This is a genomic window from Aurantiacibacter sediminis, from assembly GCF_016019885.1.
Classification (GTDB): Bacteria; Pseudomonadota; Alphaproteobacteria; order Sphingomonadales; family Sphingomonadaceae; genus Alteraurantiacibacter; species Alteraurantiacibacter sediminis.
On the sequence record NZ_JAEANY010000002.1, the window covers coordinates 221,837 to 278,511 of the forward strand.

A 56,675-nucleotide genomic window follows, 5' to 3' on the forward strand; every position below is an offset into this window, starting at 1 on the left:
ATCGGCAGTAAAGGTGACCACCTCCAGCGCGCGCTCCTTCATCAGCCATTTGGCAATGACGCTGGTATCGAGGCCGCCCGAATAGGCGAGGACAACGCGTTTGATATCGGACATGGGGCACGGCTTCCTGTAAGTTACGCCGCGCGGCTAGCAAGCGCTGCACCCCAGCGCAATTTATTGATGGATTTAGAGTAAGCACGATTAGCCGGGCTTGAGGAATTGTGTCCGCCCTCATCGTATGATTGAACAATGCTGAGATAAGTGTAAGTGTCCAGCTATTGTTACAGGAGAAGTGTAATGAAGTTTGGACTGCTTTGTGGCGCTCTTGCGATTGCTGCCATCCCGGCCACCGCGTTTGCACATGAAATCCTTCATTCTGGTCATGAACATGCGCATGGCGATGATTGCGGCCATCAGGCTGTCGAACATGCTGGGCATGTGGATTACCTGCATGATGGCCATTTGCACAATCCGCATGATGGCCACACGGATGAGCATTCAGTCGATGTGACAAGCACCAATCCTGAGGCGGAAGCGCTGGTGGAACATGTCGCGCATGACGAACACGATCATGAGGGCTCTGAAGCCATGCATGCGGTGGTCCAGCACGGCGCGCATTATGATTATGTCCACGACGGTCGCCTGCATCATCCACATGGCAATCACGTCGACGATCACGGTCCGCTGACGCCTGTCGCCGCTTCCTAAGCTTCCGGTGCGATCCCTGCGATCCTCGCTGTATCCAAAATAGCGGCGACGAAACCGTCAGGATCGTCCTCCTGAATGAAATGGTGCCCCTGCAATGTGCGGTGGGCACCTTTTTCAGCGCCTGGCACACGTTCCTTGAACTGGCGATCGCCGCCGCGCGTGATCGGATCGCGATTGGAGAAGGCGCAGGTGAAGGGCTTATCGAAAGTCTCCAGCGAGGCCCAAGCGCCCTTTTGATCGGGGACAGCGACGTTTGCTCCCAGCGGTACGAGAGCCGGGAACATGCGTGCAGCCGCCTTGCTTGCGCGAGTGGGGAAGGGCGCATCATAGGCTGCGACTTCTGCAACGCTCAGATCGCGGCTTGTCGCTTTCTGAAGGATGCCGCCGATCGGAAATACTGGGCTCCACCGGGCAAAGCGGCGCCATGCGGCGAAGGCTTTTGGCGGCTCCTGCCCTTCCGGTAGGCCGCCATTGGACAGTACCACTGCGGCAAAGCTTTCGGGCATGTCGGCGACGAGGCGCAGGCCAATTAGTGACCCCCAGTCCTGACAGGCGAGCAGGATATCGCTCAGGTCGAGCGCTTCGAGCCATTCGCGCATCCAGGCGACATGCCCCGCATAGGTGAAAGCCGATTTGCGCGTCGGCTTGTCAGAGCGACCGAAACCGATCAGGTCCGGCGCAATTACGCGATATCCCGCTGCAACCATTGGCGGGATCATATGGCGATAGAGATAGCACCAGCTTGGCTCGCCATGCATCATCAGCACAATGGGCGCGTCACGCTCGCCTTCATCCAGATAGTGCAGCCTCAGGCCGCTACTCAGTTCGTGATAATGCGGTGGGAAATCAAAATCCGGCAGGTTCGCAAACCGCTTGTCCGGCGTGCGAAAGACTTTGCCGAAGCTCAAGAAATCTCACTCGCGCCCAACTGCGGATTGCGACGGGTGATGTAATTCAGCCAAGCCTTGGGCCGGCGCAAATAGTCTTCGGGCACATCGGCGCGAAGGCCAACCAGCTGGGCCATGCGGGCGACGAAATGGATGCAATTGTTTTCGTCCAGATCGTAATAATCGCCCGGATAATCCCGCCAGGCAATAACTTCGGCGCGCAGGCGGCGATATTGTGCGTCCGTTACCGTCACGGAGAAATGGCGGTTTGTGTTCTCGATCGTGCTCTGCGTTTCGGAGAGGATCATATGCTCTGCCGGGCCGGAAGTGATCGCCTCTGCACTGCTGCGCGCGGAGAAACCGTAATTCTCATTGATCCGAGTGCCATTCGACAGCGTCCCTTCAAAAACCACGAAAGTGTGCGGATAGCGGCCCCAAAGCACGCTGCCGTTGAAGCTGTGGAAGTGCACATTCACCTGCGCCAGCGCGGGCGTGGCAACACCAAGTGCAGCGAGCGCGAGGAGGGTCGCGGCGAGGATCCGGGTCATCATTCGGCGAAGCGGATTCATGGTCATTTTTGCTCTTTGGCTTTCTGATCGGGAGACGAAACGTCTTTGAGAAGTCCGGGGAAATACAGCGCAAGTCCCCCTGCGCGCAACAGGTAGCTTGCAGAAATTGCGATCCACACACCCAGATTGCCGCTAGGCCGCAGCGCATAATCGAGCGCAATATAGAGAATGGTCGAGGCGACACCCGCATTGCGCAGCGCCCGTCCGCGCGTCGTGCCGATGAAAATACCGTCCAGCATCCAGCTTGGCATGCCGAGAAGCGGGACGAGCGCGGCGAAAGGCAGGAAGCGGCGTGCCTCTTCACGCACGGCGGCATCGGTGGTGAGCAGGTCGATTACCGCGCCGCCGCCGAAATAGAACAGAGCGGCAAAGGCTATGCCAGCGAGCAGAGCGAATTCTCCGGTCAGATAAATCGCCCGGGTGAACCGCTTGCGGTCCCTCGCGCCATAGGCCTGTCCGACGCGCTCTTCCGCTGTGAAGGCGAAGGCGTCGAGCACGAAGGCGGCGACGTTGATGAATTGCAGCAGCACGTGATTGGCCGCGAGCGCTTCTGCCCCGATCCGCGCGCCCGCATTGGCGAACCAGGTGAACAGGATGAGCAGCGCGATGGTGCGGATCATGATGTCGCGATTGACTGCGAAAAGCTGCAGCAGCTGCTCCCGATCAAGGAGCAGCGGGCGTGGTATGGTGCGGGCGAGCGAGAGTACGCTTGTCCCCGCCACGCGGCCGACGATAATGATGCCTAGCGCCAACGCGATCCACTCTGCGCAGGCTGTGCCGAGGCCCACGCCATAGGCTCCCATCTCGAGGCCCCAGACGAACCACACATCGAGCGCGATATTGGCGAGGTTCATGACGATCTGGAGGGCGAGCGCCTCTCGCGTTCGGCCAAGCCCCAGCAGCCAGCCATTCATCGCATAGACCGCCAGCGCAGCGGGCGCTCCGTAAAAGCGGCCCTCCATGTAATCGCCAGCATCGCCCTGAACTGCGTCCGATCCGGACAGCACCGTAAAAGCCAGTTGGCTGATCGGTATGCTGAGCGCGAGGATCAGCAGCCCCAGCGCAAATCCAATGCCGAGCGACCGCAATAGCAGCGCCTCGACCTCGCGGCGGTCATCCGAACCATTCGCCTGCGCGGTGAGGCCCGTCATCCCCATGCGCAAGAAGCCGAAGGTCCAGAACACGAGATTGATAATCGTCGCCCCAAGCGCGACTCCGGCCAGTGCCACAGCATCGCCCGTGCGCCCGATGACGGCAGTGTCGACAATGCCAACCAGCGGGACAGACGCCTGCCCCAGCATGATCGGCCACGACTGCGCAAAGACAGATGCGCGGGTGAGGGGGCGGGTGGAGTTCATTATAAGGTGCGGAAGCCCACCCCGCTGCGACAAGGCCTCACCTTCGGTTCGGCAAGTCTCGCTCCCCTCCCACCTGCGGGAGGGGCTGGGGGTGGGCCTACTCCGCCGCTTCCTTCATCGTCGGGTCGAGGTGCCATGCTGGCGGTTCTTCCAGTCCGCGCAGTCGCTCTGATTCCTCATACATGTAGTCGCGCGTCATCGGGATGGCGTCGCGTTCTTTCACGTAGAGGATCTGCCAATTGACCATGTTGCCGTTGCGGAAGCTCTGCTCTGCGCCGGCGAGATAAAACAGCCACATGCGGTAGAACACCTCGTCATACATCTCGATGATCTCATCCTTATGTATGACAGTCCGGTTGTACCATTCTTCCAGCGTGTGGCAGTAATGGAAGCGCATCGCCTCGACATCCATCACCTGCCAGCCGAACTGCTCGCTCTGCGTGACGAGCTCTGACAGGGCGGGGATATAGCCGCCGGGGAAAATGTATTTCCGGGTCCAGGCATCTGTAAAGCCCGGGCGACCGGCGCGGCCGCAGCAATGGCTGAACATCACCCCGTCCTTCTTCAGCAGGCGGTGAGTATGCTCGTAGAACTGCGGATAGTGCGGCGTGCCGACATGTTCGAGCAGGCCGACGCTGGTAATGCGATCGAATTTGCCCTCGACATCTCGGTAATCCATCAGCGCGAACTTCACCTTTTCGTCAACACCGGCGTCCTTTGCGCGCTCCTTGCAGAAGGCGATCTGGTCGGGCGCGAGGGCAACGCCCAGCACTTCGCAGCCATAGGTGCGGTGTAGGTACAGCGCGAGGCCGCCCCAGCCGCAGCCGATATCCAGCACTTTCATGCTGGGGCCGTTTTCTTTCGTGATGTTGAGCTTGGCGGCGATGTGCGCCTTCTTGTCGAGCTGCGCCTTTTCCAGGCTGTTATCCAGATCGCGGTGATAGCCCATCGTGTATTGGCGATCTTCGTCGAGGAACAGCTCGTAAAGCCGCCGCGTCAGATTGTAGGTGTGCTCGGCATTCTTGCGCGCCTTACCCTTCAGGTTCACGCTGTCGATCTTTGCGATGCTTTTCTGAATGGCGGTGCGGATCGCGCCTTTTGGCTTGAGCGGAGCATCGCCTAGGGTCTTCGCGTTTTCGGTCACGTAAAGGATCATGTCGCGAATATCGTGCGGCTCTTCGACGACGAGCCAGCCCCACATGAAGGCCTCGCCAGCGCCGCATTGCGGATAGCGCGCGATATGACTGGCGGCTTTCTTGTTCGTCAGGCGGACCTTGACCGGGCCGCGGTCCATGCCGTGGATGCCCTCTTCCACGCCCGGACCATATTCGTAAATCTTTCCATCATGGTCGGTGATGACCATCTTGCCGCGCTTGATCGCTTTTTGCAGAAATTTGTCGAGCAGCCACATAGGCGCAACGTCCCCCGAAATATCGTGTTTTGATCGAAGGCGGGTTTGCGAGCCGTTTTGCGCAGAGTCAATCGTCGGCTATCCGCAGCTGTGGGCTGGGGAAGGAGCGATGCCATGGCGGAAAACAAGACGAAACCGACTTCGGTGGAAGTCACGGAATTCATTGAGAGCGTGGACCATGCGGGCAGGCGCGAAGATGCCAAAGTGCTAGATGCGCTATTTCGCCGTGTGACCGGAGAAGAGCCGCAGATCTGGGGGCCGAGCATGATCGGCTATGGCACCTATCACTACAAATATGACAGCGGGCGGGAAGGCGATTTCCTGCGCACGGGGTTCAGTCCGTGCAAGGCCAAGCATTCGGTCTATCTGATGGGCGGCTATTGCGAGGATGTGACGGCCAAGCGCAATGAGGAATTGCTTGCGAAGCTGGGCAAGCATTCACGCGGCAAAAGCTGCCTCTACATCAACAAGCTGGCAGATATTAATCTGAACGTGCTGGAAGAGCTTGTCCGGGTAAACTGGGACGCGATGAATCGCGTCTATCCGCCTGTTTGATCAGATCCCCGCATACCACTGATAACCAGCGCGATCTTCCCAATATCCACCGTAACCAGCGCCGATATCGTCAAGCGAGGCGACGGCTTCGATGCCGGTGAGATATTTGGCGTGTTTGTACCCTAGCTGCCGCTCGAGCCGCAGTCTCAAAGGCGCGCCGTTGCGAATAGGCAGCGCTTCACCGTTGAGCTGATGCGCGATGATCGTTTGCGGATGATAGGCATCGTCCATGTCGCAGCTTTCGTAATACTCGCTGCCACCCAGCGTGTCGGCGCAGTAGAAAACGATGAAACGCGCATCTTCACTCGGCTGCGCGGCTTCGAGGATCGCGGAAAGCTGCGGACCGATCCATTCGCCGATCGCGCTCCAGCCTTCGACACAATCGTGACGCGTGATCTGTGTGCGCTGGGGAAGGGCGCGGATGTCCTCCATCGAAAGCGTCATGGGATTAGCGACAAGGCCGCCCACCGCCAACTGCCAATTGGCAAAGCCTTCCGCCTCGGCCGCGCGATATTCGTCCGTATCGACCGTTTGCGAGCCATTGCCGCGGAAGAAAGGGGACACATCATTGCGGCTAAATTCGGGAGCCATAGGGATGCGTCCGCCGCCCAGCGCCCGGTGTAGGCCGCGATGCCAGTTTTCCGCCCCATCGACGAGTTTTTCAAACAGGGCGGTGTCGCCGATTTTTGAGCAACCGGCGAGAAAAGCCGAACCTGCTGCGACAAGGAAATTGCGGCGTTTCATGCTGGCTCTCCTGTCTCTTCACGGCCACCGGTGATCATCATCCGGATGTGTTTCACTGGCCCTGCGGCGAGCACCAGCAGAATGTGCATCACGAGAAATGCAGCGAGCAGCCAGGCCGCGATAAAGTGCAGCGAACGGGCGCTCTGACGGCCGCCGAACAGCTCTGTCATCCATGGCCATGCGGCTTCCATGCCCGGGCTCATCACCATGCCGGTGAAGATCATCAGCGGGATCAGGATCAGGATGACAGAGGCGTAGGCGATCTTTTGGAGGATGTTGTACTTGCCCTCGCCATGTTTGAAATTGAAGCGGGCGTGCTGCTTCACATCGGTCCAGATATTGGAGAGCCGCCATTCCCTTGCGCGGGCGAAAATGTCGCGCTTCAGATGGCCGTTGATCAATGCCGCAATCATGAAAGCGAGCAGGCCGAAGGCGAAAATTAGCGAGAACAGTATATGCCAGTCGCGCGCGGCGGAGAGGCTGTAATAATCCGGGATCGTCATCCAGCCAGGAAAGCGCGGCACTTCCAGCCAGGCGTGCTCTGGCGCGAAGCCCCAATCACCCCAATACAGCCGCCGATGCGCGTTGGAGATATTGAGGCCGCTCATGAACAGGATGATGATGCTGACTGCATTCACCCAATGCCAGATGCGCGTGGATAGGGCGTGCCGTTTTCTCACCTTACTCACTGCGAAGCTCCCTCCCGCTCAAGATAGATGACGTCCCGATCCTGATTTAGCAGATGCTGCCCGGAATCGACGAAGATGGATTGCCCGCTCGCCAGCGGCCCCTCGGCAAGGAACAGAGCCGCATCGGCGATTTCACTGGCATCCGTGCGCCGTTCAAGCAGGTTGAGCGTGTGCGAGCGTTCCGCTTCCGCTTGGCTCTGATCATGGCTCGGCAGGATTGCACCGGGAGCAAGAGTGTAGACGCGGTCCTCGCCCGCGTAGACCATCGCCAGCATTTTCGCCGCCACATCGGTCGCAGCCTTGCTCATCGTGTAGCTGAAGAAGTCGGGATTGAGATTTTCCAGCTTCTGATCGGTAAATTGTATCACCCGCCGCCCGCCAGTGCTGCGCGCATTTGCGAGATAGGCTTGTGCCATGAGGGCAGGGCTGACGGCGTTTACGATCATGTTCCGATGGTTCGTCGCCGGGTCCAATCCGGTTACTTCATCGGCTTTGAAAATGGAGGCATTGTTGATGAGACAGCGCCAATCCGCCTGCGATGCAGCCAGATCGTGGATCATTGCGACGGCGGCATCCGGATCGGACAGGTCGCATTGTACTACTTCGGCGCTGGGTAGCTCCGCCGCGAGCTCATCCGCCGCATCGCGCGAGGAGTTGCAATGGATGATGACATGCCAGCCCGCCTCGGCAAACCGCTCCGTCATGGCTTTGCCAAGCCGTTTCGCGCCGCCGGTGATAAGGACTGATCTGGTTGTCATGGCCTCAACCTAGACCCATAGGTCGTGCGCGCAAGTCCGCTCTGGCCGCTCAGCTGTCCGGCACTTTGCTGCGCAGATCCTCCAGCCAGACATCCGCCACCGCGTCGCTTGGAGCTCGCCAGTCTCCGCGTGGAGACAGAGCACCGCCCGCGCTGACCTTGGGGCCATTGGGCAGGGCGCTACGCTTGAATTGGCTGAACTGGAAAAAGCGCTTCACAAAGTTTTCCAGCCAGCGGCGGATGGTGGCAAGATCGTATTCATTCTTTCCGGCTTCGGGGAAGTCATGCGGCCACAAGCCAGCCCCGGCATCTTTCCACGCATTCCAGCACAGGAACGCGACATGGCTCGGGCTCTGGCCCCAGCGGATGGTGTGATGCAGGAAGAAGTCGTTTAGCTCGTAAGGCCCGATGATGCTTTCGGTCGACTGGATCGAACCATCTTCGGCAGCGGGCACAAGCTCGGGAGAGATTTCCGTGCCGAGCACCTCTTCAAGCACCGCGTCACAATGCTTGTCGAATTGGTTGGTACGCGTGCACCAGCGGATGAGATACTGGATCAGCGTCTTGGGTACGCCCGCATTCACGGCATAATGGCTCATCTGGTCGCCTACGCCATAGGTGCACCAGCCCAGCGCCAATTCCGACAGATCGCCCGTGCCGAGCACGAAGCCGCCGTGATGGTTGGCAAGGCGGAACAAGTAGTCGGTGCGCAGGCCTGCCTGCACATTCTCGAACGTCACATCATGCACCGGCTCGCCATCGGCGAAGGGGTGGTGCATATCCTCGAGCATCTGCCGCGCGGCAGGCTTGATATCGATCTCCTCCGCCGTGGTGCCAAAGGCTTCCATCAGCTTCCATGCGTTCGACTTGGTGCCGTCCGAAGTGGCGAATCCGGGCATAGTGTAAGCGCGGATGGTGGAGCGCGGCAGGCCGAGCATGTCGCACGCCTTCGCCGCCACGATCAGCGCATGGGTGGAATCGAGTCCGCCTGAAATACCGATCACCAGTGACTTCGGATTGGTCGCCTTCATCCGCCGAGCGAGGGCATCGACCTGGATGTTGAATGCTTCGTAGCAATCCTCATCAAGTTTTTCCTTGCGGTTGGGCACGAAGGGGAAGCGGCGGATGGCGCGTTTCAGCCCGATATCGCCTTGGCTGTATTGATGATCGAAGCCGACCACGCGGAAACTGTCTTCAGGCCGCCCTGCATCTTCGGCTGCATCGTTGAATGTGCCCATGCGCATGCGCTCATTGAGGATGCGCCGCGTGTCGATATCTGTGACGCACAGCTCAGGCTCCAGCTCGAAACGCACGCTTTCGACCATCAGATCGCCGAGCTCATAGACCATGCCCTGGCCATCCCAGCTGAGGTCCGTGGTGCTCTCGCCGAAGCCGCTGGCGGAATAGGCATAGACGCAGACCGAACGGCTGGAGGAGGCACGGCACAGCATGTGGCGCTCATCCGATTTGCCGATTGTGATATTGCTGGCCGAAAGGTTGAGCAGGATCGTCGCACCCGCAAGCGCCGCCATGGTGCCGGGCGGATTAGGGCTCCAGTAATCTTCGCAAATTTCGATACCGAAGGTAAAGCCGGGCAGGTTGGTCGCGGAGAAGATCATGTCGGTCCCGAACGGGATTTCTGCGCCGTTCACGCCGATCCACAGATCGCGGCAATTATTGCCCCGCGCAAAATAGCGCTTCTCGTAGAATTCGCGATAATTCGGCAGGTAGCTCTTGGGAACTGCGCCCAGCACTTCGCCATGCGCGATCACGACGGCGCAATTGTAGATCCGGCCATTGCGGCGCAGCGGCGCGCCGATCACCAGTACAGGCGTCATCGTCTCGCTGGCCGCGCGAATGGTCTCGATACGCTGCTCGACCGCTTCCAGCAGCGCCGCCTGCAAGTGCAAATCGTCGATGGCGTACGAAGACAGGCAGAGCTCGGGATAGAGCAGCAGGTCGACATTCTGCTCATGCGCGGCGCGGGCCTGCTCGATAATCCCCTCGCAATTATACGCGACATCAGCGGTGCGGCAGCGCGGCGTCGCTGTGGCCATACGGACAAAGCCATGGGCGTGCATGTCGTGAAAGTCGAAGGAGGCTTCGCTCATCTTGGTGTCGCTTTCTGCGTGGTCTTCGGCAGGTTCAAGGAAATCGGCAGGCTCGCAAATGCCCAGCTCGGCAAGGCGTTTTTGCGTGGGTTTGCGCGGGACTTTGCCCTTGGCTTCCCAGCCATAGACGGTGCGGCTGGGCCAGGGTTCCGGCTCGCCATAGCGCTGCCCGAATTCTTCGGCGCTGAGCGGCGGGTCATGCTTTTCGCGCCAAGCACGGATTTTCTGACCTGCCAGATGCATGGTCGATGCGGTATCCGAAAAGGATACTCGCCACAAGCGTGCTTGGCGCCAGAAACAAAAAACGCCGCCGCTCGGAGAGAGAGCGACGGCGTTCTTTTCGGGGCACTCATATATCCGCGCGCGATCCGCAGGGGGTTACATGAATGCTGTTTGTAGTTAGCGGCAGCGCGCACCGCCGCGATCGATTTCGCGGCCTAGCAGTCCGCCAATGGCCGCGCCAAGGACGGTGCCGAGTGTACGATCACCGCGGCTGTCGATTTCGCGGCCTATCAGCGCGCCACCGGCTGCGCCGATGATCAGGCCGGTCGTGCCATTGTCTCGCTCGCAATAGTAACGGCCGTCGCGGCCCTGCCAGACACGGTCACCACGGCGCACGCGGCGCGGTTCGTAATAGCGTCCACGGTCGTCATACACGCGGTCACGGCGCTGATCGCGGCGGCAGGCGCGGCGATCGCGGCGGCGCTCGTATCGGTCGCAGCGATCATATCGGTCATACCGATCATAGCCGCGATGATTGTCATGATAGCCATGTGCCGGGGCCCAAGCGGGCGGGCCACCCTGCGCCATGGCAGGTGTTGCGGGAAGTGTCAGCGCAGCGGCTGCAGCAAGAGCGAACAATGGTTTCTTCATGGCCTCATTTACCTTTCCGATTCGACACGTCGGGTGTCGGTGAAAGGATGTATTGTTCAGCAAAGCCCAACCGCAGATGAACAGCTCGTTGGAAATGTTTTTCAGAGACGAAGTGTTTTTTCGCTGCGATCAGGTGAGCTTGCGCGCGGTGATCGCGATCCAGTCTCGCACTGTCCCGTCCGTGCCTTCACCTTCCCAGATGCGCTCATCAACGATGGTGAAACCCGCCTGCCGATATTGAGCCGTGATCCAGTCGGGATCGGGAAAATTGTGCAATCGGCCAAGCAAGCAGCGCCCCTCTCCATCGCCAAGCTTGAAGCTTGCATAGTGCCATCCGCCCTGTCGCAGGGCCTGGTGAATGCGAGACAAAACATTAGGCAAGTCGGCGCGCGGTACATGGAGCAGGCAGGCATGCGCCCATACCGCGTCATACTTGGCGTGGGCCAGAAGTTCATCGAAGCGCATTTGCCGCGCGCCAACAGCAAATCTCTCATTGGCTTTGCGAACCATTGCCGAAACCCCATCGGTCGCATCAACGCTAAAGCCGCGAGCCATCATGCGCGCCGCATCCTGACCTCCGCCGCAGCCAAGCTCGAGGATTCGTGCTTCAGGTTTAAGCTTATCGAGAAAGCTATCGAGATCACGGCTCGGCGCTTGCGCAAAGCTCAGTGTGTAATACGAGGCGGACTTTTCGTAGTAGGCGAGGGTGGCAGGATCGCTCATTCGCTCGGAGTTTCGCCGCGCAGATGTTCCGCAAAGAAGGCGAGCGTGGCCGGCCAAATCTCTTGCTGCGCGAATTGATTGGCGGGGTTGCCTGTCTCCCGGCTGCCGTCGCCTGACAGATAATGCCCCGCATCGGTAAAGACGAGCGAGACCGTCTCGAGCCCTGCAGCGACGCGCCTTTCTGCAATCGCCTGCGCCATTTCGCCTGAATTCCATACAAGATCGGCATCGCCGCCTGCGACAAGCACGGGCTCATCGATGTTTTCGACCGGGATACGGGCAATCACGGCGCGATCGGGATTGGCGTTACGACCCCGATCATGCGGCAGGCGAATGCGCGGCCTGCCTTCGGGTCCGGTCGGATTGGCGAACTCCTCTCCCATGCCGAGATAGGGCACGAAAGGGAGCGGCTCTCCGCGCCAGCTGAAAGAACTGGCCGTGCGGCCTGCGCCCCAGCCTTCCCAAACGACATCGCTCGGCACGATCGCGGCGATCGCTGCAAAGCCATCGATCAGGGTTCCGCCTAGTAGCGCCATTTCCGCGCCTTTCGAGACACCGTAAATGCCAATCGCATCCGCGCGGATCTCAGGGCGGCTCTGAAGCCAGTCGAGAGCGATCTCGAGCGTGTCGACCGGAATATCGGCAAAAGCATTTGGCAGGCCTGGAATGTGACGGTCTCCTTCGCGAGCGGGGGAGTAATAGGGCAGGCCGAAAACGGCATAGCCTTCCGGCGCAAATCTTTGCGCAAAAGTCCGCGCGCTCGAATCTCCGCCTTCGCTTCCGCCCAGGACTATGATCACAGGATAGGGGCCGTCACCTTCGGGCAAAGCGAGAAATGCGCCGGGCAGGCTTTCTCCTGCAGTGATGTACTCGGCGGAAACACTGGCGGCATCTTCTTGCGCGTTGACAGATTGCACAGGCACGACGCAGGCGGCCGCGAATGCGAAAATGTGGCGAAATTGCATCTCTCTCGTCTCCCTCACACTCGTGATAGATCGAGTTACGGAGTAAAGCCAAATTTGGTCGCACCCAGAGCCTTGTCTACACGCAATTTCTATGCATGAGTGAGCGCTCAGGAGGGATCGCAAATGTTTTATCGCCAATGCCTTTTCGCAGGCCTCGCCAGTCTCGCTGCCACTGGAGCAGCAGCAGCGCAGGACATCCACGGCTTCGAACGCGATCCGCAGCGCGATATGCGCGCGAGCGTCGGCATTTCGATACCCTTTGGCGGATCAAACAGGCAGGCGGCGAACATGCAGCCGCGTTTCGATTTTCACATCGAAACTGGAGACAGCGATTGGCATTCGCGCGCGCAGAACCTGGCGGATCCGCGCAATGATGCGCACCGCAATGTCAGGCGCTCGCAATTCTCGCTGACTTTCGAGGATGAGCCGCGCTTCCTTGTGAATGGCGCTGCGCCGCTCGAAATCGCTGCGCTGCGAGCCGGGCAAGATGGCGATCCAGATGATCAGCCTCAGGGCACGGGCGATGGACCCAATGGCGGCGACGATGTGGATGAACCCGACGCCATCGATCACATCGCCCGAGGCGCGCTGTTTACCGGCGCGGTTGTGGCGACAGGTGTGGCGGTGATAGTGGGTGCATTCGTCCTTTCGGACAACGACGAAAACTAAGCTTCCGCCGCCGCTTAAGAGTGCAAAGCGCGGCGCAGCTTCTCAATTAAAAGGGAGGAAATCAGATCGCTTATTGCACCCGCGGGTCTCGGTAGCGAGGCGCCATGTCGCGCAGTATGTTGCCCCGTGCATATCCGAAGACGAACAAGATCAGCACCATTGTCAGGATGAAGTCAGCGAAGGTCGAATAGAACAGCCATACATCCGTCGATGTGTACAGCGCCACCAGCAGGTTAGCGCCCGCCATCACCGTTCCAAGCAAGCCCATTCCTATGCCGAGCCGCGCTACGTCGATATCGGTATATGGCAGATAACGCTTCAGTCGCGTCGCAAGCCGCCTTCCTCCCATAAAGCCATCGCCGAAGAACAGCGCGGCGCTGATGAGCCCGATCGCCGTCGTGCGATATTTCACTGCCTCATCGCTTTGAAAAATCATGGCGAGGGCTGCCGATAGCAGCAGCATGAAAATGCCGAACATGGCGAGGCCGCCGAGCAGATCCACTTTGGTCACTCGCTGAAGGATGAGAAGAACGATCCCGATCCCCGCTCCCACAAATGCAGCGGTGGTCAAGTCGGTCAGCTTGGCAATCGCGAAAAACAGCAGGCCGAGCGAGATATCGACAGCAAGCGGAACCTTGTTGCGCTTCCAAACGGCCGGATCATAATTGTCCTTCGTGGTTTGCTCAGCTACGCCCTCCTGCCACCCCTCGCGCACCAATGAGCCAAAGCTCTTGCCCTCCATTTCAATCGCGTGCTGCTTGTATTTCTCTGGAAACGCTATCGTCTTGCCAGGGTGGCTTTCGTGGATGAGCTGACCGTCTCGCCTGACAGCAATGCCGGTATTCAACATGCTGATATACCCTGCCTCGACTTCGAGGCGCGACCCATCTGGCAGATCAGTCACGAGCCGATGATTGCGGATCGCTTCCTCCCCAAAGTCGGGAGTGGCATCGCTGGCGACGAGAGCTCCATCGATATAAAGTTCGGAAAGAAGACCGTTGGTTTGCGAACGCAATGTAACGCGGCAGCGATGTCCGTCGATCACGAACGGGCGACGATAGCGCCAGATGGTCCAGCCTTTGGACACGCTGCGTCCGTTTTCAGTCCGCCGCTGCGGCCATGGCCGCCTCACGATCGAGCTCGGCTCTACTTTTCTTCTCCGCAGCCGTTTTCAGCTGGCCGCATGCGGCATCAATATCGCGCCCGCGCGGTGTGCGCACGGGTGCGCTGATGCCGCCTTCGAAAACGATGTTGGAGAAGGCCTTGATCCGTTCGGGCGATGAGCACTCGTAGACGGCACCCGGCCACGGATTGAAGGGAATGAGATTTACTTTCGCCGGCAGCTTGTATTCCTTCAGCAGGCGGACAAGCTCGCGCGCGTCTTCGTCGCTGTCGTTCTTGTCCTTCAGCATCACGTATTCGAAAGTGATGCGGCGCGCGTTGCTGGCACCGGGATAATCGGCGCAGGCCTGCAGCAATTCCTCGATGCCGTATTTCTTGTTGATCGGCACGATCTCGTCGCGAATGTCCTTGCTAACTGCGTGGAGCGAGACGGCAAGGTTCACGCCGATTTCCTCGCCGCAGCGCTCCATCGCCGGGACAACGCCGCTGGTGGACAGCGTGATACGCCGCTTGGAGAGGGCGAGGCCGTCGCCATCCATCACCAGTTGCAGCGCGCTTTTCACATTGTCGAAATTGTACAGCGGCTCCCCCATGCCCATCATCACGATGTTGGTGAGCAGGCGACCATCGGCGGTGTATTCGGCTTCGCTTTCTTCCTCGGCGAAATCCATCTTGCCCTTGGGCCATTCGCCCAGAGCATCGCGCGCCAGCATGACCTGGCCGACGATTTCGCCCGGCGTGAGGTTGCGCACCAGGCGCATCGTGCCGGTGTGGCAGAAACGGCAGTTCAGCGTGCAGCCGACCTGGCTGGAGACGCACAGAGTTCCGCGATCGGCATCGGGGATGAAGACCATCTCGAATTCGTGGCCGTCGGCGGTTTTAAGGAGCCATTTGCGTGTGCCGTCGGTCGAGTGCTGCGCCTCTACGACTTCGGGCCGGCCGATCACAAACCGTTCGGCAAGCCATGGGCGCATTGTCTTGGCAATATCGGTCATCGCCTCGAAATCGGTGACGCCGCGGTGGTAGAGCCAGTGGAAGACCTGCTTGGACCGCAGCTTCGCCTGCCGCGCATCAAGGCCAGCACCTTCAAACAGGGCTGCGATGTCTTTCTTTGGTAGCCCGATCAGGTCCACGCGGCCATCTTCGCGCGGCGTGATGTCACGCGCGACGGGAACGGGGTCAACCTGCCCCGGAATGCTCATCAATGTCGTATCTGCCATGGGTGGCGCGCATATAGTGCGACTTGTCCGCCTTGGCTAGCTTTGCCGCTACTGCGCGCAGCCAACCCGTGCCGCGTCCATGGCGGTTGCCGCGCCATCAAGGCTGTAGCGATCGGTAAAGCGATTGCCGCGGGCATCTGTGGCGCTGATGGTCATGCGGCTGGCAGAGCGCATGGCGGAGACGATTTCACCATCCGCGCGCACGTCAGTCGCCCAGGCATCGCCTTCACCTGCAGTCAGGACGAAGCGCTGTCCGCCCACGGCGAGGGCCACGCGGGGATTGTCTGACAATTCGCGGCTCAGGCGAAAATGCACCTGCCCGCGCACATTGCGATCAGGCCATGTGCCAACGCTTGCGAAAGGCACGAAGTCGAGGCCCGCTCCGCCTTCTGCTGCCGCAATCGCATAGCAGCGCGGCGTTTCGGGATCGCGGAAAGCGCCCCAATCGCCAAACACGCCAAGGCTGTCACGTGCCAAAGCCGGAGCGGAAATCACCAAGATAGCAAGCGGGATGAGCAGCAATCGCATGCCGCTTGTATAAGCGCATTTGTCACACGCTGTGAATCCCGAAAATCGGACTCAATTCGTCCGGTTTTTCTGGCTTTTTACCGGCATTTCCCCTATATGAATGAGGACGGAGGGGGTTCTCCTAAAAACCCGATAAAGACAAGGACGCCCGCGGGATAACGCCGCGCGGCGAGGAGAGAGATGAGCCTGTTTGCCGATTATAACCTGCCCTTTGCCATAGCGCTGGGGGTAATGGCTTTGCTTACGCTGTTGCAGGTGATCGGGCTGGGCGATTTCGATTTTGGCGGCGATGTCGATCTCGATGTCGGCGCCGACGGGGAAATTGCCGATCCGACTTCTGCCGGGCTTGGCGGAGCGATCACTACCCTGCTGGGCCTGGGTAAAGTGCCGCTCTTCGTGTGGTTGATTGTCTACCTGCTCCTTTTCGCCGTCATTGGGATGAGCATTCAGGCCTTTGCCAGTGATCTGACGGGCACGCCGCTATTTGCCTGGCTCGCCGCGCTGATTGCCGGGGGTGCGAGCCTCCCAGTGACCGCCACGCTGGTTCGGCCGCTCGGTCGCCTGCTGCCGCAGGATGAAACAAGCGCGGTCAGCCTCAACACGCTGGTCGGGAAACGCGCCGTAATCACCGATGGCACATCGGAAAAGGGCTCTGCCGCCCGCGCACGGGTGCGCGATCACCACGGCCAAACGCATTATGTCATGGTTGAGCCGCATGAGGATGCCAGCGTGATTCCCGCTGGAGATGAAGTTCTATTGGTACGCCGGGAGGGGAATGTGTTCTTCGGTGTGCCGCTGGCCGAGCGAAAGCTCGCCCCGATGGGGAATTGAGCACGCTCAGGCCAGTCCACCAGTTCACAACAAGGAGAGAATATGGAAGCGTTTTTAGACATTGGAATGTGGGGCGGTATCGGTCTCGTCGTTGTAATCTTGGGATCGATAATCTTCCTCACCAAGCTCTATCGACGGGCTTCCAAGGAAATCGCATTTGTCCGTACGGGTGTGGGCGGCGAAAAGGTCGTGATGAACGGGGGCGCGCTTGTCTTCCCGATCTTCCACGAAACCATGCCGGTCAACATGAACACGCTGGTCCTCAGCGTTGTGCGCCGCGATGGCGAAGCGCTGATTACGCTCGACCGCCTGCGGATCGACGTGAAAGCGGAATTCTACGTCCGCGTGAAGCCTGATGGTGAAGCCATTGCCATGGCCGCGCAGACGCTTGGCCAGCGCACGATGCAGCCGGAAATGCTGAAGGACCTTGTCGAAGGCAAGTTCGTCGACGCGCTGCGCTCCGTCGCTGCCGGTATGACGATGAACGAGCTGCATGAGCAGCGTGCCGACTTCGTGCAGAAGGTGCAGCAGGTCTCGTCCAACGACCTTGCGATGAACGGGCTTGAGCTGGAATCGGTCTCGCTGACCGGTCTCGATCAGACCTCGATCGAGCATTTCAATGCCAACAACGCCTTCGACGCCGAAGGTCTCACCAAGCTGACCGAGCAGATCGAAGCGCGCAAGAAATTGCGTAACGATATCGAGCAGGACACGCGTGTGCAGATGGAGGCCAAGAACCTCGAAGCCGACCAGCGCAGCTTCCAAATCAGCCGTGACACCGAATATGCGCGCCTTGAGCAGGAACGCGAAGTCGAAGTCCGGCGCGCCTCGCAAATGTCCGAAATCGCCAGCCAGCAGGCCGAGCGCCAGCGTGAAGCCGATGCTGCGCGGATCGAGGCGAAGAAGCTTGTCGATGCGCAGCAGATCGAAGCTGACCGGCTGGTGGAAGAAGCTCGGATCGACCAGGTCCGCGCACTCGAAATCGCCCGACAGGAACAGCAGATCGCTGTCCAGAACAAGTCGCGCGAGGAAAGCCAGGCGAAGGCAGAGGCAGACGAGGCACGTGCCAAGGCTGTGCAAGCCGAAGAACAGGTCGCCACGGCCCGCGAAAGCGAGATTGCAGAGCGTCAGAAGAAGATCGAATTGATCGAAGCGGCCAAGCAGGCCGAGCGTGATGCAATCAAGATCCGCGTCGATGCCGAAGCCGACAAGGATGCAGCCACCAACCGCGCCGAAGCCGCTCGCCGCGAGGCAGAGGGTGAAGCCGATGCGGTGAAACTGCGCGCCGAAGCCGACCGCGTGAAGTTCGAAGTGGAAGCCGAGGGTCAGCGGGCCGTCAACGAAGCTGCGAACATCCTCTCGATGGATCAGATCAGCTTGCAGACGAAGCTTGCCCTGCTAAAGGTGCTGCCGGAAGTCATCCGCGAAAGCGCCAAGCCGATGGAAGCGATTGACTCGATCAAAATCGTGCAGGTCGATGGCCTCACCCAGCGCTCTGGCGCACCCGGTTCGACGGGCGGCGCAGGCGTGGGCGGCGGCTCGGGAAACCTTGCCAATGATGCGGTGGCAGCAGCGCTCGCCTACCGTGCGCAAGCCCCGGTTCTCGATGGCCTGATGAAAGAGCTTGGCCTCGATGGCTCCTCTCTCGGCAAGATCGTCGAAGGGGCTGCCAGAGGCGATCAGGACGCTATGGCGCAGCTGAGCGCAGAGGTGACCGATGCAGAGAACCTGCCTTCGCTCTTCGACCCCGAAGCGGGCGAGGGCGATGCTGACGATACGGATGCCGAAGCGGCTGAGTAAGCTTACGCTTAGCTCAATCTAAGGAAGGCCCCCGGTTCGCGCCGGGGGCCTTTTTGTTGCACTGCGGCAACGCATGGGCCACATCGACCCCATGACGAAAGGCTCCGACACAAAATCCAGGCAAGTGCTCGTCCTGCAAGGCGGCGGCGCGCTCGGCGCGTATCAGGCGGGCGTCTATGAAACGATGCACGGCGAAGCGCTAGAGCCTGACTGGGTCGCGGGCATCTCCATCGGTGCAATCAACGCCGCATTGATCGCCGGAAACACTCCTGAGCAGCGCGTCGAAAGGCTGCGCGCCTTTTGGGAGAAGGTCAGCTCCGAACTCCTTGGCATCGCTCCTGCCGATGATGGCCCTGCCCGCCGATGGTTCAATGAAATAGCGGCCAGCACTGTCGCGACGATTGGCGCGCCGGGGTTTTTCCGTCCGCACAATTTCTTCGCGCCGAGTGCCGATGCACTGCTTCAGACGATCAGCATGTATGACACCTCGCCGTTGCGAGAGACTCTGCTGGAGCTGGTCGATTTCGACATGCTGAACGACGGGCCGATGAAAGTCAGCCTTGGCGCGGTGAATGTACTGACGGGCAATTTCTGCTGGTTCGACAACCGCGAACAGCGGCTGGAGCCAGAACATGTCATGGCGAGCGGCGCGCTTCCTCCGGGCTTTCCGCCGGTTATCATCGAGGGGCAGCCCTATTGGGACGGCGGCCTTGTTTCGAACACGCCGCTGCAGCACGTCATCGACACCGCCGAGCGCTGCGACATGACGATCTACCAGGTCGATCTATTTCACTCTCGCGGAGAGCTGCCGCGCGATTTGTCGCAAGTGCTCCAGCGCGAAAAAGACATCCGCTATTCCAGCCGCACGCGCTACAACACTGACGCTGCGCAACAGCTGGAAGAGTTGAGGCTGGCAGCAGCGCGGCTATGCGAAAAGCTGCCCGATGAGTTGCGGGACGATCCGGACCTGCGCGCGCTCACACAGGCAGAGCCCCCGGGCGTCATGCGGGTGATGCACCTGATCAACCGCCGCGAGCCGCATCAGAGCTTTTCCAAGGATTACGAATTCTCGCGCGCGACGGTGAACGACCATTGGAGCGGCGGCGCGGCCGATATGGCGCTGTCGCTCGATCACCCGATGTGGACGGAACGCGACATGGAGCATCGCGGGATCATCGCTTATGACTGCACCAATCCTGACGGCGCGCGTATGCGAGGGCCCGACGGGGTGCAGCTTTACGCTGAGAACAAGGCGGCGGAATAAGCGGCGCGACCTACCCTTCGGGATAGGTAATCGCGACTACCTCCCATTCTTTCGATCCGCCGGGCAGGCGCACCGTCCGCAAATCGCCAACTTCCGCCCCGCGCAGGGCGCGCGCAATCGGGCTGGACCAGCCGACACGCCCTTCGCCTGCATCCTGCTCGTTATCGCCGACAATGGTGAGAATGCGCTCGTCATCGTCCTCGTCGGCGATGGTGACAGTCGCGCCGAAGAAAATGCGCGCCTTGTCCGGCTGCTGCGCCGGGTTAACGACCTTTGCGAATTTCATCACCTTGGCGAGATAGGCGAGCTCGCGGTCGATCTCGCGCATGCGCTTGCGACCGTAGAGGTAGTCGCCGTTCTCGCTGCGGTCGCCATTGCCCGCCGCCCAGCTGACGATCTCTGTGATTTCCGGGCGTTCGGTACCGAGCAGGTGATCGTAGCGCGCCTTCAACGCGGCGAGGCCTGCGGGGGTGATAGGGTTCGTTTTGTCGGGAGCGGGCATCGCCGCTCTATCGCGCGATCAGCACATCCTGATCAAGCGGTTCGTCCCAGTCGACGCGACCATCGCTGGCCTGCTCTTGATAGGAGCCGTCTTCATAGATGTGCCTTGTGTGGAAATAGTTATTTGCCCCATCGCGCTCGACTGTCAGCAGAACCTGCCAGCCATTGTGATCCTCTGGAGATAAACGCACCGGCCCAAAAGTTGTCGGACTGCGACCGATCTCCGCAAAACCTTCCTGCGCAGAGGCAAGCACGAACATCGTGCACCCGCCAGTGCCGCAATGCGATGGCTGGCGAACGAGTACGACGTGTTCCTCCACGCCATCACCATTCAGATCGACCGCAGCAGATGAGTATTCCGTAACATCGTACGTCTGGTCGAGATGATCGGAAAGGGCCACAGTGTCATCCAGCCAGCTGGACGCGCACGCAATGAGACCCAAAGGCAGCAGGGCGATGAAAGCTTTTCTCATAATCTGAGCGATAGCAGGATAGCGCGGCCAGAAAAACCGCCTCACCCATGGCAGTCTAGCGAAGGAAATCCTCGACATCGCGGGTGCGACCGGCGCGTTCGGGATAAAGATTCTCGTAGACAACCGCATTCTCGATCACGCGCTGCACATAGTTTTTGGTCTCGAAAAAGCCGATTTCCTCGATCCAGCGCAGCCAGTCTCCGGTCTGGCGCGGATCGCCATTTTCGCGCAGCCAGCGGTTCACATTGCCGGGGCCGGCATTGTAAGCGGCGAAGGCCAGCGGATAGCTGCCGTCGTAATAGCTTACCAGCCGTTCGATGTGGTTGGAGCCAAGGCGCATTGCATATTGCGGATCGTCGATCAGGCGGCTGGCAGAGAAGGGCACACCTGCGCGCCGCGCTTCCTCGCGGGCGGTAGCGGGCATGAATTGCATAATGCCGCGCGCACCGGCATGGCTGATGGCATTTTCCGCAAATTGGCTTTCTTGTCGCGCGATGGCGTGGATCAGCGTCCAATTGCTGCCAGCAGGGACCTGCAGGGTGGGGAAACCAATGCGCGTGAAACCGTCATGGCCATCGGCTGCAGCCGCGTCTGCGAGGTTCACCGCCAAGTCGCGACGGCCGATTTCACGGGCCAGCTCTGCCACCAGAAGATGCTCACCCAGCGTCTCTGCCTGATCGGCGATGCCGCGATAGAAGCGGATGCCGGTCGACCAGGGTGCGTCGCGCGCGACTTCCGCCGTGGCGCGGGTGATGGGCGCGGAAAGGAACCTACGGCGCTCCTCATCGGTGGGCGAGCCATTGGGTGCGGCGGCATAGGGCGGAATATCACGGCCCAGGCGCTGCAGCGCGAGCAGACCGTAGAATCTGTCATGGTACTGCGCCGCCATATCGTAATGACGGTTGGCCTCTTCGGTCATCCCGGCGCGGGAATAGGCTTCACCCGCCCAGAAAAAGCCCTTGGAGCGCGTCTGGCTGGTACGCGCTGCTGCGCCATATTGGTAGAAGAGCGGCGCAGCAGTCGCGCCATCGCCGCGCTGCCAAAGCGCATTCGTACCGCCCAGCCACATCAGCGAGGTGTAATCGTCGCGCAGGCGATATTCCATCGTGGAAATATCGTCGTCCTCGGTAAAGGCTTCGGTCGCGCGCTGGGCGATGCGGATGGAATCGCCTGTGCCGGCATTGCGGGCGACGGCAAGCAATTCTGTTACCCAGCGGGTGCGATCCAACGGGAGAGTGTCAAGTTCGGGACTGTCTGCGATCAGGCGCACCGCACGCGCTGGCGCGCCTTCGAGACGCAATTCGCGGCTGCGATTATAAAGATATCCCGGATCGCTCATGGCGCCGGCGGCGGAGGTCGCTCCATCGCCGCCTTCGAGGATGGCGAGACGAGCGGTAAATATCGGGCGCTCCGCCGCAGATGTGCGCGGCAATTGGCGAGCCGCGGCATCGGGTTCGCGCTGCCACAGCAGGGCATTCATGCGCGCATCGTGATCGTCCTGCTCGAATTCATCGCCATACATGGAGAAAAGCGCGGCTTCTGCCGTCGGACTCATCTCACCGCCGCGCCATGCCTCCATCGCCCAACGCTGCGATGCGGCGCGATCCTGACCCATCAGGGCGAGGGCATAATGCGCCTTGGCATAATTGGTGACCGGATCGCTGTTTTCGAAAAATTGGAGCAGCAATTGCGGATCGGTAAATTCGTCGCGCAATCGATGTTCGGCGCGGGCGCGCAAGGTCGTTTCATCGGGGAAGCCCGGATTCTCGGTCAGGAAATTAGCATATTCGACGAAGGAAATACGCGGAGCCGGTTCCCCATCTTCGCGGGCATTGTCCTGCCACAAACGCTCCCACCGGGCGATCTGCGGAGCCATCGGCCCCGGACCTTCTGCGACAAGGTTTGCGCGATTGCGATCCCATTCAGCAGAGTCTTGCGCGAGCAGCGTTGCGGGGGTTGCCATGGCGGCCATGGCAAGAAGCGAAACGAGTGAATTGCGAACCATGCTGGACATTATGCGTGGCCTCTCCTTATCAGGCCCTGAATGAATTCAATCTAACCGCTTGGGAGCGGCAAATATGTTCTCCGGATCGATACCTGCGCTGGCAACACCCTTTCGGGACGGTAGCTTCGATGAAGACGCGTATCGCCGATTCATCGACTATCAAATAGACAACGGAACCAGCGGGTTGGTTCCCTGCGGGACGACCGGCGAAAGCGCGACGCTGGATAATGACGAGCATCACAAGGTGATCGCCGTCTGCGCAGAGCAATCGGCGGGCAGGGTGCCGGTGATTGCAGGTGCAGGCTCCAACGATACGCAGACCGCCTTGTGGCATTGCAAGGAAGCGCAAATTGCAGGCGCCGACGCGCTGCTGCTGGTCGCGCCCTATTACAATCGCCCGTCGCAGGAGGGCCTGCTCGCGCACTTCAGCTATCTGGCGGAACGCACCGATCTGCCCATCGTCCTCTACAATGTGCCCGGACGTACGGTGACCGATATCAAGCCCGAAACGGTGATCGAACTGCACCGCCGCTTCCCGGATAAAATCGTTGCGATCAAGGATGCGAGCGGAGACCTCTCGCGCGTTGTCACCCACCGCATCGGCGCAGGGCCGGACTTCTGCCAGCTTTCTGGAGACGATCCGCTGGTCCTCGCCGGATATGCGCTGGGGCAGGTCGGCTGCATTTCGGTGACGGCCAATGTCGCACCCAAACTCTGCGCGGACTTCCACGCGGCAGCGGCAAGCGGCGATTTCGAGACCGCGCGCGCGATCAACGAAAAGCTCTACCCGCTCCACGCCGCCATGTTCGCAGAACCATCCCCCGCACCGGCCAAATACGCGCTCAGCAAACTGTTCGACTGGTTCGACCCGGAAGTGCGGATGCCGATCATGCCCTGCAGCGATGCGGCCAATGCGAAAGTGGATGAGGCGATGGAACTGGCTGGGATTTCCGCACAATAAAAACGAAGATTTTCATTACCGTCGCGGCCCTTGTGCTCACCTCATGCTCGACCATGCCACATATTGCGCAGCCCACTATCGATGAGCTTGCGCGGCAGTATCTCCCGGCGCAGCTGGCGATCGGTGAAAAGGACCCGGGCTAGGTCGATGCAAATTACGGGCGGGAGGACCTTATGTAGGCCTCGCGCGTTTTGCTGCCATGACGCGCTATATCCTCTTTCCGCTCGCCCTGGCTCTCTCCGCTTGCGTCGGGACCGAACCCATCGAGCCGCAAGTGGCTAGTGCCAGCACCGATTTCAGCGATGCGCGGCAGGTGACCGTCGAACTCGACAATTTTGATTTTAGCCCACGCGAATTGACGTTGACGGCGGGAGAGCCCGTGGAACTGGTGTTCACCAACACCTCTGGCGAAGCACACAATTTTGCCGCGCCCGAATTCTTCGCGTCGGCCATGATCCGCGAAGGCGATGCCGATTTATTGCGCAACGGCCATGTCGAACTTCGCGGCGGACGCAGCGCATCAGTTTTCCTTGTGCCGGTTGCCGGTGAATATGAAGTCGATTGCACGCATTTGGGTCATTCGGCGCTGGGCATGACGGGGTCGATTACGGTGCAGTGAAGCGCTTGAAACGCGAGGATTGCCTTGCGCAGTCTTGCCACCTACATGCGCTCACCTGATGGCACGCCCCAAACCCGCTACTTTCGACAAGCAGAAGATCGTCGCTGAAAACCGCAAGGCGCGGTTCAATTACCATATCGAGGAAACGTTCGAGGCGGGTATCGCGCTACAAGGCACCGAAGTGAAAGCCTTACGCGCGGGCGAGGGCTCGATCGCCGAAAGCTATGCCGAGGTGAAGGATGGCGAGGTATTTCTCGTCAATGCCAATATTCCTGAATTCAGCCACGGCAATCGCAACAATCATAAGCCCAAGCGGCCGCGTAAGCTGCTGCTGCACCGGCGCGAAGTGGACAAGATGTTCGGCGCGACCGAGCGCAAGGGAATGACGCTGGTCCCGCTATCGGTTTACTTCAACGGTCGCGGACGTGCCAAGGTTGAGCTGGCTCTGGCCAAGGGCAAGCAGGCGCACGACAAGCGCCAGACAATCAAGGATCGCGACTGGAAGCGCGACAAGGCGCGGATCATCAAAGAGAATTCGTAGCTGTCCCAACGACGTCAGTTACGACAGGAGCCGCTCCCTGCTCAGCCCCGAAGAATTTTCGCTACGCCGTTAAGCGCTGGTTGTGAACTGCGCGTCTAATACCATTTATGGTAAAGCGCGACGAAGCTGGGCGCGCGAACAGGTGCTATGGTCAAAAAAGCAATCAAATGGCTTTCGGCGCGCATGCCGAAAATGCCCGAGCGGGACGAGATGGCCCGCAACCGTTGGCTGCGCCCGATTGCACACCGTTTTCTCCGCTCTGAATTATGGCGGTTCACCCGTCGCTCGGTTCCGCGCGGTGCGGCTCTGGGCCTGTTTGCTGCCTTTATCATCCCCGTAGGGCAGATTTTTCTCGCAGCATTTCTCGCATTGCCTGCACGGGCGAATGTGCCGGTGGCGGCCGTCATTACTTTCGTGACCAATCCTTTCACCGTGCCATTCTGGCTGTTGGTGGCGAACAAGGTCGGGAAATTTACGCTTAAGGTCGATCCCGCAACCATGGCGAGCGCCAAGGCGGCGCTTGAAGAAACTTGGTGGACCGAATTTGGCTGGTGGTTGCAGACCGCCGGTGTCACGGCCTTTGGATTTTTGGTCCTTTCCGTCGTGACGGCCGCGGTCGGTTATCTGCTCACCAGTTTCCTATGGCGTTTCGTGGTGGCTCGAAGGTGGGAGAAGCGCCCGGCACGGCGCAATTTCCTGCGCGCAAAATCGCCCAAATCCAACTGAGGGTCTCAAACGGCGTTTTGCGGCGTTGCGGGTGCGCGAAGGCGTCCCTAAACCCGCTTTCATGAATCTAGCGAACGTGCATGAATCGCGCCGTGTGGTGGACGGCCTGGCTGTGGCAGCCGCCGTGCTGGCCAGCGTCACGCTCGTGCAATTCGCGACAGACAGCCTGACGGCGACGCTGGCCTATGCGGGCGGGCTGGTGGTGCTCGGCCTGATCGCTTTTATCTCCGGCCGTATTCAGGCGCATCGCCCGGCAGCGCGCGAAAGCGAAGCGCTCGACTGGTCGGTGACGGTAGCCGCGATCGAGCAGCCCGACCTGGCAATTGCGATTACGGACAGAGCGAACCGATTGGTCTGCGCCAATTCGGCGTTCGAGCTGTGGTTCGGATCCAGCAACGGTCCGCCAAACCTGCCCGTCGACGGGACCAGTGCCGATCAGCTGTTGCGGCTGGCGCGCGCTGCATGGCGCGATGGCAAGGGTGACGCGGTCACTGTGGCGGATGAGCAGAAAAGCTGGACCGCAACCGCTCACCGGGCGGGGCAGAGCGATGATTACCTGATCTGGCGCTTTGCTCCGGTGGTGCGGACCGAGCCGATTGCAGCGATCGGCAAGCACATTACCGGCCTGTTCGGCAAAGTGCTGGGCGCGGCAGGAATTTCCGTCGCGCTCGTCTCGCCCGAGGGGATGGTGCGCGCGGGCAATCCGGCCTTGGCGCGGCGAGCCTTTGGCGACGAAAAGGCGCGGATGGCGGGTCAGGAATTCGTGCAATTGCTGCGTTCCGACGAGCGGGAGCGTATCTATTTCGCGCGCGAAGGCAAGAAGGGTTCCCCGCAGACGCTGGTGCAGGTTCCGCTCGCCGATCCCGACATTGCAGCGACTGAGGAGATACCCGGCAAAGCGGCAGGCGAGGCGCCATCGCTGATGCTGCTTATCGACGCCGGAATCGGCGTCGGCGGTTGGGGCGGAGAAGCCAAGGGCGGTCAGGCGGCGCAATTGCAGGGCTTGCTCGAGCAGCTTCCGCTCGGCCTCGCCACGACCGACCGTGACGGGCATTTCCTGTTCGCAAATCCCGCATTCCGCCGCGCTGCGGGAATAGGGCAGGGGGACCTGCCGCCTTATCCGGGCGACATCGTCGTCCCGCGCGACAAGACAGCCATGTCCGATGCTGTGCGCCGCCATGGGCAAGGTCCTGCCTCGAGTGGGGACATTGCCGTTCGGCTGCGGCATGAGCCGGATGAGCCAGTCAGCCTCGGCCTCGCAGGCGTGCGCGGACTGGGAGAAGCAGCGGTGCTGCTGAGCCTTGCCGACACGACTGAAGAGGCTCGGCTCAAGCGGCAGGTCGCTCAAGCAACCAAGATGCAGGCCGTGGGTCAGCTCGCAGGCGGCGTCGCGCACGACTTCAACAACGTGCTGACTGCCATCATCGGCTATTGCGACCTCATGCTGCTGCGCCACACGCCGGGGGACAGCGATTATGACGATATCCAGCAGATCAAGGCGAATTCGAACCGCGCGGCCAGCCTGACGCGGCAATTGCTCGCCTTCAGCCGCCAGCAGACCTTGCAACCGGAAATCATCCAGTTGCCCGATATCCTGTCGGAAGTTAGCCAGCTGTTGAAGCGGCTACTGGGTGCAAAGATCACGCTGAAAGTCCGTCATGACCGCGACCTTGGTCCGGTCAGAGCCGACCCGCGCCAGCTGGAGCAGGTGATCATCAATCTCGCAGTGAATGCACGCGATGCGATCCAGTCCCATGGCGGGGGCGAGGGGGCAGCCGGAACGCTCGCCTTCGCGACACGGCGCGTACAGGCGACGGATATCCGCCGCATGGGAAGCGAAATCATCCCCGCAGGCGATTACACCGTGCTGATTGCAGAGGACACCGGCGGCGGCATCCCGCAAAATATTATAGGCAAGCTGTTCGAACCGTTCTTTACGACGAAAGAGCAGGGCAAAGGCACCGGCCTCGGCCTCTCCACCGTCTATGGCATCGTCAAGCAGTCGGGCGGCTTTATCTTTGCCAGCAACGCCAAGGCCCCCGATGGCGGTATCAAAGGCGCGCGCTTTACCGTGTATCTCCCGGTCCATCAGGCGACCGAGGAAGAGCTGCGCAAGGCCGAGGAAGAGGAACAGGTCCGCGAATGGTCCGGCGGCGGCACGATTCTACTCGTCGAGGATGAGGATATGGTGCGCGCCGTTGCCGAACGCGCACTCGCACGTCAGGGCTACACCATCGTCACCGCCAGCGATGGCGATGAGGGGCTGGAAGAGTTCCTGCAGGATGAAGGCAAATTCGATCTCGTCGTCACCGATGTCGTCATGCCGAGCATGGATGGCCCCGCCATGGCGAAAGAAATCCGCAAGCGCCGCCCGCGCCTGCCGATCCTCTTCATGTCCGGCTATGCCGAGGAACAGCTGCGTAGCGAGATCGATATCGAGAATATGCACTTCATCCCCAAGCCATTCAGCGTGAAGCAGATCGGCGAAATGGTGGGCAATGTGCTGCGCCGAAGCGCTCGCAAATAATCCAAACAGGCCTTTGGAATTCCGAAATATTGTGACGAGGGGGACGTGCCGCTTGCGCCCCGCGCGGCTTCGCGCCACTCTCCATTCACACGATATACAGATCGGGATACTCTAAAATCTAGGTCATCATCGAACGGGAGGGACATTCATCATGCTGAAGCGTTTTCTGGCGACGAGCCTGCTTGCTACCGCCGCTGTCTTGCCGGCTCAAGCGCAGGATCCAACTGGCGAAGAGACCGCGCAGGGCGATGTCTCTGTCACCATTTACCAGAATGGCCAGGCGCTGGTGCAGGATATCCGCACGCTCAACATTCCGCGCGGCACGACGCGGATCGAATTCCCCGATGTCTCCGCGATGATCCGCCCGCAAACGCTCAGCTTCAATGCTGAGGGTACGGCGATTGTCGAACAGAATTTCGACTTCGATCTCCTCACCCCTGCCAAGCTGATGGAAAAAGCCGTCGGCAGCACGGTCACACTGGTGCGAACGAACCCGGCGACCGGCGCTGAAGTGCGGGAGCGGGCCGAGGTGCTCTCCGTCGTCGGCGGCGTCGTCGTGCGTATTGGAGACCGGATCGAAGTCCTGCGCGATGATGGACTGCCGGTGCGTGTGGTGTTCGATGAAGTCCCGTCAAACCTGCGCGCACGGCCGACGCTTTCGGTCACGCTGAACAGCAATCGCAGCGGCAATCGCCCGGCATCGATCCGCTACCTCTCTCCCGGCCTCGATTGGAGTTCGGACTATGTCGCGCTTTATGACGAACAGGCCGATATTGTCGACATGCAGGGCTGGGTGACGCTCACCAACAACACCGGCACAACGTTCTACAACGCTGACACGCTGCTGGTGGCCGGCAATCCAAATGGTAGTGGCAACGGCCCACGGCGCGACATGGTGCGCCCGGGGACTGAAACCGCTGATCGCGAGCGGCTGGGCGACTTTTATCTCTACCCAATCGAGGGCCGCACCACGATTGCCAATGCGCAGACCAAGCAGGTGAGCTTCCTCGACGTGCAGGGCGTGCCTGCCCAGCGCACCTATGCCATCGGTTCCGGCTGGCTGCAGAGCGACAATGATTTCCGCCCGGTGAGCAGCGCGATCAGCTTCAGCTCCAGCTCCGATGGCGGTCTCGGCGATGCTCTCCCTGCGGGGACGGTTCGCTTTTACCAGCGCGATGCGCAGGGCAATCCGCAATTTATCGGCGAAAACCAGATCGGCCATACGCCGATGGGCAGCACGCTTTCGCTAGTGACGGGCGATGCCTTTGATGTGTTCATGCAAGCTGAAGTCGAAAACCGCGAGGTTATCACCGCGGCAGACTATGAGCGCAGCGCGCGATATCGCGTGTTCGAAGATGGCGAGTTGGTGCGCGAAGTCGAGATAGATCGCACAGTGGATTATTACCGCACCACGATGCGCTATACCTTCACCAACGCCAAACCTGAGCCCGTCACCGTCCAGCTAACGCAAGGCGGCCTTGACCGGGCCTGGTGGGGGCGTGATTTCCGCATCATATCAGAGGATGTCGAAGGCGAGCAGATCAATTTCGGAATGCGCCGATATGACGTGACCGTTCCCGCCAATGGTGAGCGGGTGGTTCGTGTAACGTACGAATCGCGCTTTTAAGGGGCAGGGCCGTGCGGCACCGTTCTAACTTGCCACAACCCTCTCCCCTCCCGCTTGCGGGAGGGGCCGGGGGTGGGCAAAACGGCCAAAACAGGCCCACCCCGCTGCGACTAGCGAGCAAGCTCGTAAGTCTCGTTGCCCCTCCCGCAAGCGGGAAGGGTCTTCTCGCGCTACTTATTGCTCTCATAGCCAGCCCCGCCCACGCGCAAGAGCGGCAGATCGTGGAGGCCTCGGCGCCGCAGGACTTGGCCGTTACCGTCTATCGCGATCCCAATCGTGTGCCGTGGCGACAGATGAACCGCAACAATCCGCGCGGCTTCGCCATGATCAGCGAAACGCGCACGGTCACTCTGCCTCCGGGCGAATCGACTATCCGGTTCGATGGTGTGTCCGAAGGCATGGTTGCGGTCAGCGCGATTGTGACGGGCCTGCCCGGGGGCACGATCGAGAAAAACCGCAATGCGGATCTGCTCAGCCCGGCCGCGCTTGTCGATGGCACGCTGGGCAACCGTGTGACGATCACCCGGACCAATCCCGCCACCGGGGAAGCCGAAAGCGAAGATGCAATCGTCCGCACGCGCGCCGATGGCGGCCTCGTCCTGCAAACCGATGAGGGATATGAGGCCGTCCGCTGTTCCGGTCTACGAGAAGGGCTGAGCTTTGACGAAATTCCCGGCGGCCTCTCGCCAAATCCTGTCTTCACGATTGACACGGCGAGCGAGGCGGGCGGCACCTATACAGTGACCCTGTCCTATCTCTCTTGGGGGTTCGACTGGCAGGCCAATTACGTCGCCGCATTGCAGGAAGAGGGCGATGCCGATGATGTGCGCTTCGATCTGTCCAGCTGGCTGACAATCCTCAACGATAACGGTCAGAGCTTTGAGAATGCGGAGCTGATGGCGGTGGCGGGATCGCTCAATATCGTGAGCAATTTTTCTCAGCTCGCCAGCCCGCCGCGCGCTCGTCCGCTTCAGCTGACCTGCTGGCCGCGCGGCAGCACGGCGACGGGCATTCCGGTTCCCAATTACGATTTCAACGAGTCCGAGTATGACGATGCCATCGTCGTGACAGGAGCGCGTGTGCAGCGAGAAAGCATGACTTCGCCTTCGCCGGTTCAGGCGCTGGCTCCGCCGCCTCCACCGCCGCCTCCAGTAGTGGCCGGTGAGGAAAACCTCGGCGACCTGAAGCTCTACCGTATCCCTGTCCGCATGGATGTGAACGCGCAGGGCCTGAAACAGGTGCTATTTCTTCAGGAAGAGGATGTGGAGGGTGAACTCGTCTATGAGATCACATGCACGCCGTGGTCCTCGCGCGTGGAGCCTTATCCCGTCCAGCTCTCGCTCGAGACGGTGAATGATGAAGAGCATGGCCTCGGCGTGGCGCTGCCTTCGGGCGAAGTTTCTATCTTTGAGCAGTCAGCGTTCGGCGAATTGTGGGTGCGCGATGTCAACCTGCGTGATTTCGCCTCGGGCCAGGATGTCGAAATGCCGATCGGCGAAAGCAATCAGGTATTCGGCAATTGCACTTCTCTGGGCGACCAGACCCAGCAGGGCTGGAATACGCGCTGGGCTGGCATGACCCTCGAACTCACCAATGCTAATCCTGAGGCGGTGCGCGTTCGGGTGCAGATGGGATCGCCGCTGCAATGGGAAATCCGCGGGCAGCGGGCAGGAGTGCGCGATGCGCAGCGATTCGTCGAAATACGCGTTCCGGCCAATGGTGCGCGGACTGTTGAGTGGGAAACGCGCGTTCCCCAACCCGACGAAGAGGAGAGCTGAACCGGGCGGTTTTCCGCCGTCGAGGCTGCTTTTGAAGAAAAAGTTCGTTCCACTCTTGTTCTCATGGAACAAAATGGGTACAAGCTGTTTCCATCACAGCACAAAGGGCGGTTGAAAAGACTGTAACCGGCCCTAGCGAACTGACGGAGGCCGTGTCATGGCGAATGCAAACCTGAAGCTGGTTGAAAAGGAATCCAACGTGGACCGTCAGAAGGCGCTAGACGCCGCACTCGCGCAAATCGATCGCGCATTTGGCAAGGGCTCGGCAATGAAGCTGGGCAGCAAGGAAGCGATGGAGGTGGAGGCGATCTCCACCGGCTCGCTGGGGCTTGATATTGCGCTTGGCATTGGCGGCCTGCCCAAGGGCCGCGTTATCGAAGTGTATGGCCCGGAAAGCTCGGGCAAGACCACGCTCGCGCTGCATGCGATTGCAGAGGCGCAGAAGGCTGGCGGTACTGCCGCTTTCGTCGATGCCGAGCATGCTCTCGATCCCGTCTACGCCAAGAAGCTTGGCGTGAATATTGATGAGCTGGTCGTGTCACAGCCCGATACTGGTGAGCAGGCACTCGAAATTACCGATACGCTGGTCCGCTCTAACGCGGTGGACATTCTGGTGGTCGACTCGGTTGCCGCTCTCGTGCCGCGTGCTGAAATCGAAGGTGAGATGGGTGACAGCCACGTCGGCCTGCAGGCCCGCCTCATGTCGCAATCGCTGCGCAAGCTGACCGGCTCGATCAACAAGTCGAAATGCATGGTGATTTTCATCAACCAGCTGCGCATGAAAATCGGCGTGATGTACGGTAACCCGGAAACGACTACGGGTGGTAACGCGCTTAAATTCTACGCTTCGGTCCGCCTCGATATTCGCCGCACCGGCCAGATCAAGGATCGCGATGAAGTGATCGGCAACTCGACTCGCGTGAAGGTGGTGAAGAACAAGGTTGCCCCGCCGTTCAAGCAGGTCGAATTCGACATTATGTATGGCGAAGGAATTTCGAAGATTGGCGAAATCCTCGATCTCGGTGTGAAAGCCGGCATCGTGGAAAAGTCCGGTTCCTGGTTCAGCTATGACAGCGTCCGCATCGGGCAGGGCCGTGAGAATGCTAAGAACTTCCTGAAGGAAAACACAGAGATGTGCGCCAAGTTGGAAGCCGCCATTCGCGGTAAAACCGACGAGGTCGCCGAGGAGATGATGACGGGTCCGGACGCGGAATCCGACGACTGATCCTCAAGAAGGTGGGCAGCGCGAGAGTACTCGCCTGGACAGTGTAACACCTGTCACACCTTGCGAAACCGGAGCCGGCAAAGGCGGACCCCCATCCGCCAGAGCCGGCTTCTTCGCGTCTGCTGTCCTCAAATCGCAAAGCCTGCTAGCGGAGGCCCATGACAGACAAGAGCGAATGGCAAGGGCGCGTGGGCGAAAGCTGGGCCGCCGAGTACCGCCGCACCGATCGCAGCTTCACGATGCTCACAGAGCACTTGCTTGCGCAAACCCGCGGCATCGATGCCCGCCATGTGCTCGATATCGGCTGCGGTGCAGGCGAGCTTTCGCTAGCCATCGCACGCGGCCGCAGCGGCGCGACAGTGACCGGGCTGGACATTTCGGCAGACCTCATTTCAATCGCCCAAGAGCGCGGCAAAGAATTGCCCAATTGCTCTTTCACTTGCGCCGATGCAGCGGAATGGACCGGAAACGAGCAGGCTAATCTGATCGTGTCGCGTCACGGCGTGATGTTTTTCGATGATCCCGTCGGTGCATTTGCGAATATTGCCGCTCAGACGGAAAGCGGCGGCAGACTTCTGTTCTCCTGCTTCCGCGATGCGTCGGAAAATCCCTTCTTCCATGAGATAAGGCGCCTGCTTCCTGACGCTGCCGAGAAGCCCGATCCGCGCGCACCGGGACCGTTTGCCTTGGCAGATAACTCCTATGTATGTTCCGTCCTGCTGCAGTCGGGATGGGAACGCATCGAAGCCAAGCCGTTCGACTTCCCAATGATAGTCGGCTCGGGCGAAGATCCGTTAGAGGATGCGGTAAGCTATTTCGCTCGCATCGGCCCCGCCGCCCGTGCTGCCAGTGAAATGGAATTTACTGCGCGTGAGCGGTTCTTCGACCGCGTCCGTCGGCTCGCAGAACGCCATTTGCATGACGGCATAGTTTCGTTTCCTGCCGCCGCATGGATCGTCACCGCGCGCAAAGTCTAGCTGGTGCAAAGGTGCCGCAATTTCGCAGTGTTCGGCCAAGGCGCTCACACTAAGTGAGCCATTGCGCTTGTCGCAGGCGCTGCCAGCGCCTAATTCGCATTCCATGCATTCGACCAACGATATTCGGCGCGCTTTCCTCGATTATTTCGCGCAGCAAGACCATGAAGTTGTGCCATCCGCACCGCTCGTGCCTTATAACGATCCCAGCCTCATGTTCGTCAATGCGGGTATGGTGCCGTTCAAGAACGTCTTTACGGGCGTGGAAACGCCGCCGGCACCGCGCGCGACCAGCAGCCAGAAATGTGTGCGGGCAGGGGGCAAGCACAATGATCTCGACAATGTCGGCTACACCGCGCGTCACCTGACATTCTTCGAAATGCTCGGCAATTTCAGTTTTGGCGATTATTTCAAAGAGCGCGCGATCGAGCACGCCTGGAATCTCGCCACCAAGGATTTGGGCCTCGCCAAAGATCGGTTGACGGTGACCGTCTATCACACGGATGACGAAGCATTCGCCCTTTGGAAATCCATCGCAGGTCTGCCGGAAAACCGTATCATCCGCATTGCGACCAAGGACAATTTCTGGGCAATGGGCTCCGATGGTCCCTGCGGTCCGTGTTCCGAAATATTCTGGGATCACGGTGATAAAGTCGCCGGCGGACCTCCGGGCTCACCCGACGAGGATGGCGATCGCTTCGTTGAAATCTGGAACCTCGTCTTCATGCAGCACATGCAAGAAGCGGATGAAATCATCGGCGATCTCCCGCGCCCCAGCATCGACACTGGAATGGGACTCGAGCGTATCTCAACGGTCCTTCAAGGCGTGCACAACGTCTTCGAGACCGACACTTTCCGCAACATCATCGATGTGAGCGAAGATCTCGTCAAAGCGAAGGCGGACGAAGACACGATCGCCAGCCACCGCGTGATCGCAGATCACCTGCGTTCGACCAGCTTCCTGATCGCCGATGGTGTTCTGCCGTCTAATGAGGGGCGCGGTTATGTGCTTCGCCGGATCATGCGCCGCGCGATGCGTCACGCCCATCTGCTGGGTGCCGACGAGCCGCTGATGCACCGTCTCGTGCCGACATTGGTGAGTGAAATGGGGCAGGCTTATCCAGACCTGGGCCGCGCACAGGCTCTCATCACCGAGGTACTCGAGCGCGAGGAAGCGCGCTTTCGCCAGACGCTGGAGAAGGGTCTACGTCTGCTCGACGAGGAAACCGGCGATTTGGCCGAGGGCGACAGCCTGTCCGGCGAGACGGCCTTCAAGCTCTACGACACCTATGGCTTCCCTTACGATCTGACTGAAGATGCCCTGCGAAATCGCGGCATTTCGGTGGATAAGGACGGCTTCGATGCGGCAATGGAGCAGCAGAAAGCGGCCGCGCGTGCAGCGTGGAAGGGCTCCGGCGCTTCTGCCGACAACGAAGTATGGTTCGATATCGCCGAACGCGAAGGTGCGAGCGAGTTTACCGGCTACAGCTCGACCGAAGGCGAAGGGCGCGTGGTGGCGCTGGTGGTCGATGGCAAGGAAGTCCATTCGGCTGACAGCGGGCAGGATGTGACCGTGCTCACCAACCAGACGCCGTTCTACGGCGAGAGCGGCGGTCAGATGGGCGACACCGGCAAAATTACCGGCGACCACCGCCTCGCGATTACGGTGGAAGATACGTCCAAGCCGCTAGGCCGCTTGCATGCTCACCATGGCACGATCACGTCCGGGAAGGTTGCTGTGGGTGACACGGTGCATCTCGCGATTGATGCTAAGCGTCGGGACGAAATCCGCGCCAATCATTCGGCCACGCATTTGATGCATGCGGCCTTGCGCAACCACCTTGGCGATCATGTGACCCAAAAGGGTTCGCTCGTCGCGCAGGAACGGCTGCGTTTCGACTTTTCGCATCCCAAACCGCTGACCGCTTCCGAGGTGGCCGCGATCGAGGCCGAAGTGAATGCAGAGATCCGCGCCAACGATGAAGTCGTCACGCGATTGATGAGCCCCGATGAGGCCATCGAAGCGGGCGCCATGGCGCTGTTCGGTGAGAAGTATGGCGAAGAGGTGCGCGTCCTTTCCATTGGCTCGCCAAGGGAGGGCGACAAGACCTACTCGGTAGAGCTTTGTGGCGGCACCCATGTTCGCGCGACAGGCGACATCGGCCTGTTTCGCATCGTCAGCGAAAGCGCTGTGTCATCCGGCGTGCGCCGCATTGAAGCACTTACGGGTGAAGCCGCTCGCGAATGGGTTGTAGGCCGTGAGGAGTCGCTCAAATCAGTCGCTGCAACGCTTAAGACCGCCCCGGACGAAGTTGAGGAACGGGTCGCCGCTCTGGTCGATGAGCGCAAACGCCTCGAGCGAGAATTGGCGGAGGCGAAGAAGCAGCTCGCTCTTGGCGGCGGCGGCTCCAGTACAGCGGCGGCTAATGAAGATGTCGGGGGTATCGCGTTTAGCGGGCAGGTCCTAGAGGGCATGAACCCGAAGGAACTGCGCGGACTGCTCGACGAAGCCAAGGGCCGCATGGGAAGCGGCGTCGCTGCCATCATCGCGGTGAATGATGGCAAGGCGGCGGTGGCTGTCGGCGTGACGAACGACCTTGCGGGTCAGGTGAGCGCAGTCGATCTGGTGCGCGCGGGTGTGGAGACAGTAGGCGGCAAAGGTGGCGGCGGCCGGCCTGACATGGCTCAGGGCGGCGGCCCGGATGGTGACAAGGCAGATGATGCCATCGCCGCCATCCGGGATGTGCTCACGAAAGCTAACGCCTAACCCTGGTCGCTCTTGCGATCGGAAGCGTTGCGGCGACGGTCGGGCTCGCTACCGCGCGGCACGTCTTGCATGCTCTGCGGATCGCGTCCTTTATCCTTGCCGCTCGCGACATTCTTCGGCTTGAACTTCTCGTCATTGGGGATGGGTTTGGTCGGGTCGATGTCATCGGACATGTCTGTTTTCTCCTTCACATGTCCAACGCGCGAAGGCCGCGGACTATCCCCGAAAGTCAGTTTTCACTGGTGCTGGTGCGCAATTTCGGCTTGTGCTCCAACGCGCCATCCTCCTGAATCCGTTCGCGAAACTCATCGCGCTTTTCATGGATGCTGGCGATAACAGGCCCCATAGGCACGCCGATATCGACCAGCGCCGCCTCCGACAGCTGCAATGAGCTTTCGAGCGTTTCGGGCACAGCCGTGCTTGCGCCGCTACGGTAGAGCTCTGCTGCATGGAAGCTGTCGCGCGCACGGGCGATAATGGGTAATTCGGGGAACGCCGTACGCAATTTGCGAACCATTCGCTGGGCGAGGATATGCTCGTCCATGGTCAGGATAACGGCAGGGGCCTTGTCAATATTGAGCTTGTCCAGCGCATCTTCGCGCAGCGCGTTGCCATAGACAGCGTAATATCCATCGTGCCGCGCGCTTTCGATCAGGTCCGGATCGGAGTCGATCGCGACATAGGCCACATCGTGCCGCTTGAGCATCTGTGCCACCAATCGCCCGACACGGCCAAGCCCGACGATCACAACACGCGGCGCGTCGCGGCCTTCCTCATCCAGCTCATCAAGCGTTGGAGCAGGCTCCACCTGCCGTGCCAATCGCTTGCCCAGCATGGCGAGCAGCGGAGTGACGGTGAGACCGATAGCTGTCACAATCTGCCAAAACTGGGCTGTTTCGCGCGAGATCAGCAGCGCGCTTGAAGCGGCAGCCATCACGATGAGCGTGGTTTCCGATGGGCTCGCCATCAGGATCCCGGTCTCTGTCGCTGTCGCTTTGCGCGCACCCATCAGGCGCAGCAATACGCCCGTAACGATGGCCTTCAGCGTGAGTACTCCGATAACAGCGAAAGCGATCTGCCACAGCTGATCCCAGATCACCATGATGTCGATGCCCATGCCCACGGTGATGAGGAACACGCCGAGCGCGAGACCCTTGAACGGCTCCATGATGCCTTCGACTTCGGTGTGGTATTCGGTCTCGGCAATCAGTAATCCGGCGATCAGCGCGCCCACGATGGGTGAGAGACCGACGAGCGCAGTGGCGAGGCTCGCGCCGATTACCACCAGCATACTTGCGGCGAGGAACAGCTCCGGGCTCTTGGTGCGCGCAGCCTGGGCGAAGAGATGCGGCAAGAGGAAACGCCCTGCAATCATCATCACCGCGACCACCAATCCGCCTTTCCACAGCGTGTCGAGCAGGCCGCTCCACCCGTCTCCGGTCGCGTTGGGAGCAAGCGCGCCGAGCAGGAAGATGATCGGCACGATCATGATATCTTCGAACAGCAGCATCGACAAAGATGCGCGGCCCACCGGCGTGTTCGTGCCCGATATCGGCAGGACAAGTGCGGTGGATGAGAAGGCGAGGGCAAGCCCCAAAGCGAGCGATCCGTACCAATCGAGACCGGTTAAAGAGAGCGCCACGGCCAGCAGCGCGCCAATGACGAGGATCTCCAGCGCGCCGAGGCCGAACACCAGTTTCCTGAGTTGCCACAGGCGATTGAAGCTCAATTCGAGGCCGATCGTGAACAGCAGCAGGATGATGCCGAATTCGGCGAAGGGATCGAGCGCTTCGGGCTCGGAAATGGTGATATGGCGCAGGAAGTCGAAGTCGCTGACCAGCTTGCCGAGGCCGAAAGGGCCGACAAGCAGGCCGACGAGGATGAACCCGATGATCGGTGTCACGCGAAAACGCGCGAACAGCGGAATGACGATCCCGGCCGCGCCGAGGATGACGAGGGCATCCTTCATCAAAGGGGTGATTTCGGCGTGATGCATTGTCGGCTTATGACAGAGTGGCAGCGTTCTTCGCAACTGCGAAACGGGCTGGCACGTCGCTTTGTTCGCGGGGGGTGTGACAGGTGTGACAGTGTTCAGGAGTGAATTTCCTGGCGGGTGAAATCAGGCGTTTCATCGCATCGGCAGAGCAGCATTTCGTTTTTGTAGGAAAGCGAGTTTTGCGCAGCGCCGTAATGAAAATTCGCCACGGGTGGCTCTGGCAAACCAAAGTTTCGCGCTGAGCAATCAACCGCAATACCCGTGCGTAATTTTTTAGCCCCCGTGACACATGCGCTTCGATTGGTATGCATGCGCCCATGGACATCGCAACAATCGTCGCACTCGCCCTGTATTTCATCCTGATGATCGGCATCGGTCTCTATGCGTGGAAGCGCTCGACCGAGGATAGCGAGGGATATCTGCTGGGCGGGCGCAACCTTCCACCTGCCGTTGCCGCTCTGTCTGCCGGTGCGTCGGATATGTCAGGCTGGTTGCTGCTGGGCCTTCCCGGCGCGCTGTATCTCAGCGGTCTGGTCGAAGCGTGGATCGGGATCGGCCTGTTTGTCGGCGCCGTCGTCAATTGGGTCGTGGTCGCCCCGCGCCTGCGAGAGCAGACCGTGCGATACGGCAATGCACTAACGATTCCGCAATTCCTCGCCAATCGCTTCCCCGATCAGGCGATCGCGCTGCGAGTGATTTCCGCCATCATCATCGTGGTGTTCTTTGCCGTCTATTCGGCTGCCGGCCTTGTGGGCGGCGGGCTGCTGTTTGAAAGCACGTTTTTCGAAGGCGAGGTGCTGGGAGTGAGCCCTTATACGGCAGGCGTCCTGCTCACCGCGCTGGTGGTGCTCGCCTATACGATGGTCGGAGGGTTTCTGGCCGTCAGCCTCACCGATTTCGTGCAGGGCTGCATCATGGTGGTGGCGCTCGTCATCATGCCGCTGGTGGTCCTGTTCGGCGATGGTGCGGCGCAAAGCGCCGCGGTACTCCGCGAGATTGATCCCGGCTTCCTCAGCCTTGCCAGCGACATGAGCGTGATCGCCTTCCTCAGCCTGATCGCGTGGGGGCTCGGCTATTTCGGGCAGCCACACATTATCGTGCGCTTCATGGCCATTCGCGAAGGCGGCGTGGAAACCGCGCGCAATATCGGTCTGGGCTGGATGCTGGTCGCGCTGATCGGTGCGGTGGGTGTCGGCGTGCTTGGTCGCGCGCATGTCGAGCTGAACGGCCTGGAACTGGAGAATTCGGAAACCATCTTCATCCTGCTCGCCAACACGCTGTTTCACCCCTTCGTCACCGGCTTCCTGCTGGCGGCACTGCTGGCGGCGATCATGTCGACGATTTCGAGCCAGCTGTTGGTTTCCTCCAGCTCGCTGACCGAGGACTTCTACCGCCTGTTCCTCAAAAAGGATGCGAGCGAGCGTGAAGCTGTGACCGTGGGGCGGATCAGCACCGCGCTGGTGGCCGTGGCCGCAATCGTGATTGCGAGCAATCCGGAAAGCGGCGTTCTGGCGCTGGTGGCGAATGCCTGGGCAGGTTTCGGCGCAGCCTTCGGCCCACTGATCATTCTTTCGCTGACGTGGAAGCGAATGACCGGCGCTGGCGCTGTTGCGGGTCTGGTAACAGGCGCAGGCGTCGTGATGGCGTGGATCGCTCTGGAGTGGAACAGCAGCTTCTTCGGCGGTGAGGGCGTTTATGAGATCATTCCGGGCTTTATCGCGGCATGGCTGGCGATCTGGCTGGTGAGCCTGGCAACCGCCAAGGACGGGGAAGCGAGCCCAGGTATTCGGGCCGCCTGACGCACAATTTCGGTTTGGCGCGATGCTCATTCGGGCGGTAGTAGAATGAATCCTCGCTATTTGGGCGCATCACGCCTATATGGCTCTGGCTGACGTCGGAATTTGCGACGGACTTCGAAATTTGCCGACCGCCGCTTGCCATTTTGGCCCCGGCGCAAACCAGACGACGTTTTCCTTTCTTCGAACGATTTGACGCGACGACCTGTCCTGCAATTTCGCGGGCGGACAACCTTACGTTCTTGAAAGGAACGCATTATGGCCAAGACTGGCACCGTAAAATTCTTCAACGCAGACAAGGGCTATGGCTTCATCCAGCCCGACGATGGTTCTGCTGACAGCTTCGTGCACATCACTGCCGTGCAGGCAGCGGGCATGGATACGCTCGATAAGGAACAGCGCCTGAACTACGATGTAGAGCAGGGCCGCAACGGCAAGGAAAGCGCTGTAAACCTTTCGGCTGCCGATTAATCTTCATGCGGGCGCGGCGGCTTCGGCTTCCGCGCCCGTTTCCTTTCACCGGCTGGAGACGATGATGGCCGACACTTATGAAGCCTGCTGCGAGCGTGCCGACAAGGCTGCCGCCGCTGCTGCTGCCGCCACGCTGGACAATGTTCGCGACCGCGAACTGCGCGCTGAGAAAACCTGGCGCGGGCTGGCCGAAAAGGCGCGTTCAGTTGCCGAGCAACGCGAAAAGGTTGAGCGCGAAAAGCGTGAACAGCGCGAAGCTGAAGCCGAAGTCGCGGCCGAAGCTGCCGCACAAGAGCAAGGGCTCGAAGCCTAACCCCCACCTGGCCCGTGTTGGTGCATTGGTGGCGGGCCGCTTGGCTCGGCTGCCGTGGCTCCCTCACGGTGCTCCCATTCGATACGATAGAGATCGAACCGCCGGTCGGCGAGATTGCGGACGGTGCCTTCGGCGCGTGCCCAAGCGAGGTCTGCGAGGTTTACATCGCTGATCGTCAGCGTCTCCACATTCTCGGTTGCTTCGGCAGCGATACCATCGCGGGCGAAAGGAAAGTCGCACGGCGTCAGGATGCAGCTTTGCGCATATTGGATGTCCATGTTGGCGACATTGGGCAGGTTCCCCACATTGCCGCTCATCACCATATAGACCTGGTTCTCGATCGCCCGCGCGGCTGAGCAATATCGTACGCGCATATAGCCTTGGCGGCTATCGGTGCAGAAGGGCACAAAGATGATCCGTGCGCCTTCGTCCGCCAGACGGCGGGCGAGCTCGGGGAATTCGCTATCGTAACAGATCAGCACGCCGATCGGGCCGCAATCGGTCTGGATCACGTCCACCGCATCGCCGCCACGGATGTTCCACCAATAGGCCTCGTTCGGCGTAGGGTGGATTTTTTCCTGCTCGTGGATCGAGCCATCGCGCAGGCACACCATAGCGACATTGTGGATGTCGCCATCCTCCATCCGCGTGGGGTGCGAGCCGCCGATGATGTTGATGTTGTATTTGAGCGCCATTTCGCTGAGCGCGTCGCGGATGCGCGGCGTGTATTCGGATAGGCGCTCGATGCTTTCGAGCGGTGAGAGTTCTTCCTCCTCCGCGCTCAGCAGCATGAGGGTGAATAGTTCGGGAAACAGGATGAAGTCTGCTTCATAATCGCTTGCAACATCGACGAAATATCGGACTTGCCCCATGAATTCGTCAAAGTCTTTAACCGCGCGCGCCTGCAGCTGGCAGGTGGCCACACGGACATTTTCGACCCCCCGCGGGACACGCGCTTGCGGGCTCGCTTCTTGATCCACCCACGGGTTGCGCCACACCATGTGCACCGCATTGCCCCGGCTTTTCACATCCTCCGGCAGATACTTTGGGAGGATGCCCAATGGCTCGAACCCATTGGCCAGCTGGAAACGCAGGACGGGATCGTGAATCTTACCCGCAATAACCTGATCGAGATATTCCTGCGGATCCTTCACCCGGCGATAGGACCGTTTGAAATTCGGCATGCGCCCGCCGAAAACGATGCCTTTCAGCTCCAGCTGTTCGGCGAGAAAACGGCGTTCCTCATACAGTCGCCGCCCGATGCGGGTGCCGCGCACTTTGGGGTCCACGACCATTTCATAGCCGTAAAGCCAGTCGCCCTTGGCATCATGGCGGCTGCCGTAGCCATTGCCGGTAATCTCATCCCAGGTATGCGGGCGAAGCGCCTTGTCCCCGCCGATCCGCATTGTGGCGCAATAGCCGACGAGCTTGTCGTCCAGCACCGCTACGAAGCAACCTTCGGGATAATTGTTCAGCTGCCCGCGAATTTCGCCCTGCGTGTAAGGCGCGAAGTCCTCATAAACGCGTTTTGCCAGCGCTGCGATGCGGCGGATATCGCCGGTTTCGGCCTGGCGGACTTCGAGACGTGCTTTGGTCATAAAATGGGAAAACCCCCGTTATGCCGGATTAATGGCGCAACGGGGGTTTCGTTTCCAGTCTGTTGGAATTTGGTAGCTTAGCCGAGGCCCTGCTTGCTCATCTCGGCTTCGAGGCCTTCTACGATGGCTTCGAAGAACTGCTCGGTCGTCATCCAGCTCTGACTCGGGCCGATGAGGAGCGCGAGGTCCTTAGTCATCTTGCCGCTTTCGACGCATTCGATGCAGACCCGCTCCAGCGTTTCGGCGAAAGCCACGACGTCCGGCGTATTGTCGAAGCGGCCGCGATACATCAGACCGCGTGTCCATGCGAAGATGCTGGCGATCGGGTTGGTCGAGGTCGCCTTGCCTTCCTGGTGCTGGCGATAGTGGCGGGTGACGGTGCCGTGCGCAGCTTCTGCTTCGACGGTTTTGCCGTCCGGAGTCATCAGCACAGAAGTCATCAGGCCAAGCGAGCCGAAGCCCTGCGCGACGATGTCCGACTGTACGTCGCCATCGTAGTTCTTGCAGGCCCACACGAACTTGCCGTTCCACTTGAGGGCGGCGGCGACCATGTCGTCGATCAGGCGGTGTTCGTAGTGAATGCCGGCTTCTTCGAACTTGTCGGCGAATTCCGCGTCGAAAATCTCCTGGAACAGGTCCTTGAAGCGGCCATCATACTTCTTGAGAATGGTGTTCTTGGTCGAGAGATATACCGGCCAGCCACGGTCGAGGCCGTAGTTGAAGCTGGCGCGCGCGAAGTCGCGAATGCTCTCGTCGAGGTTGTACATCGCCATGGCGACGCCGGGCTTTTCGAATTCGAACACGTCGAGGTCGATCTTCTGGCCATCTTCGCCTTCGAAGACGAGGCGCAGCTTGCCCGCACCGGGGATCAGCGTGTCGGTGGCGCGGTACTGGTCACCAAAGGCGTGACGGCCGACCACGATGGGGTCGGTCCAGCCCGGCACGAGGCGCGGCACGTTGTCGATGACGATCGGCTCACGGAAAACCACGCCGCCGAGAATGTTGCGGATCGTGCCGTTGGGCGAACGCCACATTTTCTTGAGGTCGAATTCTTCGACGCGTGCTTCATCGGGCGTGATGGTGGCGCATTTCACGCCGACACCGTGTTCCTTGATCGCATTGGCGGCGTCCACCGTGATCTGGTCATCGGTCTCGTCACGCTTTTCGATTGAAAGGTCGTAATACTTCAGGTCGATGTCGAGATAAGGCAGGATGAGCCGCTCGCGGATCCACTGCCAGATGATTTTCGTCATTTCGTCGCCATCAAGCTCGACAACCGGATTCTTGACCTGAATTTTTGCCATGGGGCTTCCCCGTTTCTCAACCAGTTTGTGTGAAGTTGGCCGCCTGTTAGCAGACCCTATTTACCGCGCAAGGGGAGGGGGCGCCTGAATCCTTGCCCAATCGGCAAATCGCGCGATCAATCCGGGCGCAATGCGGGCCAGAGCGAGGGCTCCGCGCGCGCCAAGACGGGTTTCGGCGAGATGCCAACCCATGCGGGCAAGACCGACCGGGCGCGCGGCACGACGGGCAAATTCCTGCTGGTAGTGCTCGGCCCCTTGCTCCGCTGCATGGGCATTGGTTGCCGCAACCCCGCTCGCGATGGCAATGGAAATGCCTTCACCTGCCAGAGAGGGGATCACCGCCGCCTGATCGCCTAGGCGATAGAGGCCGGGCTGCGTTTTCCGGCATATCCAGCCATAGGGCACTGCGCCGATTGTGTCGGTGCGTGCGTCGCGCCAGTCGTCGCCCAGCCGTTCGGCAAGCGCGGGGATCAGCTCGGCAAGTTCCGCAAAAAGCGTTTCGGGCGAGCCGCCGTGGCTGGCGAGAGCGGATTTGCGCACCGCCAGGCAGATGTTGGCAGAGCCGCCCTCCTGCAGGACGATGCCGACATAGCCGCCATCGAAAAGGTGCAGCTCGATTGCGTTTTCCAACAAGCCAGTGCGCTGCGCATTGGCGGGCAGGCGCAACCTCAGGCCAAGCGCCGTGTCCTTGTCATCGCGCGGACGCGATTGGCCGCGCACATCGTGCTTGCCGGTGGCGAGAAATATCGCGTCGGAGCGCCAATCCTGCGTCTGCCCATGCGCGACGCCGGGTTCCAACCTGCGGACCGTATCGAATTTCAGTCGCGCGCCCGCGTCAACCGCCTTGGCGCGCATTACCGTGTCGAGCGCATGGCGGGACAGGCCGTATGCCGGATGGGGCAAGGGCAATTCGACATAGCGATCCTCGTGGAACAGCCGGAGCTGGGATACGCGGTGCGCGCCCGTCTGCTCCAGATCGATGCCCAGATCGCCGAGCTGCTGCGCGGTGCGCCAGCTGAGAAAGCCACCGCATAGCTGATCACCGACATGCTCGTCGCGGTCCAGAAGAAGCGGCGTTTCGCCCGTCCGCGCAAGGCAGATGGCAGCCGCGCAGCCCGCCGGGCCTGCACCCAAGATTAGCGGATTTTCGATACGCATAGCCTGAAAGGGAAGAAACGCTCGACACTCGCATTCTCGACACCCGCTTCATCAAGGATCGCATCCCATTCTTCGGGTCGGTACGAGCGCGCGATCGACGTGCGACCGTCTGACCGCACGATGCGGTGCCAGCGCGCAAGTGTCGCCAGCACCGGATATCCGGCATAGCTGAGCGCATGGCGATGCAGGTCGTTGACGAACCAGCCCAGCCGCGACTCCGCCTCCATGAAGCGCAGGAAGAGGACGAGCTCATCATGCGTCATATGGTGGGCGACAAGGCTGGAAACGACGCAGTCCCAACCGGCGCCGATCAGATCGCCGTAATCGCCGGTGCGATAGGTAATCGGCATATGGGACGGGGTGGCCTTGCGTGCAGCCGCTTCACTTCGTGAGTTAAGATCGACGCCGACCAGTTCCGCTTTGACGCCGCGTTTGTCTGCCCAATCGGCGATGGCGCGGAGCATATCGCCCTGACCATATCCGACATCGAGCACCTTGAGCCGCTTGCGATCATCAATGACACGGTCGAGGAAAGCGAGCGTCGGGCGATAGGCGAGGGTGATGCGGTTCACCTTGGCAAGGTCTGCCAGGACCTCACGATAGGTTTCCTCCGGCAGCGTCGGATCGTCCATCAGCTCTTCGGTCTGCAGCCGTTCTTCAAGCATCGCCGCTCTCCCAGCCGAAACGCACGCCTTCCATGGCGAGCCCGGGGCCAAAGGCGAGCGCAACGCCACTCTCCGGCTTTTCGGCCATCAGACGCTGCAGGACAAACAGGACGGTTGCCGAGGACATATTGCCGTAATCATGCAGCACTCCGCGCGATGCGGACAGGGCTTCCTTCGGAAGCTCGAGCGCACGTTCGACGGCATCGAGGATCGAGCGACCACCGGGATGAATGGCCCATGCCTTGGGCCGGGTATCGCCGCAAATGGTGGATTGCAGGCTTGCATCATCCAGCGCATCGGCGAGGCGGCCGGGCACTGCGCCGGACAGATGCATGGCAAAGCCGGTGTCCCCCACGGTCCAGGTGATCAGATCTTCACTCTCTTCCAGCGCCGCGGACAGCCCTGCGCCCAGGCCGAGCCCTTCGCCTTTTGCGCTGAGCAGCACTGCTGCCGCTCCATCGGCGAATTGGCCCATGGCCAGCATCGCTTCGAGGTCGTCGGTTTCCTGCAAATGCAGCGAACAAAGCTCCAGCGAGACTGCAAGAACCTTCGCCTGAGGCTGGGACCGGATGATATGGGCTGCAGTGCGCAGCATGGTGACACCGGCGTAGCAGCCCATAAAACCGATGCTGACGCGCTCTACTGTCGGGGCGAGGTTAAGCTTGCGGGCCAATACCTGATCGAGGCCGGGGGCCATAAAGCCGGTGCAGCTGGCGACGACCAGATGCGTCACCCCTTCGAGCGAGGGGAGCTTGCCGATGGCTTCCAACGCGAGGCCCGGTGCCTCTTCAGTATACCGGTGCATGCGTTCAGCGGTGCCGGGTGGGTCATCCGCCATGTAGAAGCTGCCGCTTTCCAGCGCCGCGTCGGCGCCCGTCAGCACGGAATAGCGATGCGCGATGCCGCTGCGCTGCTCCATGCGCGCGAACACCGCGGCGCTGCGCTCCGGCAATTGCCGGGAGGCCCATTTCGTATAGCGAGCATGAACATCGCTGCGCGGAACCGCAGTCGCGATTGCATTGATGCGGGGTGTGGGTGGGCTGCGGTGGCTATCTGTCATGGCAGCAGCCACCGCGCCGATTGTGGCAGCGGATTATCCGCAGATCTTGGCTTTGGCAGCGTCATACTCGGCAATCAGTTGCTCACAGATGACCTTGGCTGGCAAGCTCTCCTTGGTCGCGCCAACACCATGTCCGGCTGACCAAATGGTCTTCCATGCCTTGGCTTCTTCATTGAGCGACATTTCACCCGGAGCATGTTCGATGCTGGCAGCATTGAGGCTGGGCGTGAGGAAGTTCGCGCCGACCCCCGTCACTGTGTCGGTGTAGGTGATATCCTGCGCGCTGGATACGATCATCATGTCTTTCTGCCCGTCGCCAGCCATGCTTTCCTTGGCGGCGATGAAGTGACTGCCGATGTAGCCGAAATCCGCTCCCATCGCTTCTGCAGCGAGGACGTGTCCGCCATCGGTCATGCAGCCCGACAGGATAATCGCACCATCGTAGAACTCGCGAATTTCACTGACGAGCGCGAAAGGGCTGAACGTGCCGGCATGGCCGCCAGCGCCCGCAGCAACAGCAATGATGCCATCGACACCGGCCTCGACAGCCTTTTCGGCATGGCGACGCTTGATCACATCGTGGAACACCAGACCGCCATAGGAATGCACCGCATTCACCAGATCGGGCACAGCGCCAAGCGAAGTGATAATAAGCGGAACCTTGTGCTTCACGCAAAGTTCCAGATCGGCCTGCACGCGCGGGTTCGATTGGTGAACGATCAGGTTGACGCCATAGGGCGCATCATCAGGGCCGAGCCGGTCCTGAATTTCCTTCAGCCAGTCCTCAAAACCCTCGCTGGTGCGCTGGTTCAGCGCCGGAAACGTCCCGGCGATGCCTGCCTTGCAGGTTTCAACGACCAGATCCGGGCCTGAGCACAGGAACATCGGCGCGGCGATCGCAGGGATGCGACACCGCGCCTTGAAGTCCTGAACGGCCTTATTGGGACCGCTCAAAATGCGTCCGCCGGCATGTCCATCATGCTCGCCTTGCCGCTTTTGATCGCCATGAACTGCGCCGTTGCGGGCGGCAGCAGACGATCGAAGAAGAACTGCGCGGTGGTGAGCTTGCTCTTGTAGAACTGCTCTTCACCAGTGCCCTCAGCCAGCTTCTGCTTGGCAAGCTTGGCCGATTTGGCGAAGCAATAGCCCATGGCAACAAAGCCAAGCAGGCGCAAGTAATCGGTAGCAGCCGCAGCGGCTTCTTCCGGATCCTTGAGGCCTTTTTGTGCGATATGGCCGGTCGACAGCTGTAGCGCGCCGAAGCTCTGCTGCAGGCCGGCGACGATCTTGCCGATGTGCTCATCATTTGCATGGTCTTCGATGAACTGGCTGACCGGGTGGAAGAAGCTGCGCAAATTGCGGCCCATGCGATCGGGCAACTTGCGGCCGACAAGGTCGAGCGCCTGAATGCCGTTCGCGCCCTCGTAGATCTGCGCAATACGGGCATCGCGGGCGAACTGCTCGATCCCGGTTTCCTGGATGTATCCATGGCCGCCGTGCAGCTGGATGGCCATATGCGTGCTTTCATGGCCCAGATCGGTGAAGAGCGCCTTCACCACCGGGGTCATCAGCGCGACGAAGTCCTTGGCACGTGCGCGTGCTTCAGGCTCAGGTGAAGCATGCTCTGCGTCGAGCGCGCGGCTGACCCATGCGGAGACCGAACGGCAACCTTCATTATAGGCGCGCATGGTCATCAGCATGCGGCGGATGTCCGGATGGACGATCAGCGGATCGGCCGGACCATCGGGGTTCTTCACGCCCGAAAGCGAGCGACCCTGCAGCCGGTCCTTCGCGTAGTAAACGGAAGACTGATAGGCGATTTCGCCCATGCCGAGGCCTTGAATGCCCACTGCGACACGTTCCGTGTTCATCATGGCAAACATCGCCTCGAGGCCGCGGTTTTCCGGGCCGACGAGCCAGCCCTTGGCGCCATCAAAACTCATCTGGCAGGTTGCCGATGCCTTGAGGCCCATCTTGTGCTCGATCGCGGTCGCGGTGACCGGGTTGCGATCACCCAGCGAACCGTCATCCTTCGGAAGGAACTTCGGTACGAGGAACATCGAAATGCCTTTCACGCCCTTCGGTGCATCGGGAAGGCGCGCGAGCACGAGGTGGATGATGTTTTCAGCCAGATCATGGTCCCCGGCGGAGATAAAGATCTTGTTGCCGGTGATGAGGCAGCTGCCATCTTCCTGCGGCTCTGCCTTGGTGCGCAGCATGCCGAGATCGGTGCCGCAGTGCGGCTCTGTCAGGCACATCGTGCCAGACCATTCGCCATTGGCCATTTTCGGCATGTAGAAGTTCTTCTGGTCTTCCGAGCCATAGGCTTCGAGGCTGACCATCGCGCCGCCCGTCAGGCCGGGATAAAGGCCGAATGACAGGTTCGTCGAACAGCTCATTTCCTCGACCATCTTGGCGAGAGCATGCGGCGCGCCCTGGCCGCCCCACTTCTGGTCGACGACGAGGCCGGCCCAGCCGCCTTCGCAGAACTGCTTATAGGCTTCCTGGAAACCATCGGGCGTGCGCACGACCCCGTTTTCGATGCGGCAGCCCTGTTGGTCGCCCGGCCAATTGAGCGGAAGAAGGACGTCGCGGCACAACTTGTTCGCTTCTTCAAGAATGGCGCCGGTCATATCTTCGTCGAAATCCTCGAAGCCTTCGAGATTTCCGAAACCGTCATCTTCGTGCAGCTCTTCAAGGTTGAAGCGCATATCGCGAATGGGGGCTTCATAGACTTGCATGTCGTATTCTCCCTAAATCAGTTCCGCAGCGGCTTACCGGTTTCGAGCATATGCTCGACCCGCAGCTGCGACTTGGGGTTACGGACGAGGCGCATGAACGCCTCGACTTCGAGATTGAGCATGTCGGCTTCGCTCAGCACGTCGATCGGATCGGTGTTGCCGCCGGTCAGGACGTAGGCGAGCTCTTCTGCCACCGTCACATCGTGTTCGGTGGCCATGCCGCGATTGTGGAAGCTTTCAACCGCCAGCTTTAGCGCCGCCGCGCCGGACGGGCCGGGCAAGCGGTACTCGGGCTTTTCAGGTGCTTCATAACCATCGACCATGGACAATGCCTTCTGCTTCGCATCGTATAGCAGGCGATCACGGTTCATGGTGATACCGTCTTTATGATGCAGGAAGCCATATTCCTTGGCTTCCGCCGCAGACTTTACGACCGTCGCGGTCGAGATGATTTCGAAGGATTTGGACACTGCCGGCATCGGACCGTTGGGATGGCGCGGGTTTTCCTGCCAGCGAGAAATCATCTCGCCGCAGCCGCCCCAGCCGGGAATGATGCCCACGCCCGTTTCGACCAGGCCGATATAGGTTTCGGCATGCGCCTGGATGGCATCGGAATTCAGGCAGATTTCGCACCCGCCCCCCAGCGCCATGCCGAATGGAGCCGACACTACGGGGAAAGGCGCATATTTCAGCGCCTTGTAAGCCGCCTGGCCGCCGCGCACCGACTTCTCGACTTCGCTCCACGCCGCGATATTCATCGCGAACATGGCAAGGCCAAGATTGGCACCGGCGGAGAAGTTGGAGCCTTCATTGTAAACGACGAGCGCCTTGTAATCCGACTTCACCAGCGGCACGGCCTGCTGGATCAGTTTCATGACCTGCTCATCAAGAGCATTCATCTTGCCAGTGAATTCCAGTGCGACAACGCCGTCACCGATGTCCCACAGGGCGGCAGAGCCATTCTTCGAGACCGGCTCGGACGTGCGCTTCACATCTTCCAGCAGCAATACGCCTTCGGGACGTTCGACATCGTGGTATTGACCATCGGTGCCGAAATATTGCAGCTGGCCGTCTTCGACGCGATAGAACGTCTTGTCACCCACCTGCTCGAGGATCGGCGGGACCGGATAGTCGCTTTCCTTCAGCCGCTCGACGAGATGCGCTGCGCCAATGGCGTCGATCATCTCGAAGGGGCCACGCTTCCAGTTATAGCCTAACTTCATCGCGTCATCGACGCCGACCACAGTCGCGGTCGCTTCGGGAACGATGCTGGCGGCATAGGAGAGCGTCGGGCCAAGCACGGACCATGCGTAATCGCCGACCTTCCCTTTCATGGAGATAAGCGACTTGAGATCACCCTTGGCAGCGGGGCCACGCACCAGGCCCGGACGGGCTGCTGCGCGATATTCACCGCTCTTCAGGTCCTTGGCTTCCTTTACCTTGCCACCGCCTTCGCGGTTGATGCGGTAAAAGCCACCTTTGCCTTTGCGGCCGGTATAGCCTTCCTCGATCATCGCTTCGATCATCGGCTCACTGCGGGCGATCTGCTGATACCAGTCATCTTTCGGAAGTGTGCTGGTGAGCGACTTCATGAGATGCGGCATAAGGTCGATACCGATCAGGTCGATCAGGCCGAAGAGGCCCGTTTTCGGCACACCCATCGGGCGGCCACCGATTTCGTCAGCCTCTTCAACCGAAATGCCCAGATCGAAAGCGGAGTTGACCGCCTGCTGGATCCAGAAGGTGCCGACGCGGTTGGCGATGAAGCCGGGCGAATCTTCGGCATCGACCACGGTCTTGCCGAGCTTGCGATCGACAAATTCCTTGACCATTTCGACCGTGCCAGCATCGCTGTGCGGCCCTGCTACGATTTCAATCAAGCGCATGTAGCGCGGCGGATTGAAGAAGTGCGTGATCAGGAAATCGTTCTTGAACGCATCGCTCCGGCCATCGGTCAGCTGGGCGAGGGGAATGGTCGACGTATTCGACGAAACCGCCGTGCCAGCCGTGCGAACCTCTTCCAGCTTGGAATACAGATCCTGCTTGATATCGAGCCGTTCGATGATCGCTTCGACGATCCAGTCGCATTCGGCGACCTTGTCGAGATGATCTTCGATATTGCCCGTTTCGACTAGCTTGGCCGCACGCTTGCTCATGAAAGGCGCAGGCTGCGTTTTGAGCATTTTTGCGACGGCACCTTCTGCCACGGCATTGCGATTATCGCCATCCTTCGGGACGATATCGAGCAGCAGCACGGGAATACCGGCATTGGCGACCTGCGCCGCAATGCCTGCACCCATCGTGCCCGCGCCGATGACGCAGACTTTGTTGATGGTCGTGGTTTGAGTGTTCTCTGGCATTATGCCTTCTCCAGGATCGTAGCGATGCCCTGGCCGCCGCCGATGCACTGCGTGCTCAGCGAATATTTGCCGCCTTCGCGCTGCAGCAGGCTGGCTGCCTTGCCAACGATACGCGCACCAGTGGCACCCAGCGGATGGCCGATGGCGATGGCGCCGCCATCCAGATTGACCTTGTCTTCATTCGCGCCAAGGTCGCGGATTGTGGCGATCGACTGGCTGGAGAATGCTTCGTTCAGCTCGATCACATCCATATCATCGATGGAGAGGCCAGCGCGCTCGAGCGCCTTTTGGCTCGCGCCGACAGGACCGATGCCCATGATTTCAGGCGCGCAGCCGGAAATGGCCATGCTCTTGATCCTGGCCATTACGGTGAGGCCGTTCGCCTTGGCGTATTCTTCGCTGCAAACCAGCACGGCGCTTGCGCCGTCGGTCAGCGGGCTGGACGTACCGGCGGTGACAGTGCCGTTCTCATCGAAAGCCAATTTCAGGCCGGCAAGGTCTTCTGCTGTGGTGGTGGGACGCGGCGTGCCGTCCTTGTCGACAACCGTTCCGTCCGGCAGCGTGAAGGGGATGATCTCATCAGCGAAGGCATCGTTTTCCAGCGCCTTGCCTGCCTTTTGCTGGCTGCGCACGGCGAAGGCTTCCTGCTCTTCGCGGCTGATGTCGTACTTCTTGGCGACGTTTTCTGCCGTGTCGCCCATGCCGAGATAGGCAGCGCTCGACTTGGCGAGCTCCGGGTTCGGCATCGGGTTGAAACCTGTCATCGGGACGCGGCTCATGCCTTCAACGCCTGCGCAGATAAACACTTCGCCTGCGCCCATGGCGATCTGGCCAGCGGCGTAATGGATCGAGCTCATCGAGGAGCCGCAGAAGCGGTTTACGGTCATGCCGCCAACGCTAATCGGCAGGTCAGCCAGCAGGCCAACGAGGCGAGCAATGTTGAAGCCCTGTTCGCCTTCGGGAAAGGCACAGCCCATGACGATGTCTTCGATATCTTCCGCCTTCACGCCGGTCTTTTCGATCAGTCCGCGAATCGTGTTCGCTGCCAGATCATCGGGGCGCACCTTGGCCAAGGCACCTTTATACGCGAGGTGGAAGGGGGAGCGGACATAGCCCGCAATAACGACATCACTCATGTTCCATCTGCCTTTCTTATCCGATTCGAATGGTCGATTGACCTTTCGCGCCGATTGATTACGATAAAGTCTGTTACTTGACGTATACGTTAAGCGTGTGGGAATCAAGATGCTCTCGAAGGCCGGTTAGACTTTTTGTTCGGCGATTTGAGGGCATATGATGGAGAAAGGATATTTCATGGTCGAGGTTCCCGAAGGGTTCCGCCTGATGGACACAAGTCGCATTCTGGATGCGGACGGCAATATTCGCCCGCGCTTGCTGACCCAGTCTCTCGATCATGCCGTCTCCACCTATCCCAATCGCGTTTGCGTGGATTTCATGGGCCGCGAATGGACCTATGGCGAAGTGGGCGATCTGGTCGATCGCGTCGCCACCGGCTTGCAGGCGGAAGGGCTGGGTAAGGGAGACCGCTTTGGCCTGTGCCTGCCCAATACGCCCTATTCGGTGATCGTGTATTTCGCCGTGCTGCGCACCGGCGCGACGGTGGTGAACATCAATCCGCTGTATTCGGAAAGCGAAGTCGAATTCCTGATCACCAATGCCGGCGTTAAAATGGTCGCTGTGCCGGATTTGGAACTGCTGCATTCCAAAGTCGCCGCCGCCTGGGGCAAGACGGGTGAGGATGGCTATCCGGCAATCGAGAAGATCGTGCTGTGCCCGATGGCCGACGTGCTGCCGTTCTGGAAAGGCCTGGGGCTGCGCACCCTCAAGCGTTCGGCGCTCGCGAAGAAGCAGGCCGGTGTCGCCTATGTCGATTATCGCGATCTCGCAGCGCACGATCCCAGTCCCGCACCTGTAGAGATGGACCCGCAGGATGTGGCGGTGCTGCAATATACGGGCGGAACGACCGGCCGGCCCAAGGGCGCGATGCTCACCCATGCGAATTTGACGGCAAACTCTGCACAGATGATGCTGCATGTCGGTGTAGAGCGGGACCAGCAGGAGCGCACGCTCGGCGTGCTGCCGCTGTTCCACGTATTCGCGCTTACTTGCGTGCTCAATTTCGGCGTCGATACCGCCAGCGAGCTCGTTCTGCTGCCGCGCTTCGAAATGGATGAGGTGCTGAAGAGCGTGAAGCGCAAGCCGCCGACGCAGATGTTCGGCGTGCCTACTATTTACAACGCGCTCGGATCGCTGCCGGACGACAAGCTGCCTGATCTCTCGATGGTGCTGACCAGCTGCTCCGGCGGCGCGCCGCTGCCGCTCGAGGTGCGTGAGAAGTTCGAAAGGCGAACCGGCTCACTGGTGTCAGAAGGCTATGGCCTCACCGAAGCTGCGCCCATCATCACCAGCAATCCGCTGCTGGGGCGCACGCCGGTGAAGGAAAACTCCGCCGGTCCTGCTTTCCCGCAGACTATCATCGAATTGCGCGACGAGGAGGGTAATCTTGTCGAGGGTATCGGCCCCGATCATCGCGGCGAAATTTGTGCGCGCGGCCCGCAGGTTATGAAGGGATATTGGAACCGCCCCCGCGCTACCAAGGACACTTTCTTCGGCGATTCGCTGCGAACGGGCGACATCGGTTATCTCGATGAGGACGGCTATCTTTTCATCGTAGACCGGATCAAGGACCTGATCCTGTGCAGCGGATATAACGTCTATCCGCGCATGATCGAGGATGCCGCTTACGAGCATCCGGCGGTCAAAGAGGCCATCGCTATCGGCATTCCCGACGAGTATCGCGGCGAAGCGCCCAAGCTGTTCATCGCGCTGCATGAAGGCGAGGAACTGGATGCAGGCCAGCTGCACGAGTTCCTGAAAATGCGCCTCAATCCCATCGAAATGCCCGACGCCTACGAATTCCGCGACGAGCTGCCCAAGACGCTGGTTGGCAAGCTGGAAAAGAAGCAGCTGGTCGCCGAGGAGAAAGCGAAGCGCGATGCCGAGGCTGCAACAGGCGGTGCCGATGCCTGATAGCGTTGCGACCATGAATGAAGCTCAAGGAAATGAGCCGCTCAAAAGCATCGCCGAAGCGGCGGAGGCTCTGGGCGTCACTCAGCGTACCTTGCGCTTTTATGAGGACAAGGGCCTCATTTCTCCGCAGCGGGTCGGCACGATGCGCGCTTATTCGAAGCGTGAAATGGGCCGGATGCAGCTGATACTGCGCGGCAAGCGGCTGGGCTTTTCGATCCGCGAAATCGGCGAGTTTCTCTCGCTTTACGACAATGAAGAAGGCGGCAAGGTAGAGCAGATGCGCCACCTGCAGCGCCGCATCAACCAGCGCGTCGAGGAGCTGGCCGAACAGCGCGATGCAATTGACCAGACCATTCGTGAGCTGAAGCAGATGAATGCTGAAGCGCAAGAGCGCATCGACCGGGCCAGCAACTAAATTTCAGGGAAAACGAATGGTGGGCGTACCAAGGTTCGAACTTGGGACCCCTACGATGTCAACATAGTGCTCTACCACTGAGCTATACGCCCGCACCATTCGGGTGCCCTCTGCTGGAGGGCAGGCGGGCCATCTAGCGCCGCCTCATTGGTCTTGCAAGTGTCTTGATCGGCGAAATGCGCGATTAAAGCGAAGCGGCCGCCACATCTTCGAACATGCGTTCTACTTCCATCACCAGATCCTTCAGATGGAAAGGCTTGGACAGCATTTTTGCCTGCGGAGCTTCGCGGCTTGCGCGCAGCGAGACGGCGGCAAAGCCTGTGATAAACATCACTTTGGTGTCCGGGCTCAGTTCATTGCAGCGCTGAGCCAGTTCAATACCGTCCATCTCCGGCATCACGATATCCGACAGCAGCAGATCGTAAATCTCTGTCTTGATCATCGGCAGCGCTTCCGCGCCTGACGCAACAGCAACCACGCAATAGCCAGCCTGTTCGAGCGCGCGGGTCAAATAGGTGCGCATTGCCTCGTCGTCTTCGGCTAGCAGGATGCGGATCATGCTTTCGTCCTCATGATGGGTGGTATTTCGAATCTGGCGCCTCCTTAGGCTTCAACTCGTAACAAAGTCTTGTGCGCTTTGCTGAGTGCCCAGCTTTGACACAGGGGATAATCGCGGCCAGCACTATCCTTAATGAGCCGAATTGAGACATCGCGGCGCGATTCGATTAAGCGCATGGCCGGGTATATCCCTGGAAAACAGGGCGTTCCGGCCTTTTCGCTGCGCCAGCCGCGCCCCGGTGCAATCCCGATTCTGATCGCCGTTCCACATGCCGGACGCGACTATCCGGCGGCCCTATGCGAGCGGATGCGGGCGCCTGAAGAGACAGCGCTGCGGCTGGAAGACCGGCTTGTCGATCTGGTGGGCAAGGCCGTGGCCGAAGAGACCGGCGCAGCCCTGCTGACAGCGAATGCGCCGCGCGCAATGATCGATCTCAATCGCTCTCCCGACGATATCGACTGGCAGATGGTGGCAACAGCGGATCGGCCGCTTGGCAAGAGGCTGGCGGCCGGGCGCAGGGCGCGAAGCGGATTGGGGCTGGTGCCGCGCCGCCTGCCGGGGATGGGGGAGCTTTGGACCGGGCTGATGCGCGGGGAAGAACTGAAAGAGCGGATCGAGGCGATTCACCAGCCTTATCACGTCGCGCTCGCAAAATCGCTTGAGTCCATTCGCGATCGCTG

The 56,675-nt window shown here is 60.3% G+C and carries 52 protein-coding genes and 1 tRNA gene (2 of these 53 running past the window's edge); 22 read left to right on the forward strand and 31 right to left on the reverse strand.

The genetic code is table 11. The features are described from left to right. On the reverse strand, nucleotides 1-114 hold the start of the coding sequence (locus I5L03_RS06605) for an argininosuccinate synthase (RefSeq protein WP_197920956.1). Its footprint begins 1,101 nt before the window's first position; 114 of the gene's 1,215 nt are visible here — the first part of the coding sequence; the start codon lies at nucleotides 112-114; its stop codon lies off the left edge, out of view. A gap of 183 nt (nucleotides 115-297) precedes the next feature. On the opposite strand from I5L03_RS06605, the gene I5L03_RS06610 reads away from it, so the two are divergent. Next, entirely contained in the window at nucleotides 298-708 is a 411-nt protein-coding gene (locus I5L03_RS06610) for a hypothetical protein (RefSeq protein ID WP_197920957.1), read from the forward strand. Here the strand turns inward: I5L03_RS06610 and I5L03_RS06615 are convergent. The 4 genes from I5L03_RS06615 to I5L03_RS06630 form a co-directional block, all read right to left on the reverse strand. Beyond that, nucleotides 705-1,616, reverse strand: a complete 912-nt coding sequence (locus I5L03_RS06615; RefSeq protein WP_197920958.1) for a haloalkane dehalogenase — start codon at nucleotides 1,614-1,616, stop codon at nucleotides 705-707. The two genes, I5L03_RS06610 and I5L03_RS06615, sit on opposite strands and share 4 nt — an antisense overlap. Continuing rightward, nucleotides 1,613-2,170, reverse strand: coding sequence for a hypothetical protein (locus tag I5L03_RS06620; RefSeq protein WP_234035120.1), 558 nt, complete (start codon nucleotides 2,168-2,170; stop codon nucleotides 1,613-1,615). The genes I5L03_RS06615 and I5L03_RS06620 overlap by 4 nt, the downstream gene beginning before the upstream one ends. Continuing rightward, nucleotides 2,167-3,522, reverse strand: coding sequence for an MATE family efflux transporter (locus tag I5L03_RS06625; protein WP_197920959.1), 1,356 nt, complete (start codon nucleotides 3,520-3,522; stop codon nucleotides 2,167-2,169). Before I5L03_RS06625 ends, I5L03_RS06620 begins: the two co-directional genes overlap by 4 nt. Nucleotides 3,523-3,619: 97 nt before the next feature. Next, complete coding sequence (locus tag I5L03_RS06630) at nucleotides 3,620-4,933, reverse strand: SAM-dependent methyltransferase (protein ID WP_197920960.1); 1,314 nt, start codon at nucleotides 4,931-4,933, stop codon at nucleotides 3,620-3,622. Between the two features lie 114 nt (nucleotides 4,934-5,047). On the opposite strand from I5L03_RS06630, the gene I5L03_RS06635 reads away from it, so the two are divergent. Next, the gene (locus I5L03_RS06635) at nucleotides 5,048-5,488 is read left to right on the forward strand and encodes a DUF1801 domain-containing protein (protein ID WP_197920961.1); all 441 of its coding nucleotides are present in this window, start codon (nucleotides 5,048-5,050) and stop codon (nucleotides 5,486-5,488) included. Here the strand turns inward: I5L03_RS06635 and I5L03_RS06640 are convergent, their stop codons facing one another. The 7 genes from I5L03_RS06640 to I5L03_RS06670 all read right to left on the reverse strand — a co-directional run bounded on the left by I5L03_RS06640 (nucleotide 5,489) and on the right by I5L03_RS06670 (nucleotide 12,350). Further along, complete coding sequence (locus I5L03_RS06640; RefSeq protein ID WP_197920962.1) at nucleotides 5,489-6,232, reverse strand: molybdopterin-dependent oxidoreductase; 744 nt, start codon at nucleotides 6,230-6,232, stop codon at nucleotides 5,489-5,491. It abuts the gene before it with no gap. Beyond that, nucleotides 6,229-6,921 carry a cytochrome b/b6 domain-containing protein gene (locus I5L03_RS06645; RefSeq protein ID WP_197920963.1) on the reverse strand — a complete coding sequence of 231 codons (693 nt, stop codon included), beginning with the start codon at nucleotides 6,919-6,921 and terminating at the stop codon, nucleotides 6,229-6,231. Before I5L03_RS06645 ends, I5L03_RS06640 begins: the two co-directional genes overlap by 4 nt. Beyond that, a complete protein-coding gene (locus I5L03_RS06650) occupies nucleotides 6,918-7,679 on the reverse strand; it encodes an SDR family oxidoreductase (protein WP_197920964.1) in 762 nt (253 codons plus the stop codon). The genes I5L03_RS06645 and I5L03_RS06650 overlap by 4 nt, the downstream gene beginning before the upstream one ends. Nucleotides 7,680-7,728: 49 nt before the next feature. Next, nucleotides 7,729-9,789, reverse strand: a complete 2,061-nt coding sequence (locus I5L03_RS06655; protein ID WP_197921488.1) for an NAD(+) synthase — start codon at nucleotides 9,787-9,789, stop codon at nucleotides 7,729-7,731. 399 nt (nucleotides 9,790-10,188) lie between these two features. Further along, nucleotides 10,189-10,662, reverse strand: a complete 474-nt coding sequence (locus I5L03_RS06660; protein WP_197920965.1) for a glycine zipper 2TM domain-containing protein — start codon at nucleotides 10,660-10,662, stop codon at nucleotides 10,189-10,191. Nucleotides 10,663-10,791: 129 nt separating this feature from the next. After that, a complete protein-coding gene (locus I5L03_RS06665; RefSeq protein ID WP_197920966.1) occupies nucleotides 10,792-11,385 on the reverse strand; it encodes a class I SAM-dependent methyltransferase in 594 nt (197 codons plus the stop codon). Next, complete coding sequence (locus tag I5L03_RS06670) at nucleotides 11,382-12,350, reverse strand: acyl-CoA thioester hydrolase/BAAT C-terminal domain-containing protein (RefSeq protein WP_197920967.1); 969 nt, start codon at nucleotides 12,348-12,350, stop codon at nucleotides 11,382-11,384. The genes I5L03_RS06665 and I5L03_RS06670 overlap by 4 nt, the downstream gene beginning before the upstream one ends. Nucleotides 12,351-12,473: 123 nt before the next feature. Between I5L03_RS06670 and I5L03_RS06675 the strand changes: the two genes are divergently transcribed. After that, nucleotides 12,474-13,019 (forward strand): hypothetical protein, encoded by a 546-nt coding sequence (locus tag I5L03_RS06675; protein WP_197920968.1) that lies wholly within the window; start codon nucleotides 12,474-12,476, stop codon nucleotides 13,017-13,019. A 70-nt stretch (nucleotides 13,020-13,089) separates the two neighbouring features. Here the strand turns inward: I5L03_RS06675 and I5L03_RS06680 are convergent, their stop codons facing one another. Genes I5L03_RS06680 through I5L03_RS06690 form a run of 3 tightly spaced genes read right to left on the reverse strand, consistent with a single transcriptional unit; the run spans nucleotide 13,090 to nucleotide 15,889 of the window. Beyond that, complete coding sequence (locus I5L03_RS06680; protein ID WP_197920969.1) at nucleotides 13,090-14,106, reverse strand: septation protein IspZ; 1,017 nt, start codon at nucleotides 14,104-14,106, stop codon at nucleotides 13,090-13,092. A 13-nt stretch (nucleotides 14,107-14,119) separates the two neighbouring features. Then, entirely contained in the window at nucleotides 14,120-15,361 is a 1,242-nt protein-coding gene (rlmN, locus tag I5L03_RS06685; RefSeq protein WP_197920970.1) for a 23S rRNA (adenine(2503)-C(2))-methyltransferase RlmN, read from the reverse strand. Nucleotides 15,362-15,409: 48 nt separating this feature from the next. Beyond that, on the reverse strand, nucleotides 15,410-15,889 hold the full coding sequence (locus tag I5L03_RS06690) for an invasion associated locus B family protein (protein WP_197920971.1): 480 nt from the start codon (nucleotides 15,887-15,889) through the stop codon (nucleotides 15,410-15,412). Nucleotides 15,890-16,069: 180 nt separating this feature from the next. Between I5L03_RS06690 and I5L03_RS06695 the strand changes: the two genes are divergently transcribed. The 3 genes from I5L03_RS06695 to I5L03_RS06705 all read left to right on the forward strand — a co-directional run bounded on the left by I5L03_RS06695 (nucleotide 16,070) and on the right by I5L03_RS06705 (nucleotide 19,784). Further along, nucleotides 16,070-16,720, forward strand: a complete 651-nt coding sequence (locus tag I5L03_RS06695) for a YqiJ family protein (protein ID WP_197920972.1) — start codon at nucleotides 16,070-16,072, stop codon at nucleotides 16,718-16,720. 42 nt (nucleotides 16,721-16,762) lie between these two features. Then, on the forward strand, nucleotides 16,763-18,520 hold the full coding sequence (locus I5L03_RS06700) for a flotillin family protein (protein WP_197920973.1): 1,758 nt from the start codon (nucleotides 16,763-16,765) through the stop codon (nucleotides 18,518-18,520). A 91-nt stretch (nucleotides 18,521-18,611) separates the two neighbouring features. Next, nucleotides 18,612-19,784: a patatin-like phospholipase family protein gene (locus tag I5L03_RS06705; RefSeq protein ID WP_197920974.1), complete on the forward strand. Its 1,173-nt coding sequence runs from the start codon at nucleotides 18,612-18,614 to the stop codon at nucleotides 19,782-19,784. A gap of 10 nt (nucleotides 19,785-19,794) precedes the next feature. On the opposite strand, the gene greB is transcribed toward I5L03_RS06705, so the two are convergent. From greB to I5L03_RS06720, 3 genes are read right to left on the reverse strand one after another with little or no spacing between them, the layout of a single operon-like run. Beyond that, nucleotides 19,795-20,286 carry a transcription elongation factor GreB gene (greB, locus tag I5L03_RS06710; RefSeq protein ID WP_197920975.1) on the reverse strand — a complete coding sequence of 164 codons (492 nt, stop codon included), beginning with the start codon at nucleotides 20,284-20,286 and terminating at the stop codon, nucleotides 19,795-19,797. A gap of 7 nt (nucleotides 20,287-20,293) precedes the next feature. After that, entirely contained in the window at nucleotides 20,294-20,758 is a 465-nt protein-coding gene (locus I5L03_RS06715; RefSeq protein WP_197920976.1) for a hypothetical protein, read from the reverse strand. 55 nt (nucleotides 20,759-20,813) lie between these two features. Beyond that, nucleotides 20,814-22,772 (reverse strand): lytic transglycosylase domain-containing protein, encoded by a 1,959-nt coding sequence (locus I5L03_RS06720; RefSeq protein WP_197920977.1) that lies wholly within the window; start codon nucleotides 22,770-22,772, stop codon nucleotides 20,814-20,816. 64 nt (nucleotides 22,773-22,836) lie between these two features. Here I5L03_RS06720 and dapA point away from each other — a divergent pair, with 64 nt between their 5' ends. The 10 genes from dapA (at nucleotide 22,837) to alaS (ending at nucleotide 36,508) form a co-directional block, all read left to right on the forward strand. Next, on the forward strand, nucleotides 22,837-23,724 hold the full coding sequence (gene dapA, locus I5L03_RS06725) for a 4-hydroxy-tetrahydrodipicolinate synthase (RefSeq protein ID WP_197920978.1): 888 nt from the start codon (nucleotides 22,837-22,839) through the stop codon (nucleotides 23,722-23,724). A gap of 199 nt (nucleotides 23,725-23,923) precedes the next feature. Next, nucleotides 23,924-24,343, forward strand: a complete 420-nt coding sequence (locus I5L03_RS06730; RefSeq protein ID WP_197920979.1) for a plastocyanin/azurin family copper-binding protein — start codon at nucleotides 23,924-23,926, stop codon at nucleotides 24,341-24,343. A 58-nt stretch (nucleotides 24,344-24,401) separates the two neighbouring features. After that, on the forward strand, nucleotides 24,402-24,884 hold the full coding sequence (gene smpB, locus I5L03_RS06735; protein WP_197920980.1) for an SsrA-binding protein SmpB: 483 nt from the start codon (nucleotides 24,402-24,404) through the stop codon (nucleotides 24,882-24,884). A 192-nt stretch (nucleotides 24,885-25,076) separates the two neighbouring features. Continuing rightward, a complete protein-coding gene (locus tag I5L03_RS06740; RefSeq protein ID WP_197921489.1) occupies nucleotides 25,077-25,610 on the forward strand; it encodes a DUF2062 domain-containing protein in 534 nt (177 codons plus the stop codon). Nucleotides 25,611-25,671: 61 nt separating this feature from the next. Beyond that, the gene (locus I5L03_RS06745) at nucleotides 25,672-28,137 is read left to right on the forward strand and encodes a PAS domain-containing sensor histidine kinase (RefSeq protein WP_197920981.1); all 2,466 of its coding nucleotides are present in this window, start codon (nucleotides 25,672-25,674) and stop codon (nucleotides 28,135-28,137) included. 151 nt (nucleotides 28,138-28,288) lie between these two features. After that, a complete protein-coding gene (locus tag I5L03_RS06750) occupies nucleotides 28,289-29,764 on the forward strand; it encodes a DUF4139 domain-containing protein (RefSeq protein WP_197920982.1) in 1,476 nt (491 codons plus the stop codon). A gap of 221 nt (nucleotides 29,765-29,985) precedes the next feature. Beyond that, nucleotides 29,986-31,542 (forward strand): DUF4139 domain-containing protein, encoded by a 1,557-nt coding sequence (locus tag I5L03_RS06755; RefSeq protein WP_197920983.1) that lies wholly within the window; start codon nucleotides 29,986-29,988, stop codon nucleotides 31,540-31,542. Nucleotides 31,543-31,699: 157 nt separating this feature from the next. Further along, entirely contained in the window at nucleotides 31,700-32,767 is a 1,068-nt protein-coding gene (gene recA / locus I5L03_RS06760; RefSeq protein WP_197920984.1) for a recombinase RecA, read from the forward strand. 158 nt (nucleotides 32,768-32,925) lie between these two features. Further along, nucleotides 32,926-33,744: a class I SAM-dependent methyltransferase gene (locus I5L03_RS06765; protein ID WP_197920985.1), complete on the forward strand. Its 819-nt coding sequence runs from the start codon at nucleotides 32,926-32,928 to the stop codon at nucleotides 33,742-33,744. A gap of 103 nt (nucleotides 33,745-33,847) precedes the next feature. Further along, nucleotides 33,848-36,508, forward strand: a complete 2,661-nt coding sequence (gene alaS / locus I5L03_RS06770) for an alanine--tRNA ligase (protein ID WP_197920986.1) — start codon at nucleotides 33,848-33,850, stop codon at nucleotides 36,506-36,508. Here alaS and I5L03_RS06775 read toward each other — a convergent pair. Together I5L03_RS06775 and I5L03_RS06780 are read right to left on the reverse strand one after the other, a co-directional pair. After that, a complete protein-coding gene (locus I5L03_RS06775) occupies nucleotides 36,505-36,681 on the reverse strand; it encodes a hypothetical protein (protein WP_197921527.1) in 177 nt (58 codons plus the stop codon). The genes alaS and I5L03_RS06775 overlap by 4 nt on opposite strands. A 56-nt stretch (nucleotides 36,682-36,737) precedes the next feature. After that, nucleotides 36,738-38,504 (reverse strand): cation:proton antiporter domain-containing protein, encoded by a 1,767-nt coding sequence (locus I5L03_RS06780; protein WP_197920987.1) that lies wholly within the window; start codon nucleotides 38,502-38,504, stop codon nucleotides 36,738-36,740. A 317-nt stretch (nucleotides 38,505-38,821) separates the two neighbouring features. On the opposite strand from I5L03_RS06780, the gene putP reads away from it, so the two are divergent. The 3 genes from putP to I5L03_RS06795 all read left to right on the forward strand — a co-directional run bounded on the left by putP (nucleotide 38,822) and on the right by I5L03_RS06795 (nucleotide 41,084). Next, complete coding sequence (putP, locus tag I5L03_RS06785; protein WP_197920988.1) at nucleotides 38,822-40,303, forward strand: sodium/proline symporter PutP; 1,482 nt, start codon at nucleotides 38,822-38,824, stop codon at nucleotides 40,301-40,303. Between the two features lie 255 nt (nucleotides 40,304-40,558). Then, the gene (locus I5L03_RS06790; RefSeq protein ID WP_197920989.1) at nucleotides 40,559-40,771 is read left to right on the forward strand and encodes a cold-shock protein; all 213 of its coding nucleotides are present in this window, start codon (nucleotides 40,559-40,561) and stop codon (nucleotides 40,769-40,771) included. A gap of 61 nt (nucleotides 40,772-40,832) precedes the next feature. Beyond that, nucleotides 40,833-41,084 carry a hypothetical protein gene (locus I5L03_RS06795; protein ID WP_325100116.1) on the forward strand — a complete coding sequence of 84 codons (252 nt, stop codon included), beginning with the start codon at nucleotides 40,833-40,835 and terminating at the stop codon, nucleotides 41,082-41,084. On the opposite strand, the gene I5L03_RS06800 is transcribed toward I5L03_RS06795, so the two are convergent. From I5L03_RS06800 to I5L03_RS06840, 9 genes are all read right to left on the reverse strand, one after another. Then, the gene (locus I5L03_RS06800) at nucleotides 41,081-42,682 is read right to left on the reverse strand and encodes a bifunctional GNAT family N-acetyltransferase/carbon-nitrogen hydrolase family protein (protein ID WP_197920990.1); all 1,602 of its coding nucleotides are present in this window, start codon (nucleotides 42,680-42,682) and stop codon (nucleotides 41,081-41,083) included. The genes I5L03_RS06795 and I5L03_RS06800 overlap by 4 nt on opposite strands. 77 nt (nucleotides 42,683-42,759) lie before the next feature. Continuing rightward, nucleotides 42,760-43,986 (reverse strand): NADP-dependent isocitrate dehydrogenase, encoded by a 1,227-nt coding sequence (locus I5L03_RS06805; RefSeq protein WP_197920991.1) that lies wholly within the window; start codon nucleotides 43,984-43,986, stop codon nucleotides 42,760-42,762. A 60-nt stretch (nucleotides 43,987-44,046) separates the two neighbouring features. Then, nucleotides 44,047-45,144, reverse strand: a complete 1,098-nt coding sequence (locus I5L03_RS06810; RefSeq protein WP_197920992.1) for an NAD(P)/FAD-dependent oxidoreductase — start codon at nucleotides 45,142-45,144, stop codon at nucleotides 44,047-44,049. Beyond that, complete coding sequence (locus tag I5L03_RS06815) at nucleotides 45,123-45,809, reverse strand: methyltransferase domain-containing protein (RefSeq protein WP_197920993.1); 687 nt, start codon at nucleotides 45,807-45,809, stop codon at nucleotides 45,123-45,125. The genes I5L03_RS06810 and I5L03_RS06815 overlap by 22 nt, the downstream gene beginning before the upstream one ends. Beyond that, nucleotides 45,802-46,869 (reverse strand): type III polyketide synthase, encoded by a 1,068-nt coding sequence (locus tag I5L03_RS06820; RefSeq protein ID WP_197920994.1) that lies wholly within the window; start codon nucleotides 46,867-46,869, stop codon nucleotides 45,802-45,804. The genes I5L03_RS06815 and I5L03_RS06820 overlap by 8 nt, the downstream gene beginning before the upstream one ends. Nucleotides 46,870-46,902: 33 nt before the next feature. Beyond that, entirely contained in the window at nucleotides 46,903-47,823 is a 921-nt protein-coding gene (locus I5L03_RS06825; RefSeq protein ID WP_234035124.1) for an NAD(P)H-dependent flavin oxidoreductase, read from the reverse strand. Further along, nucleotides 47,820-49,610, reverse strand: coding sequence for an acyl-CoA dehydrogenase C-terminal domain-containing protein (locus I5L03_RS06830; protein ID WP_197920995.1), 1,791 nt, complete (start codon nucleotides 49,608-49,610; stop codon nucleotides 47,820-47,822). Before I5L03_RS06830 ends, I5L03_RS06825 begins: the two co-directional genes overlap by 4 nt. Before the next feature lie 17 nt (nucleotides 49,611-49,627). Further along, nucleotides 49,628-51,970 carry a 3-hydroxyacyl-CoA dehydrogenase/enoyl-CoA hydratase family protein gene (locus I5L03_RS06835; RefSeq protein WP_197920996.1) on the reverse strand — a complete coding sequence of 781 codons (2,343 nt, stop codon included), beginning with the start codon at nucleotides 51,968-51,970 and terminating at the stop codon, nucleotides 49,628-49,630. Beyond that, nucleotides 51,970-53,106 (reverse strand): thiolase family protein, encoded by a 1,137-nt coding sequence (locus I5L03_RS06840; RefSeq protein ID WP_197920997.1) that lies wholly within the window; start codon nucleotides 53,104-53,106, stop codon nucleotides 51,970-51,972. The genes I5L03_RS06835 and I5L03_RS06840 overlap by 1 nt, the downstream gene beginning before the upstream one ends. A 157-nt stretch (nucleotides 53,107-53,263) precedes the next feature. Here I5L03_RS06840 and I5L03_RS06845 point away from each other — a divergent pair, with 157 nt between their 5' ends. Further along, nucleotides 53,264-55,021, forward strand: coding sequence for a long-chain-fatty-acid--CoA ligase (locus I5L03_RS06845; RefSeq protein ID WP_234035126.1), 1,758 nt, complete (start codon nucleotides 53,264-53,266; stop codon nucleotides 55,019-55,021). Further along, on the forward strand, nucleotides 55,014-55,436 hold the full coding sequence (locus tag I5L03_RS06850; protein WP_234035128.1) for a MerR family transcriptional regulator: 423 nt from the start codon (nucleotides 55,014-55,016) through the stop codon (nucleotides 55,434-55,436). Before I5L03_RS06845 ends, I5L03_RS06850 begins: the two co-directional genes overlap by 8 nt. 17 nt (nucleotides 55,437-55,453) lie before the next feature. Here I5L03_RS06850 and I5L03_RS06855 read toward each other — a convergent pair. Beyond that, a tRNA-Val gene (locus I5L03_RS06855) sits at nucleotides 55,454-55,528 on the reverse strand. A 92-nt stretch (nucleotides 55,529-55,620) separates the two neighbouring features. Then, nucleotides 55,621-55,995 carry a cell cycle two-component system response regulator CpdR gene (gene cpdR / locus I5L03_RS06860; RefSeq protein ID WP_197920998.1) on the reverse strand — a complete coding sequence of 125 codons (375 nt, stop codon included), beginning with the start codon at nucleotides 55,993-55,995 and terminating at the stop codon, nucleotides 55,621-55,623. 174 nt (nucleotides 55,996-56,169) lie between these two features. Here cpdR and I5L03_RS06865 point away from each other — a divergent pair, with 174 nt between their 5' ends. Further along, on the forward strand, nucleotides 56,170-56,675 hold the 5' portion of the coding sequence (locus I5L03_RS06865) for an N-formylglutamate amidohydrolase (RefSeq protein WP_197920999.1). 397 nt of this gene lie beyond the right edge of the window; the window shows 506 of its 903 coding nt (coding positions 1-506); it begins with the start codon at nucleotides 56,170-56,172; its stop codon lies beyond the right edge, outside the window.

Bases quoted from the DNA above. Each gene is read 5' to 3' on its own strand.
- I5L03_RS06820 (WP_197920994.1), bottom strand. From the start codon at position 46,869: ATGACAGATAGCCACCGCAGCCCACCCACACCCCGCATCAATGCAATC.
- I5L03_RS06750 (WP_197920982.1), top strand. From the start codon at position 28,289: ATGCTGAAGCGTTTTCTGGCGACGAGCCTGCTTGCTACCGCCGCTGTC.
- alaS (WP_197920986.1), top strand. From the start codon at position 33,848: ATGCATTCGACCAACGATATTCGGCGCGCTTTCCTCGATTATTTCGCG.
- I5L03_RS06720 (WP_197920977.1), bottom strand. From the start codon at position 22,772: ATGTCCAGCATGGTTCGCAATTCACTCGTTTCGCTTCTTGCCATGGCC.
- I5L03_RS06745 (WP_197920981.1), top strand. From the start codon at position 25,672: ATGAATCTAGCGAACGTGCATGAATCGCGCCGTGTGGTGGACGGCCTG.
- cpdR (WP_197920998.1), bottom strand. From the start codon at position 55,995: ATGATCCGCATCCTGCTAGCCGAAGACGACGAGGCAATGCGCACCTAT.
- I5L03_RS06730 (WP_197920979.1), top strand. From the start codon at position 23,924: ATGACGCGCTATATCCTCTTTCCGCTCGCCCTGGCTCTCTCCGCTTGC.
- I5L03_RS06805 (WP_197920991.1), bottom strand. From the start codon at position 43,986: ATGGCAAAAATTCAGGTCAAGAATCCGGTTGTCGAGCTTGATGGCGAC.
- I5L03_RS06690 (WP_197920971.1), bottom strand. From the start codon at position 15,889: ATGCGATTGCTGCTCATCCCGCTTGCTATCTTGGTGATTTCCGCTCCG.
- I5L03_RS06630 (WP_197920960.1), bottom strand. From the start codon at position 4,933: ATGTGGCTGCTCGACAAATTTCTGCAAAAAGCGATCAAGCGCGGCAAG.
- I5L03_RS06655 (WP_197921488.1), bottom strand. From the start codon at position 9,789: ATGAGCGAAGCCTCCTTCGACTTTCACGACATGCACGCCCATGGCTTT.
- I5L03_RS06840 (WP_197920997.1), bottom strand. From the start codon at position 53,106: ATGAGTGATGTCGTTATTGCGGGCTATGTCCGCTCCCCCTTCCACCTC.
- I5L03_RS06705 (WP_197920974.1), top strand. From the start codon at position 18,612: ATGACGAAAGGCTCCGACACAAAATCCAGGCAAGTGCTCGTCCTGCAA.
- greB (WP_197920975.1), bottom strand. From the start codon at position 20,286: ATGCCCGCTCCCGACAAAACGAACCCTATCACCCCCGCAGGCCTCGCC.
- I5L03_RS06835 (WP_197920996.1), bottom strand. From the start codon at position 51,970: ATGCCAGAGAACACTCAAACCACGACCATCAACAAAGTCTGCGTCATC.
- smpB (WP_197920980.1), top strand. From the start codon at position 24,402: ATGGCACGCCCCAAACCCGCTACTTTCGACAAGCAGAAGATCGTCGCT.
- recA (WP_197920984.1), top strand. From the start codon at position 31,700: ATGGCGAATGCAAACCTGAAGCTGGTTGAAAAGGAATCCAACGTGGAC.
- dapA (WP_197920978.1), top strand. From the start codon at position 22,837: ATGTTCTCCGGATCGATACCTGCGCTGGCAACACCCTTTCGGGACGGT.
- I5L03_RS06670 (WP_197920967.1), bottom strand. From the start codon at position 12,350: ATGCAATTTCGCCACATTTTCGCATTCGCGGCCGCCTGCGTCGTGCCT.
- I5L03_RS06665 (WP_197920966.1), bottom strand. From the start codon at position 11,385: ATGAGCGATCCTGCCACCCTCGCCTACTACGAAAAGTCCGCCTCGTAT.
- I5L03_RS06675 (WP_197920968.1), top strand. From the start codon at position 12,474: ATGTTTTATCGCCAATGCCTTTTCGCAGGCCTCGCCAGTCTCGCTGCC.
- I5L03_RS06625 (WP_197920959.1), bottom strand. From the start codon at position 3,522: ATGAACTCCACCCGCCCCCTCACCCGCGCATCTGTCTTTGCGCAGTCG.
- I5L03_RS06780 (WP_197920987.1), bottom strand. From the start codon at position 38,504: ATGCATCACGCCGAAATCACCCCTTTGATGAAGGATGCCCTCGTCATC.
- I5L03_RS06695 (WP_197920972.1), top strand. From the start codon at position 16,070: ATGAGCCTGTTTGCCGATTATAACCTGCCCTTTGCCATAGCGCTGGGG.
- I5L03_RS06800 (WP_197920990.1), bottom strand. From the start codon at position 42,682: ATGACCAAAGCACGTCTCGAAGTCCGCCAGGCCGAAACCGGCGATATC.
- I5L03_RS06715 (WP_197920976.1), bottom strand. From the start codon at position 20,758: ATGAGAAAAGCTTTCATCGCCCTGCTGCCTTTGGGTCTCATTGCGTGC.
- I5L03_RS06810 (WP_197920992.1), bottom strand. From the start codon at position 45,144: ATGCGTATCGAAAATCCGCTAATCTTGGGTGCAGGCCCGGCGGGCTGC.
- I5L03_RS06815 (WP_197920993.1), bottom strand. From the start codon at position 45,809: ATGCTTGAAGAACGGCTGCAGACCGAAGAGCTGATGGACGATCCGACG.
- I5L03_RS06765 (WP_197920985.1), top strand. From the start codon at position 32,926: ATGACAGACAAGAGCGAATGGCAAGGGCGCGTGGGCGAAAGCTGGGCC.
- I5L03_RS06700 (WP_197920973.1), top strand. From the start codon at position 16,763: ATGGAAGCGTTTTTAGACATTGGAATGTGGGGCGGTATCGGTCTCGTC.
- I5L03_RS06795 (WP_325100116.1), top strand. From the start codon at position 40,833: ATGATGGCCGACACTTATGAAGCCTGCTGCGAGCGTGCCGACAAGGCT.
- I5L03_RS06640 (WP_197920962.1), bottom strand. From the start codon at position 6,232: ATGAAACGCCGCAATTTCCTTGTCGCAGCAGGTTCGGCTTTTCTCGCC.
- I5L03_RS06790 (WP_197920989.1), top strand. From the start codon at position 40,559: ATGGCCAAGACTGGCACCGTAAAATTCTTCAACGCAGACAAGGGCTAT.
- I5L03_RS06620 (WP_234035120.1), bottom strand. From the start codon at position 2,170: ATGACCATGAATCCGCTTCGCCGAATGATGACCCGGATCCTCGCCGCG.
- I5L03_RS06740 (WP_197921489.1), top strand. From the start codon at position 25,077: ATGCCCGAGCGGGACGAGATGGCCCGCAACCGTTGGCTGCGCCCGATT.
- I5L03_RS06775 (WP_197921527.1), bottom strand. From the start codon at position 36,681: ATGTCCGATGACATCGACCCGACCAAACCCATCCCCAATGACGAGAAG.
- I5L03_RS06610 (WP_197920957.1), top strand. From the start codon at position 298: ATGAAGTTTGGACTGCTTTGTGGCGCTCTTGCGATTGCTGCCATCCCG.
- I5L03_RS06845 (WP_234035126.1), top strand. From the start codon at position 53,264: ATGATGGAGAAAGGATATTTCATGGTCGAGGTTCCCGAAGGGTTCCGC.
- I5L03_RS06830 (WP_197920995.1), bottom strand. From the start codon at position 49,610: ATGCAAGTCTATGAAGCCCCCATTCGCGATATGCGCTTCAACCTTGAA.
- I5L03_RS06635 (WP_197920961.1), top strand. From the start codon at position 5,048: ATGGCGGAAAACAAGACGAAACCGACTTCGGTGGAAGTCACGGAATTC.
- rlmN (WP_197920970.1), bottom strand. From the start codon at position 15,361: ATGGCAGATACGACATTGATGAGCATTCCGGGGCAGGTTGACCCCGTT.
- I5L03_RS06660 (WP_197920965.1), bottom strand. From the start codon at position 10,662: ATGAAGAAACCATTGTTCGCTCTTGCTGCAGCCGCTGCGCTGACACTT.
- putP (WP_197920988.1), top strand. From the start codon at position 38,822: ATGGACATCGCAACAATCGTCGCACTCGCCCTGTATTTCATCCTGATG.
- I5L03_RS06850 (WP_234035128.1), top strand. From the start codon at position 55,014: ATGCCTGATAGCGTTGCGACCATGAATGAAGCTCAAGGAAATGAGCCG.
- I5L03_RS06650 (WP_197920964.1), bottom strand. From the start codon at position 7,679: ATGACAACCAGATCAGTCCTTATCACCGGCGGCGCGAAACGGCTTGGC.